A 57,671-nucleotide genomic window follows, 5' to 3' on the forward strand; every position below is an offset into this window, starting at 1 on the left:
ACGCCTCGGCAGCTCGAGATTCAACGGACTGCTCTACAATGGTGCCTATATCCCTCCGACGCTACGAGCTCGCGTCGGCGACCTCTTGCGCATCACTTTCCGCAATGACCTCGCTACACCACCGGATCTTGGCAATTCCTTTGGCCCTGTATGTGTTGGAATCGGCACTCCTTCAAACATGCATTTCCATGGCCTAAGCGTGTCGCCGCAAGGGAGCAGCGACAATGTCTTCGTGCATGTCCAACCCGGTGAACAATTTGAGTACGAGGTGCGTATACCAGCAGCCGGTCGTCAGGGGCCCGGCTCGTTCTGGTATCACCCACATGCGCACGGCTCCGTAAATGGTCAGATACTGGGGGGCATGTCTGGCGCTCTGATCATTGATGGCAGCGAGGAATTGCTCTCGATATTGGCAGACATGCCGGAACGTTTCCTTCTGTTGAAGCATGCGAAATTCGCGGACGGGAGGGAGCTCGTCTCCATCAACGGCCAACTCAATCCGTTGGTTGAAATGACCCCAGGAGAAATGCAGTTCTGGCGTCTTGCCAACATTGGTGCCTCCAATTTCTATAAAATAGGCATCGCTGGCATGCCGCTTTACGTCGTGGCGACAGATGGGCACATGCTGTCGCGTCCACGCAAGACAACGGAGCTCTTCCTCGGCCCCGGGGAGCGAATTGACGCGATAGCAATCGGCCCGTCCGCTGGTATTTACCAGCTGAAGACCATTCCTTTTCGCAACGAAGCTTGGCGATCCGAAGAACCCAGCATCCAGCTAGCTGTAGTCTCATCCACCGGACCGGCACGTGGCGTCACCTCCGTTGAAGAGGTGGTTCTTGAGCAGCGGATCCGTGATAGCCGATGGATCGACCAGGTGCGCGGTGCCCCGATCGCGCAGCGCCGAACACTGCGCTATTCACGGACCTCTGATCGGAAGGTGTTCTTGATCAACGATCAAGTTACCGACGAAGCTCGCACAGATCAAACCGTGAGGCTTGGGGACACCGAGGAATGGACCATACTAAATATGGATCAACAATATCACAGCTTCCATATTCATCAGACGCCTTTCCTCGTGACTCACGTGGGCGGCACTGCTTGGCCCGACGATAGTCTACGCGACACGTTTTCAGTACCTCCTGCAACCTCCGAAGGCCCCGGCATGATCAAAGTCGTCATTCCGTTTACTGATCCCGTAATCCGTGGCCGCTTTGTGTACCACTGCCACGCTGTTGACCACGAGGATAAGGGCATGATGGGTGTCATAGAGGTAAGGGATTGATGCAATGAGCAGCAGGCTCTTGTTCAGTCGACCGCAGGCCCGATTGTGCCGCGTGCTGTATGGGCCTGAGTTCGGTGCCGTCCTTTCCGGTCTAGGACGCGGAGAATCTTGGCGGATGAATTGATTGCGTTTGTCAGAAGGACCGTGTTCAGAAAATAGTCAACGATCATAGATGAATGCGCATCGGCCACACCAGCGGAAAGGCAGGGCTCTTGAAACTAGTTTCGGATCAACGACACGGAGTGCCTGTTTCTAGCAGCATACAGCGCTGGTTTCGCTGTCGTGGTTGCCTCGATCATTTCTGCAATCCCTCCCGCCTTAGCTCTCGCAAAGTGGGTAGGCCTGCGAGCATTGTGATTGCGGCGGCTTGGTCACTAACTTGGAAAACCAGACATCAGAGCTGAAAACGATAAGTAGACAAGGCGAGCACATTCGGTGGCAGTTCATTTGCCGTCGCCTTAGGCAAATCGCCATCCATCGACCTCGCGTGAATGCCATTCAGCGATCGTCAGCATTCAATTCACTTCCGCTAGCGGCACGGCTTCGGTATCGACAGCACCAAGCGTCAGCGCGAGGGACGGTAGCTGCAACGTACTCTCCTCACGCAGAGGCGCCGACCTTGCGGGGCGTGGTCAGACTCAAGCGCTTTGTGAGTGTTAATCCTCCACCACGAACGAAAGGACGGACAATGAGGGACCAGCCAACAGAACTCAAGGTCGAAGTGCTGCGTGTCGCCCACTGGATTGCCGGTAACCAATCGGAGAAACTTGGCATCCAAGCAATGCGCATTGCAATCGCGATCATCTTTCTTTGGATCGGCGCGCTGAAGTTCGTTCCCTACGAAGCCGATAGTATAACGCCATTCGTCGCCAATAACCCAATCATGCGCTTGTTCTACAAGCATCCAGAAGAATACAAGGCGCATCTCACCCGGGAAGGTCAATTCGTCCCCGCCGAGCGAGAATGGCAAGCCAACAATAACACTTATGCGTTTTCGCAGGGCCTTGGCATCGTCGAGGTCATCATCGGCCTTCTCACTTTGGTTGGTCTAGTGTCGCCCCGCTATGGACTGGCCGGAGCCACAATGTCGTTTTTGACGCCGGTGGTCACGTTGTCATTCTTGTTCACGACGCCCGAGGCGTGGGTGCCCGATTTGGGTGATGCAGAATTTGGGTTTCCATACCTCTCTGGAGCTGGCCGGCTCGTAATCAAGGATGTTGCGCTGTTTGCGGGCTCTTGGTTGGTCATGGTTGATTGTGTACGCGACCTGCTTCAAAAGCGCGCTGTTCAATCAGCTGTAGCTATGCTCCACACCGTTCACCGTAGTGGTCCACGTCTGTAGAGCCGGTGTATTGAAGACATCTGAGCTCACTTGGCTGTACTAGCAAGAATGATGAGGTTGGCACCGTCACGATTCTGATCTGCGATCGTTGGCAACGTCAGAGTGCTAAGCCTTTCCGAAAGTGGGAACGGGGACAAGCATTCTCAAGGTCGACGAAGAACCGTCTCGCCCAAGGTGCGAGATGCTCCTGAAACATGATGCGGTCAGCGCCTGCTGATCGGTGAATCTCCGCCCCAGCGAAGCCCGCCATGATCTCGCACAGGAATCCGATGTGATCCTCAGGCTCGGTATTCGGCCCATCAAGCAGGTCCGGCTTGTGCAGTTTGATGGCAGCCTGTGGCAGCCAATAGGTGACGTAATCGATCGCGCGTTTCTCGGTCCGGCTAACCCTTAAATCGAGAGATGAGGGCGATACCTCGTTTGCGCGTCACGATGTATCCGACGGCTCTTACTGCGTCGGCAGTCCAGTCGCGGGGACGGTGTCGTCTTGCGCGCTAAGAAAACTAGTGCATTGTGTTCATCCGATGAGTGAAATCGCTGCACTTCCCGAGAGCTCCAAAACCGTAAATACTAGCTGCAGGTGGTGATACATGGCCACCCATGTGGCATGTGCTCCGAATTGCACCTCTCATATGGATCGAGCCGCCAAGGGGCTTTCCGCTAGTAGTATGTATCGGGTCGGATTCGAGAGCCCGCACCTAAGGAGACTAAATCCATGCAGAAGCTCGGACGAGTTACGCTATTGACCAGCCTGGTCGCGCTCACGCTTCAGGCCCAAGGTGCAGTAGCCCAATTGTTCGACAAGAAAGTCCTCACCTTAGCCGCGGCGGAGAAGATCGTGGCAGCCGCCAAGGCGGAAGCTGAGCACAATCGGCTGGCCGGCGTAATCGCTGTCGTCGATGATGGCGGCTGGCCTATACTGTTGCTGCGAATGGATAACGCGGCGTATGTGGCAAGCGCAGAATTAGCCCCGCAAAAAGCGCGAACTGCGGCCCTTTTCAAGAAACCTACCGAAACGCTCGAGAATGCAATCAATCAGGGTCGTGTCGCAGCTGTGACTGCGCACGATTTTACCGAGATGAAGGGCGGTCTGCCGATTGTCGTCGATGGGCAGGTCGTCGGCGGCATTGGCGCAAGCTTCGATACCCCAGATCATGATGTTCAGATTGCGCAGGCGGGACTCGCGGCGCTTGGGCATTAGCCCTGATCCTTACGCCAAAAAGTGCTGGGCATATTCTGGCCGTTCAGGAAAGGCTCAGCATGCTCAAGATTTCAGTCATCAGGTGGGGTTCGATCTGACGGGAGGTCGCTTCGAATGCCCGAACAATGACTGTCGGCGGTTACGTCCTGATCAGCGTCCTCTTGGCACTGTCGGTTGACGTGATGGTGATTGCGCACTTGGGATGGGCGGCAGCTGCGGGAGTAGATGTTCCCCATTTGCATACGTCGCGATGGCAGCTGGTATACTGCTTTCTCTGGTATTTGGCGTCGGATTGATGGCCCTCCTCTTCTACAGCAGCCGCTCGGGATACGACGAACCCGCCAGGCTCATTCCTTCAGACGGCGATGATAAGCCGGGATCCCAAACCTAAGCTGATGGGCAGGTTCTGCGTGCAACGGCCACACTGAGCTACACGTGCCGCATCAGCTGAGCTGGAAAAACGCGATCGTCGCGTTTCGGGAAGCGGCACTACAATTCGGCATGCACTCAGGTCATCTCACGAGTGAAATAGTTTCAGTTCCGACGAGGGACAGAAGCTCATGAGATCTGTCGACATGAGGGCTCGGTGCAGCGGGAGGCTCAAGTTCGATAGAGCCACGCTTAACCAATGTAGACATCTACGAGGACCGAAGTGTGCGAGGCAGGGACTGCAGGAAACCATGCCGAGGTCCGGCTGCGCTGCTGCACACCGACGGCATCGGGCGCGAGAAACAGCCGGTGATGATCGAGTAGGGGCGCTTTCACGCCGCTTACAGCCTAATCCCTCTTAATCCAAAGGATGACAATGAACACCAGAGACACGAGTAGCGGATCTGAGATTGGCGAGGCGCCTGTTTCGGGCGCACAATATGGCTCAGCGGATGCGGGTCGATGAGCATGCGGCCGACCAGGCCGCACGCGGTGGACCAGAACGCGTCGGAGTCACACTGACTGTCAATGGCGATGCGCGGTCGCTCGCCATCGATCCGCGCACCTCGCTCCTCGATCTCCTGCGCGAGCATCTGGCGCTCACTGGCGCGAAGAAAGGCTGCACGGCGAGTGCGGCGCCTGCACCGCGCATTTTGACGGCAGGCGGGTCGTGTCGTGCCTCATGCCGGCGGTGCAGACGGACGGACGCGCGGTGGAGACGATCGAAGGCCTGGCCGGTCCTAACGGTGAACTTCATCCGATGCAGCGGGCGTTCGTCGACCACGACGCGTTGCAGTGTGGGTACTGCACACCGGGTCAGATCATGGCCGCAGTGGCGTGCGTCGAGGAAGGGCACGCCGGTTCGGCTGAACAGATCCGCGAATGCATGAGCGGCAACATCTGCCGCTGCGGTGCCTATGTCGGCATCGTCAGCGCGATCCAGGATGCTGCGGCCAAAATGCGGAGGACTTGAGGCGTGCAACCCTTCAGCTATACGCGTGCGAAGACCGTTGAAGAGGCCGTTCGCGGCGTTGCGGGCGCTGGGCCGGGGATATGCTTCATCGCGGGGGCACCACGCGCTACGATCTGATGAAGCTCAATGTAGAGACGCCAAACAAGGTAGTGACATCACCGGACTCAAGGATCTGGACCACATCGACGCCGAGGGACGCCGCGAGCTTGTATTCGGCGCGCTCGCCAGTATGAGCGACGTGGCGGCCCATCGGCGGATCGCCGCTGAGTACCCCGCTATCTCGGAATCGCTAATGCGAGCGGCCTCGCAGCAGCTCTGCAACGTGGCGACGCTCGGCGGCAATCTCCTGCAGCGCACGCGCTGCGTCTACTTCCGCGGTGTCGAGTCGTTCGCCTGCAATAAGCGCAAGCCCGGCAGCGGCTGCGCGGCGCAGCGAGGCAACGATCGTGGCCATGCGCTGCTTGGTGGAAGCAGTGCCTGTATTGCCGTATACCCTGGCGATTTCGCGGTCGCTCTCGTCGCCTTCGATGCCTGCTGAACGAACCGGAAAAATGCTAGGCCGACGCGCAGACTTCGCGGATGACCTGTTTCCTGGCGAATACACGACGACCAGTTCGCGCCTTTATGGATTTGGCAGCTTCCGGGGCGTGGAGCGCCTCGTTCCGCACCGACGTGCAGACGCCCGGTTACATGCGTGCCCCTTTCGAGCATCCGGCCTGCTTCGCCATGGAATGCTGCGTCGACGAACTGGCCTATGCGTTCGGCCGGGATCCGCTGGCACTGCGGCTCGCCAACGACACCGATACCAACGTCGCGACAGGGCTTCCCTTCTTGTCCCGCTACGTGGCTGAGTGCCTGAGTCGGGGTTCCGAGCTATTCGGCTGGACCAAGCGCTCCCTCCATGCACGGCAGTGCGATCGGGTGGGGCATCGCGGTAGGTGCATATCCGGGGCTCACCGACGCCGGCGGGCGCGCATTTGAAGGCCGGCGAGGATGGTTACGTGGTGATCAGCATCGGTGGCCATGAGATGGGGCAAGGCATCCGCACGGCTCTAGCCAACGCAGTCAGCCGCAAGCTTGGCGTTCCCGCCGAAAAGGTCAGAGCTGACAAATGTCGCGGGAAGGCCCAAACTTCGCGTCAAGCGCTGCATGTTGAATTGCTGGGGCGATGCGCGTTACTGCCCAGTCGCCGGCGCTAACTTCGTGCTGTGATCTATATGCCTGAGGCGGCGAAATGCATCTTGCTCATCAGCCGGGTGAAATCGTTTCAGTTTCGCGTGGCGGCGAACTTGCGCAACATGCTGACAGAAGCCGTAACGGTTAGTTTGAGGCGTCCAGCCAGCAGCACGCGGGACGCGGTTGGCTCGGCACACAGCAGCGCGAGGGTACGACGATGGTGAAAGCTCAGATGATCAGCAAGCGCGCGGTGGTGAATGGCTTGACACTCCACTATGTGACGGTTGGGTCCGGGCCTGCGGTGCTGTGTCTCCATGGTTGGCCGCAGAATCATCGCGAGTTCGTGCCAATCTTTGAGGCATTTTCTGGCCGATACCGGTTCATAGCACCTGACCTGCGTGGTTACGCCGACAGCGACAAGCCCCATGCCGATTATATGCCGGCAACCATCGCCAAGGACTTGCTGGAACTCGCCGACGTCGAGAAGGTCGACCGATTCCATATTCTTAGTCACGATCTTGGGGGGCCGCCCTCCGTTGCCCTTGCTTATATGGCAGGCAGGCGCGCACTGTCGCTCGCGACAATCGAGACCCCATTCTTTGGACTTGACTATGAGGCCTACGTGGATCCGCGCGTGCCATATTGGCACCTGTCCATGCACGCGAACATGGATATCGCGTTGTTCCTGATCGAAGGCAGGGAGGAGCAGTATCTCCGTCACTTTTTCCGGGACTTTGCCTACAATCCAAATGCGATCAGCGAAGAGGAGCTGCAGCGCTACGTCATGCAGATGAAGCAGCCTGGAAATCTGCGGGCCAGTCTCAACCATTACGCCTTTATTGACGAGAAGGCGGCGCAGCTGGCGGAATTTGCAAAAACGAAGCTTCCGATCCCCACTATGGGCTGGGGGGGACGCCGCTCCTTCGGCACGCACTGCTTCGACAGCGCTAGGGCGCTTTCGGAGCGCGCGGAGGGGGGCGTCATCGAGGAATGCGGACACTGGGTTTTTGAGGAAAAGGCCGACTTCATTTGTGACCAACTGGGCCAATTCTGGGACAACAGCGCTAGGATGTGACCGCCGTGACAGACGCAGCAGCTCCATTTTGCATCGAGGGCACCGATCATACCGGCATCACAGTATCCTCGCTTGACGAGGCGCTGTCGTTCTGGAGTGGAGTGATGGGCTTCGAGCACCTGTACACCTGGGACTTCGAGCAAAGCTCGTTCCTGGACGAACTGGTGGGCGTGCAGAGGGCAGCGGCGCGGATCGCAATGGTGCGTGCCCCCGGGCATCTGGTCGAGCTTCTGGAATACCGCTCTCCCGGCGATCGAAAAATTATGAAACCGCGGTCTTGTGACGTTGGCTCGGTGCACTTGGCTTTCCGGGTTGAAAACATCGACGCACTTCTGGTGCGGATCGCCGAGGCGGGGTGGAAAGCTCTAAGCAGGGTCCAACGGGTAGAGGCGGGCGAGCGCACCGGACTTCGCCTGGTCTATGTTCGGGCACCGGATGGGATGACGCTGGAGCTTCTCGAGCAGCCCAAAGCTCCGCGGTGATGATCTAACCGCAATTGTCAGGTTCTGAAAACGGAAGGTGAAGCAATGTCCCGAAATCAGATCATCTTCATGCTCGCCACTGTCATGCTCCTCGGCCCTGCGGCTGCGCAGTCGCCGGCGCCACTGCTTCCGAACTACGCGAAGACACCTACCGAATTGGAGGCTATTGCACCGACCGGCGGCGCCGGTGGATCCGGGAACACCAAGGTCCAGGTCGTTACAATTCTGGGCGATCCTTCCAAGCCGGGGCCGTATAGCCAGATCTTGAAGGTCGCGCCTCATGCTAAAATTGCGGCCCATCATCACGCAGGCGATCGGGTCGGCACTGTGCTCCAGGGCACCTGGATGTTCGGCTACGGCTCAAGTTTCGCCGAAAAAGCGCTTCGAACGCTCCCGGTTGGGTCGGTTTACACGGAGCCCTCGGGCGCCGCGCATTTCGCGATGACAGCCGACGAAGCGGTGACCGTACTTATCACCGGCGCGGGGCCGACGGATACAGTCTACGAGAACCCCGCCGACGATCCTACCAAGAAGCCTTGATATGCCGACGTGGATTCGAGGGTCTCTATCACCTCTCCACGGGGGCGTCAGGCGAGCATCTCGATAGACCGCAGAAGAAGGCGCCATCATCAGCCTGATTCCAGCCGCCGCAATCCTGCATGGAGGTCCAGTGCAATGCCCCTTGCTCTCTATGCTCTTGCAGTTGCAACGTTCGCAATCGGCACGACCGAATTCGTTATTGTGGGCCTCATTCCTGAGATCGCAACGGATCTCGGCGTCTCGATTCCGACGGCCGGCCTCCTTGTCAGCCTCTACGCACTGTCGATCACCCTTGGCACTCCAATCTTTTCGGCCCTGACCAGCGCTCTTCCGCGGAGAGAATTGGCCATCGGCCTCATGGCGCTGTTCACGATCTGCAACTTGTCTGCCGCCATCTCCCCGAACTACGCGACGCTGCTGCTATCACGCATTGTCATGGCGGTCGCCCATGGGGTGTTTTTCGGTGTTGGCGCAGCGTGTGCCAGTTCCCTGGTTCTCAAATCGAAAGCCGGAAGTGCGATTGCTGTGATGATGGGAGGGCTCACGGTCGCGATGGTGGCGGGTGTACCCTTCGGTTCGTGGATCGGCCAATTGTTTGGCTGGCGCACTCCCTTCCTTGTTGTTACGGGCATGGGCACGGTCGCGGTGCTTGGCCTGACATGGCTCTTGCCCTTTGAAATCCCGAATGAGCCGCCGGGCTCATTTGCATCCCAACTGACCCTTCTCGGGAATCGACATCTCGCGACCATGTACCTGCTGACAGTAGTCGGGTTCGGTGGCACGTTTGTGGTTTTCACCTTCCTGTCCCCCCTGCTGACCGACATCACTGGAGTGCCGAAGGAGGCGGTCAATATCGCACTCCTGATATTTGGCGCGACCACTGTCGTTGGAAATCTAGCGGGTGGAAAATTGAGTGATCTCCTAGGAACGCGCAGGGCGATGATAATCCTCTTATGTGGACTGGTCGTCTCGTTCATCGCGATTCGATTGGCCATCCACAACGAGGGAGCGACTTTCGCGGTTATAGCTGTCTGGGGAGCATTTGCCTTCGCCATCCCGCCAGTCATGCAGGCCGGAGTTGTTGCTACGGCCAAGCTGGTCGCGCCTGATGCGCTTGGAACCGCATCGGGCTTCAATATTGCCGCCTTCAATCTCGGAATTTCGAGCGGGTCGTTTATCGGAGGCCAGCTCTTTAAAGGGCCAGGGCTGCTGGCAACTCCGTACGCGTCGATCGGAATGGCGACCCTTGCTTTGCTGATCGCGGTGGTCGCGCTCCGGCCCCGTTCCGCGATCCTTGATGTGAATGGCGCGTGAGATTTGGCGCGACCCACCGCACCGGCGTGGTCAAGAGAGCGTTCCCGCTCCCGCGACGGTCTGAAGCGTAGCTCAGCCTCAGGCCAACGAAAGAAGGTGCGCGCAATCAGTCAAAGCTGATTGCTCATCGCGCCGCCCCTCTGCTCGACGCCATTCCTAAAGGGTCAACACACAAGAAGCGGGCCGCAACAGCGCGTCACGCCAGCAGGCAATGGCCCCGCTTCCTACTTCCGCGCACGCGAAAGCGTCAGCCTTCGAGCGCCCTTTCCTCGTTGCGCGTCGAAGGCCCGTCGGGCTCCTTCGACCTGGTCTTGGTATGCGACAGCCCATCGATATAAAGCGGAGAACGGCCCCGCGAGCGTACGGCCCAGCGCGCTGATGGCGTACTCGACCGCCACTGGAGAGGTATCAAGCACCGTCCGAGAAACCATCCCACTTCGCTCGAGCCGACGGAGCGTCATGCGTCAATGACTTCTGAGTGATCGGGTCTAATGCGTGCTTGAGCTGATTGAAGCGTGTCGGGCCCCGCGAGAGCGCCGCAATAATCAGGATCGTCCATTTGTCCCCGATCTCTTCGATCAGCACTCGATTGGGACAATCCGCTGGGAATGGCCAAATTTCCAGCTCTGGCGGGTAGATGAGTTCTGGGCGAGGAGCTTCATTTTGCACGGCGCAGTATCCGATCAGAAACCTAGTAGCGGGCTAGTGCCTAATTTACACGAGCGCGGTGCCGATACTATAGCCCCGTTCCGATGACGTGACGGGAAGTGGTTGAGATGAATAGACACGGCCGCGCATCGCATCAGGCGTGTGCATTACGGTTTGAAACGAAGGCGCTGGCTGCAACATGGTCACGCCCGCACGATCTCTGGTCGTCATTGACAGAGGAAAGTCGAGGATTTCCCTTCGAGGCCGCAGGAGCGTTCGCGTCGGTTACCGCTGCGTCGGTACCGCGCGCCGAACGACAGACATGCAGTTAGTTCATCGACTAGCTGACGTCCTTTCACTTCCGCTGGCGCACAATACGTTCGATTGTGAGCTGAATTATCCGCATTCACCAAACCAGGAGACCTCGAATGCCTAAGCTTGACATGCTTACACCGCAAAACAGCGCCATCGCCCTGATCGACTACCAGCCGGCAATGTATCAAGGCGTGCAGTCGCACGACCGCCTCGTCGTTTTCAATAATATCCAGATTTTGGCCAAGGCGGCAAAGCTGTTTAAGATTCCGACTGTAATCTCGACGGTTGCAAAGGACTCATTCTCCGGTCCGTTCATGCCGGAGGTGACGGATCTGTTTCCGAAGCACGAGATCATCGACCGAACGTCAATGAATTCATGGCTCGATCCGAACTTCCGCAAAGCCGTCGCGGCTACCGGGAAAAAGAAGTTTGTCATCGCCGGCCTCTGGACTGAAGCATGTGTGATGTTCCCGAGCCTGGATATGCTCAAGGAAGGATACGAAATCTATGTTCCTGCGGACGCCTGTGGTGATCTGTCGATCGAAGCGCATAACCGCTCCATGGAGCGTCTGCTACAGGCCGGCGCCATTCCGATCACCTCGTGCCAATACGTCTTCGAACTGCAGCAGGATTGGGCCCGCGCCGAGACCTACGAGGGTGTTATGGATATCCTCCGCGCTCATACGCCTTACGGCATCCAAGTCCGCTTTTCGAAATGGGCGCTCGGAGAACACGCATCCGAGGCAGGCCCGCGGTAACTCCTGAAGTTGAGAAGATGGGAGGGCTGTCATGAAGGTCTATGTGTTGTCTTTGGCTGCAGGCCTCCTCGTTGGAGTGATTTATAATCTCCTCAACGTTCGCTCGCCAGCGCCACCTCTGGTGGCGCTGGTCGGACTTCTCGGTATCCTAGTCGGCGAGCAGATCATACCAGTGACCAAGCTCCTCGTAGGGGGCTCGAGCTTCTCCGAGGCATTCCATCTTTCGAGCTGCGATTCTCATATTTTCGGCATGCTGCCCGGCCGACGTACGGTCGGTCCAATTGACGGCCTTAAGAACCAGGGGAAAGAAGCATGAGCAACCAGGGTCCCGACCTGATCTTGCATCATGGTCTGTTCGCGACACTCGATCGCTCGAATCCGGCGGCGACTGCCGTAGCGATCAAAGACGGTCTGTTTACTGCTGTGGGACAAACCGGCGACGTGATGAAGCTCGCCGGCTCCTCGACAAAGATCGTCGACCTGAAAGGGCGGCGCGTTCTGCCGGGTCTGATCGACAATCATCTCCATATCATTCGCGGAGGGCTCAACTACAATATGGAGCTGCGCTGGGATGGCATCTGGTCACTCGCCGATGCCATGGCCATGTTGAAGAAGCAGGTGGCGATCACGCCGGCTCCGCAGTGGGTGCGAGTCGTCGGCGGATTCACGGAGCATCAGTTCGCTGAGAAGCGACTGCCGACAATCGACGAGCTCAACGCGGTTGCGCCCGATACCCCGGTATTCATTCTACATCTCTATGACCGCGCCTTGCTGAACGCGGCCGCGCTGCGCGTCATTGGATACACAAAGGACACGCCCGAGCCGCCCGGCGGCGAGATCGTGCGCGATCCGAACGGCAATCCGACGGGGTTGCTGCTGGCCAAGCCGAATGCCAGCATTCTCTACGCGACGTTGGCAAAGGGACCAAGGCTTCCCTTCGAATATCAGGTCAACTCGACCCGCCATTTTATGCGGGAGTTGAACCGTCTCGGCGTTACTGGAGCGATCGACGCCGGTGGCGGCTTCCAGAATTATCCGGAAGATTATGCGGTCATTCAGAAGCTGTCGGACGATGGGCAGCTCACCGTCCGCTTGGCGTACAATCTGTTCACCCAGAAGCCGAAGGGGGAGAAGCAGGACTTCCTGAACTGGACCAAGACTTCGAAGTACAAGCAGGGAACCGACTATTTTCGGCACAACGGCGCGGGGGAGATGCTGGTGTTCTCGGCCGCTGATTTCGAGGATTTCCGCCAGCCTCGTCCGGATATGCCGCCGGAAATGGAAGGTGAGCTCGAAGACGTCGTCCGCATCCTGGCTCAGAACAAATGGCCATGGCGCCTACACGCGACCTACGACGAGACGATTTCGCGCGCACTCGACGTATTCGAGAAGGTCAATCAGGACACGCCCCTTGACGGTCTACACTGGTTCTTCGACCACGCCGAGACCATCTCCGATCAGTCAATCGACCGCATCGCCGAGCTTGGCGGCGGCATCGCCGTGCAGCACCGCATGGCCTATCAGGGGGAGTATTTCGTCGAGCGCTACGGTTTTGGCGCGGCTGAAGCGACGCCGCCGGTCAGGAAGATCATGGACAAGGGCGTCAGGATCTCCGCCGGTACGGATGCAACCAGGGTTGCCTCCTACAATCCTTGGGTCTCGCTGGCCTGGCTCGTAACCGGCATGACGGTGGGCGGTCTGCGGATATATCCGCAACGCAACTGCCTCGACCGCGAAACCGCACTCCGGATGTGGACCGAAAACGTCACCTGGTTCTCCAATGAGGAGGGGAAGAAAGGACGCATCCAGGTCGGTCAGCTCGCTGACGTGATCGTGCCCGACCGAGACTTCTTCTCCTGCGCCGACAACGAGATTGCCGACATCACAAGCGATCTCACAGTGGTCGGTGGGCGCGTCGTCTACGGGGCGGGAGAGTTCAAAGCTCTCGACGATACCGCGCCGCCGCCGGCGATGCCCGACTGGTCGCCGGTGCGCAGTTTCGGAGGGTACGGCAGCTGGGCGGAACAGGACGGCAAGGCACAGGCCGTTCGCGCGAACGCGATGCGGATGTGCGGCTGCGCCACTGCTTGCGCCGTGCACGGCCATGATCATGCACGCGCTTGGGCCGGAAGGCTACCGGTTTCTGATTTCAAGAGCTTCTGGGGTGCGCTCGGATGCGCCTGCTGGGCTGTGTGAGATGTTCGCCAAATCGGATACGCCAAGATGGGTGGCGAGAGTGCTGTCTTGGCCATGGCTCGCGGCGACGGCCAGGATTGCGCTCGTCTCTGCGTTCTTGATCGGCGGAATTCAGAAAGCGCTCGATTTTCCAGGCGCCGTTGCGGAGCAGGCGAATTTCGGTCTTCAGCCGGCATGGCTTTGGGCCACCGCAGCCATTGTTGTCGAACTCGGCGGGTCCTTGCTCCTCATTCTTGGACGTTGGGTGTGGCTGGGAGCCGGAGGGCTTGGTGTGCTCACTGCGGTCGCCATGCTTACTGCGAACGATTTCTGGGCCAAAGCCGGTCACGATCGCTTCATGGCCGTTAATGCCTTCTTCGAGCATCTAGGGCTGATCGCCGGCTTGGTGCTCGTGTCTATGTTGTCCTTGCGCTCGAAATGAGCGCTCAAAACCCGTGCTCGAGGTGTTCCATGACCGGCAAGCGTCAGCTGATTCAAGTGCTCCTGGTTTGCTCGCTGCTATTCCCATTGGGGGCAATCGCACGGGCTCAAGGAGCGCATCCAACGCCGGAGGTCGGCGTCGGCGCGCAATACGACACCACACACGTCTATGTGACTCCCGAAGACGTGGACAAATTCGTGGCGAGCTTTCTCGCAACTTTCGGGGGGCAGAGCACGAAGCAGGTTGTTGCCACGGTCACGCCGACGCCGAGCAGCACAACTAGCCAACTGCTGCAGACGCCCGTTGGCACGGTGTCGCTGTTCGGCTTCAAGACGCCGATTCCTTATCCTTTTGGCGCCGAGCGAACCGGCTACCTCGTTAGCGATCTCGATGAGGCAATCAATCTTGCCAGAGACTCCGGCGCGGATGTAATCGTTTCAGCCTTTCCGGATCCCATCGGACGCGATGCGGTAATTCAGTGGCCGGGGGGTCTGAATATGCAGCTTTATTGGCATACCGCGAAGCCCTCGTATGCGCCATTCGAGACCGTCCCGGAGAATCGCGTTTATCTCTCTCCGGAGCGGGCGGATGCCTTTGCCCGCAGCTTCCTACGTTTTTCACACGGGAAGGTTGTCTCTGACAATGCACATGCCGCGGGGATCGAGATCGGCCGAGCCAAGGACACATACCGGCGTGTCCTCATTGAATCCGTGTTCGGAAAGATGGCTGTCTTCGTCAGTGACGGTCACTTGCCATATCCGTATGGACGGGAAATGACTGGCTATGAGGTGAAGGATTTGCACGGAACTTTGGCCAAGGCCAAGGCCTCAGGCGCCGCCGTGCTAGTCGAACCCTACACCGCTGACGGACGGGTCGAAGCCATGGTACAATTCCCCGGCGGATATATCGCGGAAATTCACGCGACCGCGCCGAAGTGAGGGGACGCGATGGCATTGCTGCTGGGACGATCGTTTCTGCGGAGGGCTTGGACGGCAGGCCTACTGTGTGCGGCGGCGCCGCAGATGGCGTCGGCGGATGAACAGTCCAAAGCATCAACGCCGCAGCGACCGGCTATCATGTTCAATCGCTGGCAGGAAGACTGGTCGGTGCTCGCCGATCCTCGCGTGCCGCGTGAGCCGCTTGATGAGCTCAAATACATTCCGCTATCCGGTTTCGACCCGCGCACCTATCTCTCGTTCGGTGCAAACACACGTGAGCGCTTCGAGTCAAACAATGCCCCAAACTTCGGTACTGGTCCGAATCGCAGCCAGAATTACGTGATCAGCCGCAACGAATTCCATGCCGATCTGCGCGTCGCTGACCAACTACAGGCATTCGTGCAGTTTCAAGCCGACTACGCGCCATGGAAGACCATGTTGACCCCTGTCGATCGGAATCGGCTCGATCTGGAGCAGGCTTGGGTTGCTCTGACGGAGCAGGTCGGAGGCGGTACGCTGAAGTTAAGGGCCGGCCGTCAGCAATTTGGCTTCGATCTGCAGCGCTTTGTGGCTGTCCGCGACGGCCCCAATGTTCGTCAATCCTTTGACGCCGCCTGGGCGGATTATGAGAACGGACCCTGGCGGTTTATTACCTTTTACAGCCTGCCGGTCCAGGTTCGCGACAACACAGTATTCGATGATTACAGTAGCGTCACCGCGCAGACCTTCGGAATGGCCCGGGCAGAGTATAAGTTTTCCGAGTCCCTGTTTATCGCCGGCTACTATGCCAATTTCACACAGGCGAATGCGCGTTTTGCAAATGCGTCCGGCGACGAGCGAAGAGACATTCTAGATGTTCATCTGAACGGGAACGCCAATCATTTCGATTTTGACCTTGAGGTGATGGGACAGACCGGACGGATTGGTAACGAGCCGATCAAGGCCTGGGCTGTCGGCTCACTCGCTGGGTACACTTTTGCCGATGTGAATTTTAGCCCCAGAGTAGGCATTCAACTCGACGCCGCATCCGGTGACGGCAACAGCAAACGACGCTTTGGGACATTCAATCCGCTATTTCCCAACGGTTACTATTTTACGCTCGCCAGTTACACCGGGTACACAAACCTCTTTCATGCCAAGCCGTCCCTGACGTTGAGTTTGAGTCCGTCAGTGAAGCTCATGTTCGCAGCTGCGGCGCAGTGGCGCCAGAACACCGCGGATGCGATCTACACCCAACCCGATATACCGGTCCCGAACACTGCCGGGCGGCCCGGCGCCTATACCGGAAGCTATGGCCAGGTTCGCCTCGATTGGACTATAGACCGGGCAACTTCCTTCGCGGTCGAGGCGGTGCACTTCGCGGTCGGCGACACTTTGCGCAAGGCCGGCGCCCACGACTCGAACTATGTCGGCGTCGAGATCAAACGGGGATGGTAGTGCAACCGGCGCCGAGCGGAAATCCGATGATCGTGCCGTTTCTCTTGAGTCTAACCGCCGGCTATGTCGACACGGCAGGCTTTCTTGCATTGCAAGGCCTTTTCACAGCTCATGTGACCGGGAATTTCGTGACGTTTGGTGCCTCGCTTGTTCTTGGCACCTCCGGAGCCGTTGCGAAACTCCTCGCGCTCCCGATCTTCTGCGCCGTCGTGATGGCCGTCCGCCTGCTTAGCTCCGCGCTAACGCCGCGCTGGCGCTTCGTCTTCGAAGCCATGCTAGGCCTCAAGGTCCTCCTGTTGATCGTGGGCGCCGGGCTCGCGATCAAGTTCGGGCCTTTCCAGAATGGCGACAGCTTGCAGGCCGTGACTACCGGGATGGTGCTCGTCGCGGCCATGGCGATCCAGAACGCGGCGCACCGGGTCTATCTCGGAAGCGTACCTCCCTCGACCCTGATGACAGGCACGACGACGCAGATCATGATCGATCTCGCGGACATGATGTACGCCCGGGACAAAGCGTCGAGTGACCAAATCAAGGCGCGGGTGGCAATGATGTCCAAAAATGTCATCATTTTCGCTCTCGGGTGCGCCGCTGCGGCTCTCTCGTACGCGCACTACAATGTTTGGTGCTTCCTAGTGCCACCGGTGTTAGGCGGATTTTCGCTGCTTGTTCGACTACGGGAGTCGACGAAGAAAGAAGCGAGAATCTGACTTTCAGTTCATTCCAGATTCGAGGTGGGAATTCGAAGCGAGAGCTGGAAGATGCGGGTCGACTCCATCAGAGATGTGTGTCGCTCCGAAGTTTTCGGAGCCAGAAAATTGGGCGCTAGTGCCAGCCGCGTGGCTGCGGCTTTGGCGGCAATGATGATCTCCGCGGTGGTTGCCCTAACGATACCCGCCAGCGCACAACCAGCGGAAGTCGTTGGAAGGGAAGACGCGCATGTCACTTCGCTGAAAACGACTAACCTGCGATATGACGAGGATTATTCCTATTTGCGAAATCCGGCAAAACGGACTGGAGCGTGGTGGGAACGATACAAGTACGTTCCGCTAAGTTTCAGTGACGATGCTTATCTCTCGCTCGGCCTTGAGCTTCGGTTCAGGGAGGAGGCATATCGCCAATATAATTGGGGCGAACTTTCGGTGAATGAGTATCAGTGGTACCGGACGTTACCATATGCGGATCTGCATCTCGGATCAAACCTGCGCCTGTTCGGGCAGGTGATTGGCGCCTGGGTCACCGACAAGGAGGCAGTTGGGGTATCGACGCCACGGGCGCTGAACTGCTCCAGGGTTTTGCGGATATCAAGCTGCCATTGGTCAGTGGGACCGATCTTACCTTGCGGGGAGGGCGACAACTTCTGTCTTATGGCACGGAGCGATTGATCAGTTTGCGATACGGCCCGAATGTGCCTCGTTCGTTCGACACGACGCTGGCTTCGATTCAATCAGCTCCATGGCGGGTCGACGCGCTCTATGCGCGACCGGTCCGGAACCTAGTCGGTAGCTTCAATGATCGTTTCGATCCAGACCGATCACTCTGGTCAATTTATGCAACTGGCCAATTCTCCGAGATCAGCTCCAAGCCAGGCTTTGATGTCTACTACATCGGCTACCAAAATGCCCTTGCGGAATTCAATCAAGGGCGCGGAGAGGAATTGCGGCACACTATCGGCAGCCGCTTTTTCGGTGCCTCGACGGGTTGGGACTGGAACTTCGAAGGTATGGCTCAGTTTGGCCATTTCGGTCGCGGGGATATCCGCGCCTGGTCGATTGCCTCCGATACGGGCTACACCTTCGCCGGCGTGACCTTCAGCCCGCGTTTTGGCGTGCGAGCCAACATCATCAGTGGCGACCGTAATCCAAATGACCCCGTTCTAGAGACCTTCAATCCACTATTCCCCAAGGGAAAGTATTTCGGCGAAATCGGCCTGATCGGGCCATACAACCTGATCAATGCTCATCCAACGCTCACGCTTCAGCTGGATACGCAATGGACACTCGATCTAGCGGCCGTCTTCTATTGGCGCGAAAGTCTTGGCGACGGAATCTACGGTCCTGGTGGTGACCTCTTGCGACGTTCGGACGACAGCCGTTCCCGCTACATCGGTACGCAGACCGATGTCATACTCGGGTGGCAGCCTGTCGCTTGGTTCAGCGCTGCACTGTCCTACTCCGTGTTCGTGCCCGGGCAGTTTATACGGGATACTGGCCCATCCAAGACCGCTCACTTCGTGGGCGTCGAGGCGATGCTGAAGTTCTAAATTGCGATGGCGCACGCAAAGTGAAGGTAATTTTGCGAAGGGAGCCAAAAAAATGCGCATGATCCTTAAGGCCGTGGTGGTAGCACAGCTGCTTGTCGTACCGATGCTCTCGCTCGCTGCTCCGGAGACTGAACATATGGGCGATAGTGAAATCCGCGTCGGCAACATCATGCCGTATAGCGGTCCCTTGACGGAGTTTTCAGCGATCGGAAAGACCGAATCTGCCTTTTTCGAAATGATCAACGACCGCGGAGGCATCAATGGCCGGAAGGTGAAGTTCATTTCGCGTGATGACGGTTCGAATCCAAGGACGGCCCTGAACGAGACCCGCCGGTTAGTCGACGTCGATAATGTGCTCCTGATTTTTGGCTCATTCGGAACACCGGGCAACTTGGCCGTGCGCTCCTACCTCAACGAGAACAAGATACCGCAGCTATTCGCCGCTTCCGGTGACGAAGAGTGGAATAAGCCGGCGGCCTTTTCCTGGACAATGGGCTGGCAGCCTTCGTTTCGGACGGAAGGGCGTATTTACGCGAATTTTGTGCAGGCATTTTATCCGGACCGCAAGCTCGCGGTGCTCTGGCAGAACGATCAGTTCGGGCGCGATCTGTTGATGGGTCTGCAGGAGGGCATGGCGGATTGGGCGCGCATGATCGTAGCCGACAGTACTTTCGACATGTCGGACCGATCTATCGATGGACAGATCGATCTTCTGAGAGCATCGGGAGCAGGAGTCCTACTCTTCGCGGGGTCGCCGAACACGGCTGAACTCGCTATAAGAAGGTTGGCGGATATTGATTGGCACCCGGTTGTCATCCTCACCAATGTGGCCGCGCCTGCTTTGCGCGCTCTGACGCAGGCTGGCGTGCAGAACACGGCGGGAATTGTCTCTACATCGTTCTTGAAAGATGCGGCCGATCCGGTCTGGAAAGACGATGAGGGAATCAAGCGGTTCTCAACGTTCATGGATAAGTACTATACCGATGGCGACAAGCGAGATAGCAACGTTCTCTTTGGTTACGCTGCTTCCGAAACCCTGTCGCGAGTGCTCGAACAATGTGGCGATGACTTCTCGCGCGAGAACATCATGCGACAGGCCACTTCGTTGAAGGACTTTCAGAGCTCGGTCACGCTCCCTGGAATTAGAATAAGTACCGGACCAAACGACTTTCGGCCGATCAAGCAGGTGAGGCTTGTGCAGTTTGACGCCAGGATCTGGCAGCCAATTGGTGACGTGATCGATAGCGCATTTCTCGGACCGACGAAGCACTAGATCGAGAGGTGAGGGCGGCGATGTATCGTCTGACGTGGCCATGTTTCCGCGAAATCCGATCGGGTATCGATCTGCACGGGCAAGCGAGCGCGCTACCATCCTCATCATCTACATTAACGTAATCGGCGGCCGCGATGCAGTGCGGGTGTGCCGCCCCAGTTGACTGGCAGACTGCGGCGGCGCGGGACTGTTGCACCTGAATCTGAGTGGAGCGAACCTAGATGGCGACGGGACAGCAAGCAACGCAACCAGCGAACCCGCCGAGCACGTTGCCTTGGAACGCATTTCGCCACAGGTCGTTCACAGTGGTTTGGCTGGCCACCGTAGTCTCCAATGTCGGTACTTGGATGTACAATGCGGCATCTGGTTGGCTGATGACGAGCCTGGATACCGATCCGCTGAGCGTATCTCTTGTCCAAGTGGCAAGCAGCCTTCCCATGTTTCTCTTGGCGCTTCCCGCGGGCGCCCTAGCGGACATCGTCGACAAGCGTCGCTTTCTGATCCTTACGGAAATCGTGGTCACGTTGGTTGCAGCGGCGAGTGCTGTGCTCGTCTGGCTGGGCCTCATGAAGCCGCCAGTCCTGCTCTTGTTTACTTTCCTCCTTGGCGCGGGCGCAGCTTTTACCGCACCGGCGTGGCAGTCGGTGGTGCCTAGCCTTGTGCCGAGGCAGGATTTGGCAGCGGCGGTGGCAAGCAACGGCGTTGGCGTCAACATCAGCCGGGCGATCGGACCTGCACTGGGCGGTGTAATCATCGGAGGCATGGGAATCGCCGCGCCGTTCTGGTTGAACGCGCTGAGCAATTTCGGTGTTATCGGAGCTCTGTGGTGGTGGCGACCGCCAATTTCCAGCGGTCATGCGCTTCCTGCGGAACGTCTGACAAGCGCCTTGGTCGTCGGACTTCGCCATGCCTGGTACAATCCGCATCTGCGGGCAACTCTGATAAGAGCTGCCAGCTTCTTCTTCTTTGCGAGCACCTATTGGGCGCTGCTTCCGCTTGTCGCGCGTAATCAGATTGCAGGGGGGCCCGCACTTTACGGCATTCTGCTGGGCGCTATCGGAGCGGGGGCAGTCGGCGGAGCATTCGGCCTGCCCTGGATGAAAGCGACCTTGGGACCCGATCGGCTCGTGGCACTCGGCACTGTTGGCACTGCCATCAGCCTCGTCCTTTTCGGCTTCGCCCGCGAATCCGTGATTGCGCTGGTCGCCTGCCTTATCGCCGGTGTTTCTTGGATTTTGGTTTTGGCGACCCTCAACGTCTCGGCGCAAGTTTCGCTGCCTGACTGGGTACGCGGCCGCGGACTTGCCATGTTCGTAACTGCCTTTTTTGGTGCCATGGCGGCGGGCAGCGTGATCTGGGGACAGGTTGCCTCGGTGGCGGGCCTGCCGCCTGCTCACTTCATCGCGGCCGCCGGTGCCTTGATTGGAATTGTGTTGAGCTGGTCGTGGAAGCTGCAAGGTGGCGCAGAAATTGACCTCACGCCGTCCATGCATTGGCCAATTCCGGTTCTCACGATTGACGCCGAGCCAGATCGCGGACCAGTACTGGTAACGGTCGAATACCACATCAATCCTGAACGGCGCCGGGCTTTTCTGACAGCCCTGCGGGTGCTTGGCCAGCAGCGGCGACGGGATGGCGCGTACGCCTGGGACATCTTTGAAGACGCCGCCCAGAGGGGGCGCTTCCTGGAAACGTTCCTTGTAGCATCATGGCTTGAGCATTTGAGACAACACGAGCGCGTTACGAATGCGGATCGCGTGGTCCAAGACGTCGTTCGCCAATACGATGCTGAGGCCGAGCCGAAGGTGACCCATTTCGTTGCTGCAGGTCTTGGTTCTGAAGCCTCAGATGGATGATCCTGACCTGGCCAGCCACAACAAAAGCGCACTTCGCCATTCCCGGGTGGATGGCGCCAAGATCCCTTATCCATATTGGCCGCTCCCCAACAGCCGATAGCCAATTATACATGAAGTCTGGTTTGGCGCTTCTTGCTATCGCCGATCTTGGCCGGACCGTCACCGGCTTGCGCATCGGTAGTCCGCTAACGGATGATCTCGTTGCCGGGCGGGCGCTTCCGGACGCAGATTGAGCGATCCAGACGCGGTCGAATCCACGTCAGTCGAGGTGGCCGAACATTTGACCCGCATGGACTTCATCGTTCTCGACGAGCTGGGCTATCTGCCGTTCGCCGAAATCCGGCAGAAGCTCATCAGCCGGCTTTCCGAGCGACCCTCAATCATCGTCGCCAACAAACGGCATCCGGCGACTGCCTTGGCGTCTTCGAGATGCCAGGATAACGACCGGACTGCTGCTTCGACCGTCTGAATTATCACTGCGAGGTTGTTGAGACCGGCAACGACAGCTGGCGTTAAAAAGCGGCAACGATCATGCCACCGGCACTCCTCCCGTCTCCGCTATCCCGGCCTAGACCCCTGTTTTGTATGGGGACGGCGCGTTTACCGATAGCACACGGCCCGACGCTGGGTCCGGCGATTAGCCGTGGTGTTCCCTATGTGGAACCGACAAACTTGGTGTGGTGCTGGTGCTTCCTAAAAAGGGGAGTGCTAGTATCTGCCGTAGAGGCAACTCCTGCTCGCGTAAATATTATGAAACGACGCGAATTCATCAGCCTTCTCGGCGGAGCGGCGGCAGGATGGCCGCTGGTGGGGGCGCGAGCCGCCAAGCAATACGGCCCGGGTGTGTCGGACACCGAAATTAAGCTTGGACAAACGATGCCGTACAGCGGGCCGGCCTCCGCGTTTGGTGCCGTAGGTCTGACCATGGCCGCTTACTTCAGCATGATCAACGAACATGGAGGCATACGAGGAAGACGCCTTAGCCTGCTGTCACTCGATGATGCCTATAGCCCGCCCAAAGCTGTGGAACAGATTCGTCGCTTAGTTGAGCAGGACCAAGTATTCTTTATCGCCTCGCCCTTGGGAACGCCGTCTAACTTGGCTATTCGGAAATACCTGAACGCCAATAAAGTGCCGACGGTATTCGCTGCCAGCGGACTAGCCACATTTGGTGATCGAGCCAACTATCCATGGACAATTGGTTGGCTACCCACGTTCGAAGCCGAAGCCCGAATTTACACTCAATACATTCTCCAACACGTGCCAAATGCGAGAATCGCGATCTTCTATCAGAATGACGACTTGGGAAGAGATTACGTTCGCGGAGTTCAGAAGGAGCTTGGCGAAAAGGCCAAGTCAATGCTCGTTGCGGTGCAAAGCTATGAGCTATCGGAACCAACTGTCGACTCCCAGATTGGAATACTAAAGGCGAGCGGCGCAGATATCCTGATCAATGCTTCGACGTCGAAATTCGCGGCGCAATCTATTCGGGTGGCGCACGATATCGGCTGGAAACCCCAGCAGTTTCTTTCGTATGCGTCGGCTTCGGTTGCTGGAGTGATGGTACCAGCGGGGCCGGAAAAAGCAGAGGGTCTTATCTCTTCGACTTACTTCAAGGATCCAAGTGATCCGCAGTGGGCGGGCGACACCGAGTATCGAGACTATCTGGCCTTTATGACCAGATTCCGGTCGGGCGCCAGCACGTCGGATACCTTCAATCTAGCAGGATATCTCCTGGGCGCGTCGTTGGTGAAGCTGATTGAGCAGTGTGGTGACGACCTGACGCGGGAAAATGTAATGGAGCAGACGCTGAAGCTTGATGTTCATATTCCGATGCTGTTGCCCGGCGTAAAGCTCCATACGAGCGCCACCGATTTCTATCCCATTGAGTCACTTCAGTTGCAACGGTTCGACGGCAAATCGTCTTTTACGCTGTTTGGTGAGGTCATGAACGCCTCGCCCCAGAACTGACATCGCTGGCAAACGTGTAAGAGTTCGGCAAGGGGCGTCTCGAATGTTTTTGATCAGAGGCGACGAGGAATTAGGCTCGCCGCCTCTGATTTAGCCTGTCCCGGTCGCACCGGGATTCCGGCCGATTTTCGCTCCTTCCCTCGGTGCATGCTGCCAGCTGTCATACTCAGGGCCCATGCGGAGCGTCGTCAATCTCCGTGTCCCCCGATCACGTCGGCTCAAGGCCAGAGGCCGCGAACAGGTGCCTGTCGATAAATCACCTTTTACTTCGAGAAGACCTCAACGCTTGGCCGCCGTCTCGAAGGCGCCGGAGGCACCTGCTGCTCGATTGCCTTCTGCATGTGTTTGGGGCAACGGTGACTCGAAAGTACCTTCGACGTGAGCAAGCGGAAGGCCAAATGATCCTGCTTTGCTCCCAGTCAGGAAAGAAAGGCCTGACTTCGGCGCGAATACTTCGGCAGCGGACCGAGCTGTCACTAGGTTTGTCAAACGCAATTCTGCAGGAGATACTTCATGAAGTTCTGCCCAGGGCGGTACGCTCATCGAAAGAGAAAGCAGTTCGCCGTCGCCACCCATGTCAAACGTGTATTTTGCGAGCCGGCCGATATCTCGTTCAATGATTGTGATTTCCTGAGCGCTGTAGCTTCCCGCAGCAGCGTCGTGCGCTCGATCACCTATCCATATCTGATGTAGCTTGACATGGGCGGCATCCGGCACGTAGCGCAGTTTACCGGCGAGCAGCAGGAATGCACACATGGATTCGCAATATGCCTGAGGTGCAATGTAGGCCTGACCTCCGGTCGCTTCTAGGCTGACCCCCACCGTCGTCCGCATGGCGAGGTCGCGCCAGCGTCGTCCCAGCGCAATCGTGTCGTTCACAGAACCGCCGCTGGAATTCAGCACGACGGTTGCACCGACTACATCGTGCTCACGTGCAAACGCCTCGAATTCATGGGGCGTGTCAGCGGTGACGATGCCATCGGCAGTGATCCATCCTCGGCAATCTGCTCGGCACTCGACCCAAGTAAATCGCATCGGCAACTTGCGTTGCTCGAAGACAGAAGCGGGAACGTCAGGAATGGCGGACGCGATCGACTGGCGAATCGAAGTCGATGCTTGTTCTGCGCTGGAGTAGTGTGTTGCCGCCGTAAGGCCAAGGAGTAGGCCAATCACCGTCGCCGAACGCACTAGCGGCTTACTTGCCAAAAAATCCCGGAGAATGTCCATGGAACGTTCGTCCCGAGCTGGGAGGTCGGTTAGACTTAGAAGAAGGATCTACTGTGACTCACAAGCCCACCGAGCTTTCGCCGAGAGCGACTGCTTTCGAGGTAACCAGCCGCGGGGCAGAATTTGGTGTGGACTGGAAAGCCTTCGCTCGGGCACCAGCAACACCATTGGACTGAATCGAATTGGTGCGCAGCGGCTCACTGGCTCGCTTTAGTATGTTGCGCAACCACTCTTGCGATGGCTCTCTGATAGTGCGCTCGTGCCACAACACACTGACCTCCACGGTGGGAGTTTTGTATGGCAGTTCGCGTACTGATAAGGCGTGCGTCGAAGCCAGTGACTTAGCAAGTGGTCTGGGTACAATGGCCGTCACATCCGTCTGTTCAAGTAGCTTGGGCAAGGCAAGGAAGTGCGGCAGCAAGATTGTTTTGCGCGGACCGTGCGGCACTGCTGAAAAGGCGTCTTCGAACGCGCCTCGGTCGTACATCTCGGATCGTCGTGTCAGTCCCCGCTCGCATACGAATCCATCAACAAGCCCTTCGTGTTGTCCGTGTAATGAAACAACTGCAACAGAGAGGCCGGAGAGCACATCAGGAGTCAGCTTGCCGAGCTTGCGCGAAGAACTCACCATCAGAACATCGTCGTAGTCAAAAAGCGAGCTCGATCGGAAGCGAGTAGGTAACTCAGAAAAGGTGCCAATGGCGCAGTCTATCTGACCTAGGTCGATCTGCTCGGCGAGATCTATCCTGCTATCCGATCGGATGACCAGATCGATTTGCGGCGCCTCATGCCTGATGAGGTCGAGCAAGTTCGGCACCATAACAGTGGCGACGAAGTCGCTTACGGCAATTGTGAAGCGCCTGTTTGAATTGGCTGGGTCGAATTTTGCGGGACCGATCGCCTTTTCCAGCGACTGCCATGCCTCACGAACCAGCGGCGCCATTTCGAGGGCGCGCGCAGTCGGTTGCATTCCGGTCGGTGTGCGAATGAACAACTCGTCCTCGAGCATTTGCCTTAGTCGAGCGAGAGCATGGCTAACAGCGGACTGGCTAAGGCAAACCCTCTGGCTGGCCCGCAGAACACTCCGTTCTTCCATGACTGCATCGAAGACGCGCAGCAAGTTAAGGTCGAGTTTGTTGATCGTTATAGTCATATGCATACCCCGAAGTTGAACATATTTCTACGTTTCACTTGACTCCGAAGGACAGACCACAATGCAGTCGCATGACAGCCTCGAGAACCCGGAGCCTAACGGCGCGCCTGGGCGGCTCCAGCGTTGTAGGAGAACAAGCTAAGCCGGAGCGACATTGTAGTCGCGGCGCGCAGGTACCTTCCGTGCACAAGAGGCAGACACTGGCGTGTGCGCCCGGACGCTTCTTGGCTGGCCACGAACCTTCATTGTTCTACATCGTTTTTCGCTTAAACTGTCGTGTGCGTGCAGACTGCTCGAAGTGGCCGTTTTTCTGCAAAGGTGCAAAAATGGAGAAGCGAGATCCCCGCGAAGGACTCGACGCGACCTCTATTCGGTGCCCGAGTACAGCGAGGGCGTGCCGTACGATAAAGAGCCCGATGCCAAGCCCATCAATTCCTGGCGTATCAAGGCGAGTGAATGCACCGAAAATCTTCGGCATCTGATCCCTGCGAATCCCGATTCCTGTGTCATAGATGTCGATCCGAAGATTGGAACCGGAGCGCCTACAGCCGACGAGTATGCGCCCCCCGGGTTGGGTATATTTGACTGCATTGCTCACCAGGTTGCCTAGGGCAGCCCCTAGCAGCAGTCCGTCGCTCATGATGCTCTGGTCGGTTGGAACCATGCGGAGGCAAATGCCCTTACGAAGAGCCGCCTCCTCGTTGTCGCGGCAAGCTTGCTTCAAAATTGGGTTGAGGCAGAGAAGGCTTAAGTCTACCCCTTTTGTGTGCTCTCGGATCCGCAAGGCTGTCTGCAGCTGCGCCAATTGTCCTTTCAGACGGTCAATTGCATCTTGGCCCGTTCGAAGGTGCCTTAGTTCCGAACTCGTTCGAATTCCCATCCCGAGAAGCTCGTGAGCGCTTTGAACAACTTGCAACGGCTGGCGCAGATCGTGCCCAGCAATGGCAAGCAGGACTGATTCAAAGTTTGAGCAACGGTGTGGCTGCGGCTGGACCGTCCAAATTTCCTGTTGCGGAGTGGCATCAGGGACTTTCAAGCCGGAGGTGCGTTCCTCTCGTACGATCACGTCTGTCACATCGCGCATGGCTGTTCCCTCTGCTGATAGGAATGGAAAACCTTTGTGCTTTGGACATAATCGCGCCAGTCGACCGCGATGGCGAGTTAAGCGTTCTAAGACGCTGTAAATTTTCGTCCCTCGGTAAGCCCAGCAAGCAAAGGGGCAGCAGGCTGCCGACGCGTCAGATGTCACCTAGCTTGCGCAGTATAATCAATTGAACGATGAGATCATTGCAGGTGGAGAAGTAGAAGCTAACCACCAAAGGATCGGGCAAGCCGCGCTTGTCAAAATTTCCATCGACGTTCGCGGTAACGGACAGGTTGTAATGTCGCTCTACGACATTAGTGACCGCCATGGTGAGTCGCTCGCCTATGACGTCTCTTGCAGCCCACTGCCGTATAGCTGTCGCTCCCGAGTATTCGCGTAACTGATCGTTTACGAGGGCGTCGTCTGCAAATGTCGCCAACAGCCATTCGAGGTCAAAGGTGTTTACTGCCTCAACGAAGGTCGCAACTGGCGGATGCAATGCAACGGTTCCGCTTCTGTAAGACCGAGGGCTCATAATTTTAAGGTTCGTTGCTCTTCGACGCACTGCAAAATCATGCCCGATTCAGTCGGATAGGGCCCGTTGTATGGTGTAAAAAAGTGAAAATTGGCAATGATTAGCTCTGTGGGCGCAGGCAAGGAGGGGCGAGGTACCAGTCTTCGATTCTTACTCCAAGCCTTTCAAAACCACATTCGCGGACACAAGATCGGGCGTGTCGAACCCCTCCGTAAAGCGGCCATAAATGGGAGAAAGCACCTGTTTGGCTCGGAGGCGCTGCCCTTCCTTCGAGAGTAGACGCGCAAGGGTCGTCGCCGAGCGCAACTCGTACGCCAGCGCGCTCTGTTCACGAGCGACGCGGAGCGATTGATCGAGTACCTCTAGGGCAGCAGCCCTGTTTGCTGGGGTGCCGGTGGCCAAAACATTAGCCTTTAGTCGAAGTAGCTCGGCTAGTTCTAGTGCCGCTCCGGATGTGATCGCCTCATCGATCGCTGTATTGGCAACGATTAGCGCCTCGTCATATTCCCCTATGTTTTGTAGACCCTCGGAAAGAGCACCGCAAAATATTGTATAGAGAACATTGTGCTGTTCTGATTGGAGGAGTCGAATTGCTTCTCGAAGCCTTCCAACTCCGGCATGTACATCCCCGCTCGCGATCTCGAACTCCGCCTTTAGACCGATGCCAACCGCGCGAAACGGGTCCAGTGCAAACCGTGCGGCGTATTCGATCAGTCTCTCGGCCAACTCGCGTGCGCGCTCCAATGCCCCGGCTCTGAAGAAAGCCTGGGCGGTGTAGAGAGACATGCAGACGGACACAGGTCGATTTCGGACAGCTGCTTCGTCGATGGCTTCCTGTGCCGTCCTGAGGGCTCTTCTCGGATATCCCCGCAGCCACAATGCGCCTGCCAATCCGACGAGGGCCCGAATGCGATGGTCGTACCGGAAAAATCTCGGATTGAAAACGGAGAGTTCGACGGCCCTGATCATGCCAGCCTGACAATGTCGTTCTGCTTCCGCCTGGTCCCCGACGCAATGGTGAGCGATGCCCAGCATCCACTCTGCCGTGACCATCCCGGCGCTCTCGTTAGCAAGTTCTGCGACGGCCTTTGCGCGCCCTGCCACCGCTAAGGCACTGCGAAAATCGCCGGTTCTGTAGAGAAATGCGTTCAATCCGGACAAGAAGTGAAGTTGACGGTTGGCATCCTTGAATTTCTCGGCGAGCGCGAGCCCACGATCGAGAGCGGCGCGAACCTCGTCGCTGTTGCCCTTCGTGAACATCGAAGAGTACGACAGCGCCTCTTGGAGGACCATCTCGGCCCTGCTGCCTCGATCCTCTTCGGGTAGGAGGGCGAGGGCCCTCGCACAACACTCGCCGCATTCGCTGAGCAAGGATAAGCCGATCAGCAAAGGTACTGCGGAGACCGCCAGTTTCACTCCGACGGCGGGCTCTCCTCGGTCTGACAGAGCCCAGCCAAGGGCCGCTCGAATGTTGCCGACGAGCGGCTTATAGGCAGAAAGATCATGCTCTCCTTCCGACTGCAATATTGCGTCATGCTCGAGAAGTCGGCAGAAGCTCATGGCGTGCTTCCTGCAAACAATATCCGTCTCGCCGCGCTCCTCAAGCTTTGTTGAAGCGTAAGAGCGTGTAATATCCAGTAATCGGTAGTATGTCGCGCCCCCAGTGGACATCGCCGACAGCAATGACTTCGCGAGTAGCCCCGCGAGGTCATTGACTATGCTTTCATCTTTCCTGTCGCCATCAGCAGCCACTTCACAGGCCGCCTCGGCAGTGAATGCCCCGACAAAAACGGACAGCCTGCAGAGGATCAGCTTTTCGCGTGCCGAGAGCAATCTGTAGCTCCAATCGAGCATCGACGTAAGGGTTTGGTGCCTCGGCAGAGCGGTCCGACGTCCTTTCCAAGCTAACCCAAAACGATTGTCCAGAAGTCCTCCTGTTCCCCGAATTCCATGTGTTCCGACGCGACTGGCGGCGAGCTCGATCGCAAGCGCGATGCCATCCAGCCTGCGACATATGCTCGCCACGACTGCCGCGTCGGCGTCAGCCAGTTTCGCTCTATGCCCGGCTGCTGCCGCTCGGTCCATAAACAGCTGCGTGGCCGGATAACGAAGCGCTTCTTCCGCGGTTAAATCGGGCTTCTCCGGCGGACAGTCGAGCGAGCTCAAAATGTGCACATGCTCGCCTTCGGCTCTTAAAGCCTCACGGCTGGTTACAAGGATATGGACTTGTGGTGCCGCGCCTATGACTCGCTGCGCCAGCTCTGCTGCGGCCCTTACTACCGACTCGCAATTGTCGAGGACGAGAAGAGCCCGCTTGTCTTTCAGCCACCCCAGGAGCGATGGAAATGGATCGTGAGAATGCAATGTACAGCCGAGCGAAGATGCGACCGCCCCCGGGACTAACCTCGGATCTGTAACTGAGCTGAAATCGACGAAGAAGACCGCCCCACTAAACCCTTGCACCGACGCTTGTGCGACAGTAAGTGCGACCGTCGTTTTGCCCACGCCACCGGGCCCCACGATGCTTATGAAGCGCCACATTGTCAGTTGCGCCAGCAAAGTGCGAACCGTTTCATCACGCCCCACCGGCTGCACCACGCGTGCTGGCAGCGCATTGCTGTGCACTGCCGCGGGGACCACGTCGGCCTGAGAAGGCGCCCTCTCCGTGTAGAAGCGCTCGACCGGTGCGACAAAGGTGTATCCCCTGCCGGTCACGTTGGAGATGTAGCGGCTGTTAGTGCCAGTGTCTCCGAGCGCTCTGCGAAGCGCGGCAATATGTACGCGCAGATTGGCTTCTTCCACAGTGACGCCAGGCCAAACCTGCGCCATCAAATCTCGATGGCTGACTACCTGACCAGCCCTCGCAACCAATGCGATTAGGAGATCAATCGCTCGGCTGCCGATAGCAATTGGCGTGTCGCCGTGCTTCAGCTCTCTTTTGGCCATAAATAATCTGAAGGGGCCAAAGACGAGGATATCATCGTCAGATCGGTTACCCGCATGGGGCATGGGCAGGTATCCTGGCCGGTCAAAGAATCTGGCGGCGGATTATTATGTCGGCCCGTCAATGTTCCCTGCTGCAGTGCGGCCAAATGAGGTCCGTGCAGGCGTGCCTTCAACCGGCGGCGGGGAGGCTCGCCAGTCGGACAGTTTACGTCGTACCTCTCCAAGCGTCAGCAGGGATTACGCGCTGTGCATGATCGACAAGATGCGAGTGCACAACCGTCACTCGCATCGTGAGCTGGCCTAGTATAGCAATGCCGCCTCTAAAGTCATTCTTAGGAGGCCGCTGTGACGAAGTATAGACTTTAATCTTCCCCAGCACCATCGGCTACGCGTGCCCACTGATGACGGTCAGATCGCCTGGCCGACGCAGTGCAACCCGGTATTCTGGAAATCAGCAGATGACCCGGCGTGGTTGAGTAAGGTCCAGATCAGCGGCCCGATTAAAAGCAAATGGCCGGAGTTGCTCTACTCGGATCCAAGGTCTGCGCATCGAGGCACGGAGTAGCGACCCTTAGTTCAAGCCTTTTAGTCTCTGCAATCATCCAGGGCGGCGTCATGCTGCGACAATTTGCAGTCTTTTACACCAGCTGACAGGCGAAGCCGGATCCGATCGAGGTATGCTTAGCATCACTGCGTCTGAGCTCGTGTCGTTTGATATGTTCGCGGGCTGGCTAGTCGGGGCTAACGGGAAATCGAGCCTACTCAACGGGCGAACTTGCATCATGGAGACGCACCATAGGCCAAGAGGAGAGGGTGAATGTCCTGTGCAGATCAACGGGCCGCCATCGTTACCGGTGCCGGCCGCGGCATCGGCGCCGCGATCGCTGAAAGACTTGCTAGTGATGGTTTCGGTGTTGTGATCAACTATTTGGGCAGCGCCAACGAGGCCGACGCGCTTGCTGAAAAAATCGAGAGCGCCGGAGGTCGTGCAATCACGGCTAAGGCCGACGTCACTCAGCCGGGCGCAGTAGAAAGAATGTTCGAGATGGCCGATGTTGCCTTCGGCGGTGTCGACGTACTGGTCAACAATGCTGGTATCATGCGTCTGTCGACACTAGCAGAGACGGATGATAATATCTTTGAAAGTCTTGTCGCAGCGAATTTCAAGGGAACCTTCAATACTCTTCGCGAGGCGGCCCGGAGGATGAGGCATGGCGGCCGGATCATCAGTGTTTCCTCCAGCCAAGTTGGTCTTTATCATCCAACGTATGCCGTTTACGCCGCTACCAAAGCTGCCGTGGAGACGATGACGCGTGTGCTTGCCAAAGAGCTTCGCGGCCGTGACATCAGAGTCAATGCCGTTGCTCCGGGGCCAACCGCGACCAAGCTATTTCTCAACGGAAAACCTCCGAGCCTAATCGATCAATTGGCCAAACTCGCGCCCTTGGAGCGACTCGGGCAACCGGCAGAGATAGCAGCCGTCGTCGCCTTTCTCGTCGGGCCTGATGGAAGTTGGATCAACGGGCAGGTCATACGTGCGAACGGCGGGATCCTTTGAGTGAAACCCGAGGGAAACGCCAATGGCGATGACGTCGCCAGATGGCGTTCGCTAAAGCGTTTGCCGAGCCGTCAATGCCAGGCGCGGCTCGTCCTTCAGCTTTCGATTGATCTGCAATGAAGAACAGGAGGAAAAACAAAAGCTCCCAAAATATCATCGTTGAAGGTTGAATGTTACCGCCTATTGGCTTCTGCTAAAGTCGGGCTACGCCAAGTCAGCAGATTGGTTAGGCTGCTGGCATTCATCAGGCGGGGACCGTTTAACCCGAGCGGATGCATCAGGACGCCCGGCCGGCTATACTCGCTGATCACACGTGGGCGCAGTGATGAGCCGTGAGATCGCCTCTCTAGAACTAGCGGACGAATGTGAAGCAATTCGCTTCGGACCGTATTGTCTCATTCCCTCAAAGCGGATTCTCCTTGCGGGACAAGCGCCCGTTGAGCTTGGAAGTCGTGCTTTCGACATTCTTACTTTGCTGTTGCGCCACCGAGGTGAGGTGGTCAGCCGGCGGCAGATACTTGAGCACGTGTGGCCTGGCCTTATCATCGATGAGGCAAATCTTCGTGTCCAAATGAGCGATCTTCGTCGCGCATTAGGTTCGGGAGAAGGCGCGCCCTACGTAATGAATGTGCAAGGGCGAGGATATGTGTTCGTCGCGCCCGTGGAATTCGTAAGTCAATCGGAGGCGTCAGGAGCAACTAAGATCGCCCCACCGAAGGGGAGTCTGCCGAGCCGGCCCCATCACGTTGTAGGTCGCAATGACGCGCTCGTCGCTCTCTTTTCCCAGACGTTGGCCTGCCGGTTTGTAACCATTGTCGGGCCAGGCGGCATTGGGAAAACAACTCTGGCTGTTGAGCTAGGCTATCTGCTGGCAAACGAGTTCAAGAACGAGATCTGCTATGTAGATCTAGGTTCTCTAACGGCAGCCGATCTCGTCTTGCCAACTATTGCTGTTTCCTTGGGCTACACAGTACATTCCGGTGACCTACTATCTGGGCTCGCCGCTTTCTTGGCAGAGCGGCGCATGCTGGTCATCATTGATTGCTGCGAACACGTCATTGACGTTGTGGCTGACGTTGCCGCGACGCTCTTTCAACATGTGAGGCAGCTGCATCTGATTGCGACAAGTCGGGAATCTTTGCGTGCAGACGGAGAAACGGTCTATTTCATCGAGCCGCTCAGCCTCCCCACCGAAAGCGAGCACCTGACCGCTGTGGAGGCGCTCTCTGCTGGTGCCGTCGAGCTCTTTATGAAGCGCGCGGCGACCAGCGGCTACGTGGGCGAATTGGACGATCATCACGCCAGCGCCGTGGCCGAAATCTGTCGGCGTCTCGACGGCAATCCTCTTGCCCTTGAACTCGCAGGGAGCCGATTAGTCACGTATGGCTTTAAGGGCCTCTTGGAAGGACTTCGTGGACGGGGTGTTTTGAGCTGGCCCGGCCGCCGGCATGAAACCAGGCACCGCACTCTCGAAGCAACCCTTGACTGGAGCTTTCGACTGCTCTCGGACGTGGAACGCCGCGTTCTGACCCGACTATCCGTCTTGATCGGACCGTTTACGATTCAAGCCGCCCAAGCACTGGCCAGCGACAGCGTGGACGACCATTGGGTGGTCGCACGCGCAGTTGAGGAACTCACCGACAAGTCTTTGATCAGGGTGCTGCAGTTCGACGATACAAACATGTATCGGATCCCGGATGTCACGCGATTCTATGCCGAAATGAAATTGGCACAAAGTGGTGAACGTCAGGAAGTGATCAGGCGGCACGCTCGTTTCTGCGTTGATTGCCTGGCCGGACCGAATGCCGGAACGCGCCACGTCGGAGGAAAGAAAGGCCTGAAGTTCGGGCTGCATGTCGGCAACGTCCGGTCTGCGCTAGAATGGTGTTTCTCCAATATCGGGAATATTGAACTTGGCATCGATCTGGCCGCCTACGCTTCTCGCATGCTGTTGGACCTATCGATGTTAAAGGAGTGTCTCAGATGGTGCGAAATAGCGGTAGGGCATCTCAGTGACAACGAGGGAGCCTCGATGAGAGCATTGAGGCTGCAGGAATCCCTGGCGCTCTGCTGTATGTATTCTATGGCAAACGACGAGCGTGTAGGTGACGCGATCAGTCGGGCATTGAAAATGGCCGTGGAGCTGCATGATCGGGAATCCGAGCTACACTTGCTCGCTGGCTACAATCTTTTTCTGACCCGGCGCACGGACTACCGCGGAGCGCTACGGGCGGCGGAGCGATTTGCCCAGTTAGCCGACACATCCCAAGATCCTGTCGAGCTCTCCGCGTCGGACTGGATGCTAGGTTCGACTCATAACCTCATAGGTCATCAGCAGCTCGGAAAACAGCTACTTGAGCGAGGACTTGCTCGGGCAGAGCGACTTGAGATCGGCAAGGTCTACTATTTCGGTTTCGATAATAAAGCGAGGGGGGCGATCGGGCGCGTCTGGACGTCCTGGCTCTGTGGTATGCCAGATAAGGCGCGCGAGTTTGCGATGCAAACGCTCGATGCATCTGTCGCACAAGGGCATCCTGTTTCGCTCTGTATCACTTATCTCTACACGACCGTCGCTGTGCTGTGGTTGCGGGAGTTGGAATGGGCCGAGGGGCTGATCGAAACGGTGATCGAAGTCGCAAACAAACATCAGTTGAAGCCTTATAGAACGGGCGGCGTGGCGCTTAAAGGCGAGCTTTTGTTGGCGAGAGGCCGGACCGAAGCGGGCGTTTCCGTGATCAGGTCTGTGCTCGAGTCGCTTCGAGCTGAGCAACTGAATATTATGCTTGTGCCGACGCTACGAGCGTATGCCGAAGGTCTTGCTCGCATGGGTCACCTAGATGAGGCGGAGAAGGCCATTTGCGATCTTGTCTATAGAGCGGAAGCTGTCTCTCCCACGTACTTGCTGCCTGAACTACTGCGTACACAAGGCGACATCTTGGCCAACCGACCCGGCGCTAACGAGGAGGTTGAGGCGGTTTATCGCAAGGCGATCGCTCAAGCCCAAACGGACGGCGCGCTTGGCTGGCAATTGCGCGCCGCAAATTCACTTGCGCGCCACTGGCGGAAAACCGATCGCCTGGAGGAGGCGACCGAACTGCTAGTGCACACGTTATCCTTGTTCACGGAAGGCTTCGAAACGAGGGATCTCGTGGAGGCAAGGGAACTAATTCAATCATTCAACACGATTCGGAGTGGGATTCGTTCACTCTAGCTCCACATCATCGGCGATAGGATCGCAGTGCGGGTAAGTATCCCCGCATCGAACATTGCTACATAACAGACTTGGCCTTGCTCGCCGGGAGACACTAAATTCGACCGCGCTGTGGCGATAGGTGTTCCGCTGTTTTCATTCGGGTGTTGGCGCCTTGATGCTGCGCTGGCCGCTGAAGTTGCGAGGCGGTGAGCTTCTAATGAGTGCTCGACATGCCGTAGCCTAAGCAGACGCGGATGATAGCAGCCGGATGCTTTGCCGGCGAGCTCCATTCTATCGAAGTGATCGCCGTTGCCTCTCTCTTGTCTTAGCACCAGCCGGGTGGTGCAGAGCGAGCACGAGCCGCCCTGCGGCAAGCTCCCGCAAGATTGCCCAGCACCTAACTGCAAGGTGGATTGAGCCTCGAGAGTCGGTGCGAGCCCGGAGAGTGGCTATTCGGCAAGTGTCTCGAGCCACACTTGACGAACACCGACACAACGCCTGTTTGCCGGTTTCCTCAAACAATCGAAGTCAACCCAGCAGCAGAGTCCAACAGGGTATGTGACATATACCTGAAGCACCTTCATCTGTAAGCTGACGTAGTTTCACTTCCCGACGGCGCCAAATTGCACTATCCGCCGCAAAACCGACGGTCACGCCGCAATGGGAAAGTGTTCAGGCGAACCCTGGTAGTCAGACAAAGCGTCTCCAAGTGAAGCGATGCACCATGATTGACTACCGCCAAGGCTCACGGCCGCACAAGAGTTGCATTTGGCGTCGCTTTCAAAGGACCTGTGCACGATGCGAATTCGTCGCGATTTACAGCGCTGGATTCTTGATGTTGATCGCTTCGATCGTGATCGCATTGCCGTCTGCGATTGAGCTTGCCAGGTTGATTGGCCGGACTCTGGGGGAATGAAGCTGTGGACGTGCTCTGGGCCGGAGTCGTCCCTGCGGACCTCTACTATGGACTTCTGTTCAGCAACTGCGCTCGGTTCGATGCCGCGACGCTGATGCAGATTGGTCAGAGATGCGCAGCCCCTTTTGCGACGTCCAGAGAGACCATGGTGTCACTCGCGCACAAAGACCATTCTCTAAAACGTCGCGCCGGACTGCATCGCGCCTAGAGATGGACGTAACACGCCGCATGCCGCGAGATACGCGTCTTCGTCGCTGGCTACGTCCATGAATGTCGTTCATGTGCGACTGCTGACGATTTCACTTCCGCACGCGATTTTGTTGTGAGCTAATCGCGAACCGATGGAGACTGAACCCGGCAGAACTGAGGTATCTGAGGTCTGAACGTGCGCATCGGCGCGGCAAAGTTAAGTTCGTTCCCTATGAAGCGGGGAGCATCATCGTTCGCCGACCACTCCCATCGTGCGCCTGCTCTGCGAGCATCAAACGGATAAGGCCTACCTTACTCGTGAAGGAGGGTTCGTCGCGGCCGAGCGGGAATTGGAAGCAAATGTGCAGGCATGCCAACAGCAGATCAGGAGCGACAATGGCCACATTCACCACTAGAGATGGGACGCAGATCTACTACAACGATTGGGGCGCCGGCCAACCCATTGTGTTCAGCCATGGTTGGCCGCTGAGCGCCGATGCCTTCGAAGATCAGATGTTCTTCCTCGCGTCGCGCGGCTATCGCTGTATCGCCCATGACCGCCGCGGACACGGGAGGTCCAGCCAGCCCTGGCAGGGCAATGATCTCGATACCTATGCCGACGATCTTGCCGAGCTTGTTAGGCATTTGAAGCTCACTAGTGTGGTGCACGTCGGTCATTCGACAGGTGGCGGCGAAGTTGCGCGTTATATTGGTCGCCATGGCAATGAGCGCGTCGCTAAGGCGGTGCTGATAAGCGCCGTTCCGCCAGTTATGGTGAAAAGTGAGAAGAATCCGGGAGGAACACCGATTGATGTGTTCGATAAGCTGCGCATCGGGGTGCTGGCAGATCGATCACAGCTCTGGAGAGATCTCAGCCTCCCGTTCTATGGCTACAACAACCCAGGCACCAAGGTCTCGGAGGGTGTGAGAGAGTCGTTCTGGTTACAGGGAATGATGGCTAGTCTGCCGGCTTCATATTTTTGCATAAAAGCCTTCTCCGAGACCGACCTCACCGAGGATTTGAAGAAGATCGAGGTCCCAACACTCCTACTGCACGGAGACGCCGATCAGATCGTACCGATTGCGGATTCGGCTCTTCTTTCAGCGAAGATCGTCAAGAATGTTAGCTTGAAAGTCCACGAAGGCGCGCCACACGGCATGTGCACTACTCACAAGGAACAGGTCAACGCCGACTTGCTGGCATTTATCGAATCGTAAGCCCAGCGGTGAAGTTGGCGCCGTCGGTATTTCTCAGGAGATATTCTAATGCGGACCCTGCATCAACATGCCATGTCACGACGTAGCTTCTGTCTCTGCTGCATGAGCGCGGCCACGTTTGCGACCACAGGCGGATGGTTGACTCCCTCGCAAGCCTTTGCTGAAGCACGTAACATTGTGGATATGATCCGTGACGACGCAGCCAAATCATCGATCAAGGTACACAGGCTGCGCCACAATGTCAGCATCTTGGAAGGGTCGGGCGGCAACATCGCTGTCTTCACGGGACCAGATGGAAAGGTTTTCGTCGATGGCGGCATCACTGCATCACGCCTGGGTATCCTGGCGGCCGCGAACGGCCTCAGCAGCGATCCAATTAGGTATCTGATCAATACTCACTGGCATTTCGACCACTCGGACGGCAATGCTTGGCTGAACGCGGAAGGAGCAGCCATTATTGCTCATGAGAACACTCAAAAGCATCTCTTGGTCGCGGAGCGGGTCGCCGATTGGAATTTCAACTTTACTCCGTCCCCGCTCGCTGCCATCCCGACAGAAGTATTTACGTCTGAAAAGTCTCTGACCCTGAACGGCTCCATACTTAAGCTGAAACATTATGGTCCCGCGCATACGGACAGCGACATATCCGTAACGATCACCGAAGCCGACATTCTCCATTGTGGAGATACGTACTGGAACGGTATCTATCCGTTCATCGACTACTCGACCGGCGGGAATATTGACGGGCTGATCAAGGCTGCCGAAGAAAACCTCGCATCGGCAAGCGGCAAAACCATTGTAATTCCCGGCCATGGTCAGCCGGTCAGCAACAGAACTGAGCTACAGGCGTTTCGCGATATGCTCATCGCTATCCGCGAGAACGTTGCAAAGCTCAAGCAGCAGGGACGCTCTCTCGAGGAGACCACGGCAGCCAGGCCAACTGCTGCATTCGATGCCGATTGGGGTCGGTTCGTCATTACCCCCGCCTTCTTCACCCGACTGGTTTACGAGGGCGTCTGACGCTCCGCTTAACATGACGCGATGTGAGACATAGCTTCGAAAGGAACTGAAATGTCGACTTCGGGCAATTCACTGCATATCGATATCCCCGTGAAGCTGGCGCAGGTGAAAGCGGTGTTCAATATTGGGGCGCTGGTGTTCGAAGGGGACCTGCCGGCGTCGATTTTCCACATGCAACTTATCGAAAACGACGCGTCAGATTGGAAGGCGAAAGCAGACATCGTCGCGATCTTTCACACCAACGCCGGCCATGCGACATTGCACGATGCCGCTTACAACGCTGACAGGAACATAGCCACTGGAAATCCATACAAGCAGCTCATCGCTGATTTGCAGAAACGCGGCGTGGGCATAGAACTGTGCGGCGCGACCGCGAAGGTCCACCACTGGGGAAATGCTGATCTTCTTGCTGGTATCCGAGTTAATACGGATGCAATGGCGAGGACAATCCAGCTCGTCCAAGAGGGCTTTGTCAAGATCAGCGAGTGAGGAGGCGGTGCGCTCGCAACGTCGACGGGCGGGATGGATTGACCAAGCGGCCGACACCTATGTGACACAAGGTGTCGGACCTATCGGTGGCACTTCATTTGAAGGAGGTGTGGATCCCGTGCAACAGCCGTCGGGCTTGCCTGGTCGTCGTTGCCGGCTGGAAGCGAACGACCCGCCGCCCGCTCAGTATCTCCTTGCGCTTCGGCTGATCAGCACGCAAAGCCACCGCGAGCCTCGAACACCATCAATGCCCTAATCCCCAAGATGACTCGAGCCACCTCAGAAAGGCGATGGTTGTTCTAAAGTTGTGCGCTTGGCTCGGCGAAGGCTGTAGTGGCGGACTCCTGAACAAAGCTTAAGAGTATCGCAGCAGAGCCAAATGCAATGGTGGTTAGCACCAGGCATGCAATGACAAACGTTCGCATTTCAGCGGCTCCTGGGTTCCTTGGTACAACCTGCTACAATGGAGATCTCGCTATTCTCTTCTATCGGACGAAAGCCTCTGTTTCGATCTCGATGAAGGTTCGGCCAAGCGTGCCGACGGATTTATAGAAGGGCGCGGATGTTACATTCTCAAGGTCAACAAAGAAGCGGTTCAGCCATGAGCCAAGATGCTTGTTGAAAAACGTTCGATCCGCGCCAGCAGGCGCGGAAATGTCACCATCTATCAAAGCCGCCATGATCTCGCAAAGAATTCCGACATGATCCTCAGGTTCGATCCGCTCCGGTCCCTTCTCGATGCCAAGAATCCCAAGCGTTTCGCGAAGCCGTGCCAACGGGCGCCCATACAAGGTGTTGGCTAGGTAATGCGATGCATAAGGCAGCAGAGCGCCATCGGTAACTCCGGCAAATAGAGACGAGTATTCGTCGGCAGTGCTTATCTCGGTTGATCTCACAGCAGATTCCGCCAACGCCGTATGTGCTTGACCAAGCGGGGTGGTACCGCCGGGTAGACAAACAAGATCAGCTAAAAGCTGCGCGCACGGACTTTGGGTCAGCAAAGTTGCCAACAAGGCATACTCTCGGGCGCGAGCTATGTCGACCTCATCGACAGTGCGCTTCGGTGAGACGTCATGTACCATGCTCTTCAACTCCCCGACAGTGTGCGCCGCTTGGCCCAAACAATGTGTCTCAGGTAGGCAGCGCGCCGCCATGACGTGGCCGCTTCGCGGCACTATCCCCTGTCTGTTCCTGAGGTGCTTCTTTGACGCCGACGACCGATGAGGTATCTGGGGTGCTCTCCAGAGAGAGTCTTAGAGCGTTTGTGCTTGCGCAGGAAGGATCGTCAACAGCTCCCGAGCCTTCAGAGGGAGCTTGCGACGGAGCTCCCCCAGACGCTATGTATGCAAGGACATCAACGCTGCTCTCCAGCGGCGCCATGGCTCCAAAGCCGGGAATTCCGTTCGGCTCGTTAAAATCCCATTGATTTTCGGCGATCCCGATGAAATCCCGAATTGCGGGATCGCTCGTCCACGCCCGGCGCAGAGCTACTTGCGTCAGTTCCGGCGGTACTCCCGCTCGCAAAAATGCGGTGATGTCGGTGTCCGCAACTATCGAGTCAATGGGCGGTAGGCTCGTCGTGTCGAAAGGCATTTCCGCGCGGTTCGGCACAACAGCCCGATCCGTTTCAGGCAACTCATCAGCGCCCTCTTCTGACGATCTGGCAGTCTGTTTCAACCGTGCCCAGCGCAGCAACGAACTTTCCCGCTCACTCACCGGCATCTCCGTGGGTCCAATTGCGACTGATTGTGCTCTGTTGACGCGCGCCCGTTTGACGAAAGGACGCTCGACATAATGCTCAGCGACGAACCGGCGGAGAATCTCAGCGACTTCCAATGGCATCGAAACGGGCTCGACAAGATTGCTGCCAGCATCCGTAAACGCCTCGCCTTCAGCCGGATCGACTGTAGCTGCCCGTAGTTCGTACGGCGGTTCGGAGGCGCTCGGGCGCATATTCACCCACACGCTCGGCCTGCCTGAAAGTAGATTGTCGCGATAATTGTTCGCTTCGGTGCGGTGCAATTCGATGATCGCCTCGCCTGCATAGAACAACGACTGGTCCTCGCAACCGCCGAGCCAGGTCCAGGCATTAGCCGCGGGCCTTCCTCCGAACACTAACACGGGGCGCCACAAGGTATCGGCCCAAGCGCTCCTTGCTTTGCGTCGCTCGACCACAACGCCAATCGGGATGTGTGCCAACGCGGTTGATATCATTTCTCACCCCCGCTCCGGTCCCCATCAATCAGGGACTGCTGAGTTGGATTGCGGAAGTAATCATCCGTCGTACGAACGGTAGGCGGGCCCGCACCGAACGGCTCGATGATCTCTTCAGCCAGGAATGCTACACGACAATCTCCGCACATTCTGATCACGTCAAGCCTACGGGACGAGCCTGCGTACATCCAATGCTTGCCATCCAGCTTGGCGATTATACGGTCGATACTGCTTTTGACTCCGAACGCTTTGCTGCAGCGAATGCAGCAATACGGCTCTTCTTCTTTAAGGATCTGGGAAGGCGTCCTGGCGGTCTCGAAATTGATGCGCGGTACCAGTTTGATGACGTGCTCCGGGCAAGTGGCTTGGCACAAGCCGCATTGTACGCAGGCATCCTCGACAAACCGCAATACAGGCCTTTCAGGATCGTCGCGCAAAGCACTCGTGGGGCAGGCGGAGACACAGGAGAGGCACAGGGTGCAACCTGCCGTATCGATTTCGACAGCGCCCACCGGGGACCCGGGAGGGAGCGGGACGATCCCGACCGGAGTGGGAGCCGAACGGTGTAACTCGCCAAGCGAAAAGCGGAGCACGTCCCGCTTCTTCCCGACTGCCCGAAAGCTCGCCGGCTGCGCCGACGGCGCGAGAGGCGGAATTGCGCGAAGAGTTTGTAGCAGGAGATCGGGATCATCCGCTTCAATGGTCGCGATCCGTTCCGGGCCGAAGCCAAGTCCAGCGAGGATTGAATCTGCAAGTATCATTGTTTGCGCCAATCCGGAGACGTCATGACGCGGTTTTGCCCGGAGCAGAAGCCGCAACGTCGATGCACCGTAGGCAAAGGCCGCCGCGATCGTCTCGAGACCGATTTGCGTTGTCTCGTTCACTGCGAACGGCAGCACGTTGGCCGGCAACCCATCACCGTAGCGCGATAGTGCCTCGATGAGCGGTGCTCCATGGGCCGCATCGTGCACGAGCAAGATGGCGCGCTCACCACCGGCTGCTCGGTAGGCCATCATCATCGCGCGCATTCGAGACATTAGCGCTTCCTCTGACGGAAGCGCATAGGATACCGCGCCGGTGGGACAGGCAGCGGCGCATTGGCCACAGCCAGCACAAATGTTTGCGTCGATCTCTACGTGATCTCCGGAAGGCGTGATTGCCCCCGCCGGACAGAGGTCGAGACATCGGGTGCAGCCAGTGCGCTGCGAACGGGAATGAGCGCATAGCTTGGGTTCGAAATTGACGTAGCGAGGCTTCTGGAAGGTTCCGGTAAGGTCGCGCGCCTTCATCACGGCTTGCAGAATCGATGCTGGGCTACCGGGATCATGGTGCAAGTAGCCATCGCGGAGACCAGACTCCCCAAACAACGGTCGCCCGCCTGTCAGATCAAGAATAATGTCGCAGGCTGAACGGGCGCCATTCCGAGATGGTCCGAATGTCAGAGTCCCGCGCGACCAGGGCGCCGCCTCCGCGAAATCGTCGACCGTTAGTTCGAACGCGCCGAAATGTCCGGTAGCACTCGTCACCTGGCCCTTTGCTATCGGAAAGACCGCACTGTACGGCGTAGTGATGGCGGCTGGTGACGAGATCAGTACCGTGACATCTAGGTGATTTTTCAGCAGATTGCCGGCCTCGATCGCCTTCTCGTCGCAACCATAGATGAGAATGACGCCGCGACTTTCCAGTTCAACCCAAGTCGCTGCCGGCGCTGGCTCTGCCGCCGCAGCCAGCAATGCGGCCATCTTAGGGCCGGCCCGATTGGCTTCGCTGGACCACCCGGCAGTTTCCCGGATGTCCGCGAATTGTATGGGAGTCTTCCGACCGACGTCCGCAGCGACGTCGGAGAATAGCGCTGCTTTCAGTGTGCAGCCGACCGTCAGCGGGCCGTCTTCGGAAGCGATTTGTCTGAAACGATCGATATCGGCGCCGCACAGCTGATTGGCCGCTGTCATGGGCTGAGGGCAGCCGCGGCGGATAACATCAACATCAAGCGGCATCGTGTGTTCACACGAACAAATCAGAACTTGCCTGGTGGGATCAAGTCGATTGCCTCCAGCGAGAGCCGCATCGCGAGTCGGTAATGGTAGTTTGACGGGCGTGTGATCCATCGCATCACTCGGCTGGTGTCGCGGCAGAATGCTGCTCTTCCTTGAGGCGTTCGGCTAACCAGCGATCATGATGCTCGCGCGCCCAGTTGAGATCGACCTTCCCGGTACCCATGGCTTCAAATGCGCCCTCCATCCCTACCGTGCCGATATAGATGTGGGCCAGAATGAGAGCCACAAACAACATTGCGATGGCTGCGTGGACCACGTGGGCGATTTGCATATCGGCAATGGTGGTGCCGTAAAAAGGAAACAAGAGTACAACTCCGGACGCCGAAATAAGGAGGCCAGCGGCAACCGACAACCAGTAGACCATCTTTTCACCGGGATTGAATCGTCCGGCCGGTGCATGCTTGGACCTAATGAATCCACCACCCTGCCTGATCCATTCGACGTCGACCCGCTGCGGCAGATTGTGCCGAAAAAAGATCACCGCGATTAGGACCACGCCCGTCATGAAAGCGAAACTGACAAAGTTATGGAGGTATTTCGCAATTTGGGAGATCAGGGAAAACGTCTCAGGACCGACTATTGGCAGCAGTACGGTCTTGCCGAAGGTGATGTTCAAGCCGGTCAGAGCAAGGACCACGAAGGAGGCCGCCGTCAACCAGTGCGAGAAACGCTCGAATGCGATGAAACGTATGATTTTCTGGCCTGAGCGCCCTGCTGAAATCCGAAGTGGTCCGATTACCAGGTAAGCTACGATCAACAGTGCCAGCGTTCCGAGGAGCATGATGGCGCCGCCCCAATGCAAAAGGACTTCATGGAAATAGTCCCAGGTTCGTCCTGCTGGCTGAATGAGGACGCTCGCCTTGACGTCCGGAATGTCGATGCGGCCCTCGACACGGGGCGCCTGCTCGAGCAGCGTGCGCTGGTTCACGACGCTGGCGTCGGGGTTTGGAGCACCGTCTGGACCGAACCTTTGTGCGAAGCTGGGCGCTCCACCGACGCCAAGCACCAATAGCGCCAAGATCAATAAGCTATTGCGGACGTGAACAAACATGATGCAAACCTGTGCCGATCGTCCTATTGAGACTTACGTAACGGCGGCCAATTGCGCTGGCTGCTCAGGGTTTGGCGTCCTCGTGATAGGCGGTCTCCCAGCCCCATGCTCCTGACCCGTATCCGCGGGTGCGGACCCGTTCTCCATACAATTGTGCGATGATGTCTCCATCTCCAGCCAGTAGAGATTTTGTCGAGCACATCTCGGCGCACAGTGGCAATTTGCCTTCGGCAAAACGGTTCGACCCGTACTTTGCGTATTCCGCGGCGCTGCCGGGCTCCTCAGCTCCCCCGCCACCGGCACAATAAGTGCATTTGTCCATCTTTCCGCGCGTTCCAAAATTTCCGACTTGCGGGTACTGCGGCGCGCCAAACGGACAGGCATAAAAGCAATAGCCACAGCCGATGCACAGATCCTTGTTGTGGAGAACGATGCCATCTTCAGTCGGGTAGATGCATTGGACTGGGCAAACCGCCGCGCAGGGCGGGTCGGTGCAATGCATGCACGCCATCGAGACGGACCGCTCGCCGGGCTTGCCATCATTGATGGTGACAACGCGGCGACGATTGATGCCCCAGGGCACTTCATTCTCGTTCTTGCAAGCTGTAACGCAGGCATTGCAGTCGATGCATCGTTCCGCGTCACACAGAAATTTCATTCGTGACATCGCGCGTTCCTTTCAAGCAGCCTTGATCTGACAGAGCGTAGCCTTCGGCTCCTGCATACCGGTAGCGGGGTCATAGCCATAGGTCGTCAGCGTGTTCACGCTCTCCCCCAGCACGATTGGGTCGCTACCGCTCGGATACTTTGCTCTTAGATCGGCGCCTTCGAACCAGCCTGCGAAATGATACGGCATCCAAGCAACGCCCTTGCCGACCCGTTCGGTCACGAGCGCTTTCATTTTGGCCCGCGAGCCGCTTTCCGGGCCGGTTACCCACACCCAGCCGCCGTCTTTGATGCCGCGTTCGGCCGCATCTGCGGTGTTTATTTCAACGAACATGTGCTGCTTCAATTCGGCAAGCCATTTGTTGGAGCGGGTTTCCTCGCCGCCTCCTTCGTATTCGACCAGCCGGCCCGAACTAAGAATTAGCGGAAACTGCAGTGGGATGCCGCGATCGACGACTGCTCTCTGTACGGAGAAGCCAATATTTGGCACGCGAAACTGCTTGGCGTCGGGCAATGTCGGATAGTCGGCGACGAGGTCCGGCCGAGGAGTGTAGATCGGTTCGCGGTGCACAGGAATTGGATCGGGAAGGTTCCAGGCAATCATGCGAGCCTTGGCGTTGCCGTAGGGCGAGCACCCGTGTTCGATAGCCACCCGCTGAATGCCACCAGAGAGGTCCGTCGACCATGACACCGCATCCGGTCTGGTGGGATTGACGCGCAGTATCGTTTGCAGTTCCTGCGGCGTTAGATCCTTGTCCCAGCCAAGCTTCTTCAACACGCCCAGCGTGAACTCCGGATAGCCATCCTTGATCTCCGAACCAGTGGAGTAGGAGCCCTCGGCAAGAAGGTTGTCGTGGTCCTCGCGCTCGACCTCTTGCCCATTCTCCAGCACCTTGCGCTTGACGATCCGCTCCACTCCGAATCTGGCTCGAAAGGTGCCACCACCCTCTTTGACGGGAAGATTGGTGTTGTAGAGGATGGGCGTTCCCGGATGTTTGAAGTCCGGAGTTCCCCAACACGGCCACGGGAGACCGTAATAGTCGCCTCCGACCTCAGGATCATCCTTCGGTGCTCGCATCGTGACCAAATCGAACTTGGCCTGATTCTTCATATGAGCTTTGAGCCGCTCCGGAGATTGACCGCAATAGCCGGTCGACCAACCGCCCCGGTTGATCTCGCGAAGGATATCCTCAGCCGACACAGATCCGTTATCGACCTTGATGTTCTTGAACATCAAGTCAGCAAAGCCAAACTTGACGGCTAACATATACATGATGTCGTAATCGTTCTTTGACTCAAAAACCGGATCAACGATCTTCTCACCCCATTGCAATGAGCGATTTGAGGCGGTCCGTGAGCCCTCCATCTCGAAGCTGGTGCACGTCGGCAGGAGATAGATGCCGTTCTTGCGCTTGGATAGCACTGACCAGGCGGTCGGATACGGATCGCATACCACCAAAAGGTCCAGCTTCTCGATCCCGCGTATCGCCTCCGGCATCCGGGTGATCGTGTTGACGCCATGGCCCATGATGAACATGGCCTGGACCGGGTTCGGTTGATCGACCTGATCTTTGGGCAACAAGGTGGCGTCGAACCAGCGCGTGCTTGGAATTCCAGGCGTTTCCATCAACGTCTTGCTCGGAAAACGAGATGACATCCATTCATAGTCGACATCCCACACACGGCACCAATGCTGCCAAGCCTCATCAGAGAGCCCGTAATAGAGCGGGAGCGATGTGACATCGAGGCCGAGATCGGTCGCGCCCTGCACGTTGGTATGGCCACGGAAGATGTTCGCACCGGCGCCCGGCTGACCGACATTCCCGGTGGCGAGCAGCAGAAGACAGCTTGCGCGCACGTTAGCAGTGCCGGTTGTGAACTGTGTCTGCCCCATTGCCCAGATCAAGGTTGCAGGCTTCTGCTTGGCAAACAGCTCGGCGATATGCTTGACTTGCGCCTCGGGAAGGCCGGTGACACGTTCAACCTCTTTCGGCGGCCACTTCTTCGCTTCCTGACGGATTTCGTCGACGCCGTGTACACGCTGAGCAAGAAATTCTGAGTCCTCCCAACCGTTCTGGAAGATGTGCCACAGCATGCCGTAGATTGTGGGGATGTGGGTGCCGGGCCGGACCCTTACATATTCGGTCGCATGAGCGGCTGTCCGCGTCATGCGGGGGTCTACTACGATCATGTTGGCGCGGTTGAGCTCCTTGCCCTCCAATATATGTTGCAGAGAGACGGGATGAGCCTCGGCGGGATTGCCGCCCATGACCAAAATCGTCTTTGAGTTGCGGATGTCGTTGTAACTGTTTGTCATCGCGCCATAGCCCCAGGTATTGGCTACGCCCGTGACGGTGGTAGAGTGACAGATGCGCGCCTGATGGTCCGAATTGTTCGTTCCCCAGAACGCCGCCAGCTTGCGGTTGAGATAAGCGGCTTCGTTGGTGAATTTGGCCGACCCAAGCCAGTAGACCGAATCGGGTCCCGACCGCTCTCGGATGTCGAGTAACTTGTCCCCAATTTCGCTGATTGCCGTTTGCCAGGAGATGCGGGTCCACTGACCATCCACGAGCTTGACAGGATAGCGCAAGCGGCGCTGGCTCAAGACATCATCGCGGACTGCGGCTCCCTTGCAGCAATGAGAGCCGCGGTTGATCGGGCTATCGTAATCAGGCTCTTGTCCGATCCAGACCCCGTTCGAGACCTTTGCGATCACCGAGCATCCAACGGAGCAGTGCGTGCAGATATTCTTGCGGGTCGTAACAGGCGCGCCCGGTGCCGGAGGCGTGCCTGCCTGTGCCTTGCGGATATTCGTTAGCGGTAGCGTGCCAAGCGTGGCCAATGCTCCGACGGCTACACCTGCGCCTCTTAGAAAAGCCCGACGCTCCAACTCTGAGCGGGACAGTGACGTCTCACCGTGTTCAAGCTGTTTGCCAGAACGTCCTTCTGCTGCTTTCATCAACACAAGAGCGGCCCCTCATCGAGCAGGATAGCTGTTAACACGATAGAAGTTGCGAACCTCTGGGGAATTCGCTCGATAGCGAGCCCTGCGTTTGTCTTTGAGATCCAGGGACCTTGCTGATGCGGGTGCCGGCACCTGCGATCCGATCATTACTGAGCTAACTCCGACGATGCCTAAGCGAAGCAGATCGCGTCTGAGTAAGGTCTTCCCAGTTTTCTCATTCATTACTGTCGCTCCGTGCTCGCTGGGAGATGATAGCTGACGTGCCAGTCGACCTCACCCGGGATAAGCTGCTTTCGGCGGTGTTCTTTCGTAAATGCACGGAAACCTCGACTCTGAACGGTTTGCTAGAAGCCATTGTGCTCGTCGCAACCCGGCACTCTGCTCGAGCGACAGCGCAGTGATCGACCTTAAACCGGCGACATGCGATCCGGGGTACGTCCAGAAGACACTATTCAGGTACTACTAGAGCCTTCGTCTTCCGCAGCCCATCCATCACCTCTTTCGGCAGGTTAAGATGCGCATCAACGAGCTCTGGAGGGGTCGATGCCATCCAAGTGTCCAAAGAAACATCAACGAAGTAGCGGCTCTTGAATGTTTCAAGAAAGCGAAATGGACCGGATCCTGTATTCTCGAGATAGTGACCCATTGCGGCCGGAACGTAACCGACGTCGCCCGCCATAAGATCGAAGGTGCGGGCCTGCCCCTGGCCGGCGAATACGCCCATGCGCGCCTGACCTTCGATGACGTAGAGCCATTCGTCGCCATTAGGATGCCAGTGGAGCTCCCGCATTGCACCTGGATTCACTTCTATGAGTGCCGCGGCGGTCGTAGTGTTGATCGGAAAAAGGCGAGAATCGTTGACGCGTACCGTGCCACCCTTCGTTCGGGTGGGCTCCTGCGCCATCAGTCGCCATGTATAGCTTGTCTCTACCGGGTTTGCGCCGCGGATGCTCTCGGAGCTTAGTGGGCCCGGCAAAGGTGCCGGAAAAATATAGCGGTCACTTTCCTCAGGGGTGTGACCGAACACCGAAGCTGACACTCCGAAATTCTTACCAAGTACTTCGTTCGGTATATGCTTGAACCAGTCATTGATCATGAACGTGTTGTCTTCATCGAAATCGCCGTCATCGAATACCAAAAGAAACTCGCAGCCGTCCGGTCCGAGTCCTTGGATCGAGTGCGGCGTCCCGGAAGGGAAAAACCAAAGATCACCAACACCGACGTCATCGACAAAATAGCGGCCGTCGGGATCGACTGCGGTGATCCGGGCAGTTCCATTGAGCATGTAGGCCCACTCGGAAGCTTTATGCCAATGCAGCTCGCGCACCCCGCCGGCATTCAAGCGCATGTTAACACCTGCAAGTGCGGTTGCGATGCCCAGCTCACGCCGCGTCACTTGGCGTGTCCAGCCACCGGTCTCCAGGCGCATATGAGCATCGGAGAATGAGAAGCGCAGGTTGGGCAGGGAGCCGTGATCCGTCGAAGGTGGCACAAGGATGTCAGGGTTCTGCTGATCCCGCGCCAGATTGCGCGGCCCAGGATCCGATCCGCCTCGACCCGGTCGTTGTGGCTGCGGGATCGCCCCGCCAGACTGCGCCTGTGCGAGCGCAGTTGTTGTTAGCAGGCTGCCGGCAGCGGTCGCGGCAAGCATTTGACGACGCGAGAGTGGGTCCATGAGCGGTGTTTCCAGTGGTGCGACATGAGCAACATCATCGTCGTGGACTTGGGTCCAGCATCGATGATCACGCTATCCGTGCAACCGTTCGCAAAGCGCGGAAATAGCGATCGTCAAGATGGTGTGTGGTTTCGAACTCGAGCGGAAGTGAAACCATTTCAGTCGCGAGATGCGCTTGCTGCATCCGCGCGCAGCCTCATACCAAAGGGTAATCGGCGGCCGATACGTCACACAGTGGAGTAGGCCCGACGGTACCCTAGCCGGCGGCCCGCTCGGTTACGAACTGCTCGAACCGCGCGGGCCAACGATCATGCATCCCGCGCTGCTTGCAATGAGGTCGGCAGCGTCGATTGCTGCTGCGCCAAAATCGCTGCCGCGTCTGGTCCGTCAGCCACTTCCCTGGAAAACCGGCTGATATCGCGTACGATCTCGTCTGGGGCGTTGGTCATGCGGAACTCTTCAGACATCAGCAAGGCGCCTCGGCGATACCTATCGGTATCAAGAACAGCGCGCACGGCTGCGCGCAGGGCCTCAGGTGCCGGCGTGTTTGTCTTGAGATCAATCCCGACCTCGGACCACCCCACGCGCATATTCACATCGGCCTTGTCTTCAGTCAGCCCGGCGCACACCAATGGAATGCCAAAGCTCATGGCCTGGTTGACGCTGCCATAGCCGCCGTTCGTGACGAAAACGTCCGTCCTGGGCAGGATCCACTCGAATGGTAGATAGCTGGCCAGGCGCGCATTGGCTGGGATCGGACCGGGGATAGCCTCCACTGGCCGTCCACCAGCCGTGACAACAACGAGGAGGTCTGGCTCGTCGGCCAGCGCAGCTAGGGTCGGCACGATCAGGAGGTTGAAATCGTGATTTGCGACCGTTCCTTGAGTGACGAGCACCACCTTGCGCTTACCGTCCAAGTCTGCCGCCCATGGCGGAAGCGGTGCCTGGTTTGGTATGATGGGCAGAGTGCCAATGTACTTGACGGAACTCGGTAGCGTCCGAGGTAATTCAAAACTTGGCACCGTTAGCTGCCAGTAGACGTCGGCGAGCCTCACCATCGCTTCAAATGGCGGACTTGCAAGCGAACCCAGGCCCAGACGTTCCAGACATCCATTCAAGCGGTGCGCAAGCGGTTGATGGACGATCCTGTCGTGTTCCTGAATGATTGCGGCATGTTGGGTCGGGCTGGCTGCGGGTGGCAAGCCGAGAAAGTCGGGCGCTCCGTCCTCGCGCGGCAAATGCAGTATGGAGGTGCCAAAGCACAGGACGGGCGGTCGAGTTGATCGAGGCTTAAGGAGCGTCGGCAACAGCCCGAGGAAGCAGTCGTCCCCAACGACAACGTCGGCCGGAACATCCCTTAGCACCTGCTCTAATGCTCGGTGCTGCGCAGGAATGTGGTCGACGAACAATCGTTCGAGAATGACGCGAAGCAGCTCCAACCCAGGAGGCAGCGTCTTGAATTCAGGATATTTCGAAAACGGATCGACAACGTCTTGATCTGCGCTGGCAGGAATCGGGCGGAACGTCGCTCCGATCGCCTCGACACGCTCTTGAAACGCGCGTCCAGTGAATGCAAGCACTTCGTGGCCCTCGGCCAAGAGAATTCGCGCGAGCCCAAGCATCGGATTGACATGCCCCGGCGCTGGCGTTGTGGCGATGACGATTTTCATTGATCCTGCTTCTCCCGCCGCCCAAGAGGAGCGGCTACTCGGGTATGACTGCAGCCGACCGACTGCAATGAGAGATTTCATCCGCCCCATTGCAGTTCGGTGTCGGATCGCGGCGATCGCGCTACGTTCGTCATCATCATGCATGTTCACGTAGCGATCCGGAAATTTGTCCTACACACGATGGAGCATCGTTACAGGCTGTGCTCGTCATGCCTGGATCGTTGCAGGAATCTGCGCGAGCCGCGACTGATGGCCATGCTGCCCGCGAGCATTTGGCTTGGATCAAAAATGTACAAGCTCCCGATATTCGTGATCTGGAGACTCCGCTGAACTGCAGTTCTTGAATAAGGAAGCTGCAGGAAGGTCACTCGGTCTCAAAAGGAGGTGGATCTACATTGAGAGCAATTATTTCGATCGGTCTGCGAGAAGCAGAGTTCTGGAGCATGGGAAACTGAAATGGCGCTTTTGATAGAAGTTAGAAGTGTGGCACGTCTCGCAAACCGTAATGCGGATGTAATCGTTCGTGCTGGCCTCGACATCTCACCGGCGGAGGTCGAAAGCGCTTTGCTCACGCATCCAATGGTGAAGGATGCGGCGGCGTTTGGTGCGCCGGATCCGGTGTTAGGGCAACGTGTGGCGGCGGTTGTCGAGCTAGAACACGAAGGTGACGATGCCATAATCGATGAGATCCTGGCGGCGGCCAGGGGGCGTCTCCCTGAACACAAACTTCCCGACTTACTGACCGCCGTTGACGCTGTGCCCCGCGACCCTTTCGGGAACATCGATCGTAAAGCCCTGGCAAGGGCTATTCTCGGAATACCGAGTCAGAGGAAGTGCGATTGACGAACGGGGCTGGAGCGGCACAAGACAATGTTCAAGTGACCGGGGCTCCATCAGGTCCGAGTATCGATTTCTGCTGCACACAGATCAACACGAACTTTTGGCAAGTGCCTCCGTTCTGGTTCGAGAGTTGGAATACCGGCGAAGAGTGCCAGCCCCACCCTGCTCGGAGCGAATGATCGGCTTCTTCACTCGAGTCGGAAGGGCTCTAACGCTATTATTCAGCACAGCGGGTTGCAAGGATCGATCCATCGATCGTCGATACGTATCGATGGTTCATCCGAAGCCGTCGGGTTGGATTCCATCGCCTCGTTCAAGCGCCTTGCCGATTTCGAAGATCGCGAGTGCAAGGGCGCCGAACTCGCTAAATGCCGCTAGTCACTCCCATGTTCGCTTTGGTGGCAGCTCGATCAAGGTTGGGCTACTCTCCACGGCAGAATGCATGAAATTTGTCAGACTGACCGGAGCTGCCACGGTTCAGTGCTTCGTACCTTCTGAGAAATGCGGTGCTGGCGTCAGGATGCTACTCGCTGTCTCTGAGAGATTTGACGGACGACCAGCACTGTCAAGAGGGCGGCCACACTGAAGAGCGCTGCGACCCGGCCGAGGTACACAACGGCTCCGTCAGCGACAACCATCGCCCCAACTGCTGCTCCTGTAGCGCTGCCCAAATAGATGGCCGATGAGTTTAGTGACAGACTGACGGATGCCAACGTCGGCGCGAGAGCCACTAGCCTAGCTTGTTGTGCGGTCATCGTCCCCCAGCTGGCCGCCCCCCAAACAAGCACGGCGGGCAGAAGTACGAAGATGGCTTTACTCGACGGGAGCCCGGGAGCGAGCGAGAGTACGGCGTAGGCGAACAGTGTCAGGCTGCATCCAATCAAAACTGTAAAGCCTGCCCCCCACCTGTCAGTGCTGGCGCCGCCAAGCCATGCACCGATCGCACTGGCAACTCCGAATGCCAAGAATACCACGATAAGGCCGGCAGAGCTAATACCCGCTGTCTCTACCAGAAAGACGCTAAGATAGGTGTACATCGTAAAGGTGCTCGCCACCGTCAAGACGCTCGTCGCCAACACCGCCAACATATCGGGTCGCTTGGCGAGCGCGAAGCGTTCGGCAAGCGTCGAGATGATGCCGGGCTGCTGGCGCGGCATTCGGGTTAAGATCCCGACCAGGGAAACGACTGCCAGCCCGGCCACGCTTGCGAAGGTGGCGCGCCACCCAAATCTTGCGCCGATCAGCACGCCCAGCGGGACGCCAGCGATGATTGCCAGGGTGAGCCCGTTTGTGACGACAGAGAGGGCGCGGCCCCGTCGCTCGCTGCCTCCAACGGCAGCGGCATATCCGCTGGCTGCAGGCATGAAGCCAGCTGCTGAGAATGCCAGTAATAGGCGTGCCAACAGCAGACCGGTGTAGTCCGGGGTCATTGCGGCGAACACATTTGCGAGGCCAAAACATAGCATCGCAGCGGCGAGAAGACTTCGTCGCTCGAGCGAGGCGGTCAGCACTGCAATGACCGGGGCGCCCAGTGCGTAAGCGCACGAGAACACCGTGACGAGATGTCCTGCAGCCGGGAGACCGACGTTCAAGTCCCGTGCGAGATCGGGCAGCAATCCCGCGATCATGAAGCCCTCAGTGCCGATGGAAAAGGCGCCGAGCGTTAGCCAAAGAAGTCTACTGTGAGACACTTAGATGTCCCTTGAAGGAATTATGTTGAGAGGCTGCCGAAAGCCGAGGAGATTGAGATGACGCGTCCTGGAGCCGCAGGTCGTGGCCAAGCATATTGTTCGCGGGCCACGGCTCCGCAATCTTTTCAACTCATTCGTTTGAGGCGAAGCGGTCCGCCCCCGCCCAGTACGAACCTGAAGCGCCTAGCTCGGCCAAGGCGCACCATGAATCCGCGTACACGCGTTTGGCTTGCGAAATGAAGGGTCGTGATACTCGATGTAATCGAAATTTACCGTTCCAAACGTCGTCTGAGGCTTCTTCAGTGCCGAGCACGTCTGAACCTTCACAAATTCGTTCTTGAAATCGCCGCGCGGCAAAGCGGTTATGACTTTGTCGCGTTGCTCTGGGGTGTACTCGTCGTATCCAATCCCAACGACGTCCACCAAGACCCCGGCATTGGTGAGAGCGATTTCTGGTCGCATGAATTGCGGGATACCTGGAGTGGTGTGCAAAGCGATAGCTTCCCAGACCAGATTGACTTGTGGGTCAGGTATGCCATGGCTTCTAAGGAAATCGCGAGCCGCGTCTGCACCATCGACTTCAAATCGATTCGTCTGAGTATGATACGGGTCGACTAGTCCAAGGTCGTGAAAGAGCGCCGCTACGTAGAGCAGTTCGGAGTCAAACTTCACGTTCTGGCGCACTCCTCTCATTGCCCCAAACACAAATACTCGCACCGAGTGATTGAACAACATTTCACTCTCGTGCTGCTTCACCAGCTCGGCGGCCTCGCGTGCGATCTTGCTATCGGGGATCTTGATCCCGGAAATCTCGTCGGCCATGCCGAACACCTCTTAGCTTTTCGTTGGTATATGGATCACTTGCCCGAAGGCGTCCGTCTGATCAGGCCGGAGCTCTCCCGTCGGTGTAGATAGACTGCCCTCCGACTGCTTTGAAGATCCGACTCGTGTGAAGATCTTGCAGGTGGATATTCGAATTGATGCATTTGGAATGAGGTGGCTGAAGCTAACGTGCTTGCTATCCGCCGCCGGTTGCCCGAACCAGTCTAGACGCGCCGCCATTTGCGGCGGTTCTTATCCCGTACGAATCCCTTACGATGTACTATCCAGCATCACAAACGCGCGCCGTTGATCGCCGAAGAATTTCGTGCAACCATTGATGAGAAGGGTCGTCCTCAAGACGTTCATGCCAGAGCAGCCGAACCTCGAGCGAATTTGTCGCGTAGGGTAACTCGTGGATTGCAACTGCATACGTCCGCTCGAACGCGTTGGCCAGCGGACGGGGCACGATCGCTGCAAGATCGCTGCCTTCGATCAGGGCCGGCAACGCGAGAAAATGTGGCAGAGTAATCGCCATTCGCGGCAGCTGGTCGCTCTCGCCGAGCATCTTCTCAAGCGCTGCACGATCGTACATTTCGGATCGCCGAGCCAGGCCGCGCTCGGAAATGAACCCTTCAACTGCGCCTTCTTGCTCTCCGCCAAAGGAGACCACAACGAGTGACAGCTGTTCGAGTGTGGCTTTATCGATGTGTTCGAGCTTGTTGCTTCCGCCAACAATCAGAACGTCGTCGTATTTGAACAGCGGCGCGGTCCGAAAACGGCTCGGGGGAGAAGAGAACACGCCTATTGCGACATCTATGCGACCGAGATCGAGTTGCTCGGCGAGATCAATTCGCGTCACCGGCTTGATGACAAGATCAATCGAGGGCGCTTCACGATGAAGCAGCTTCAAGAGAGGAGGGCCCAGCACGTGAGTGGTGAAGTCGTTTGCGGCGAGAGTGAACAGCTTGGTCGATACGGCTGGATTGAACGTGGGTAACTCGATAGCCGCCTCAAGGGTGCGTAGTGCCTCGCGTACCTGAGATGCCATAGCCAGTGCGCGGGAAGTCGGCTGCATTCCGGCAGCCGTTCTCACAAATAGGTCATCGTCCAGCATCTCTCGCAGTCTTGCCAATGAATGGCTAACGGCGGATTGGCTCAGCGCGAGCTTCTGACTTGCACGCAGAACGCTTCGTTCCTGCATGACAGCATCGAACACCTTCAGAAGGTTCAGGTCCAAAGTATTAAACGATAGCGCCACGGCTGCATTTCCTGTCATGGGCGAGGCTTCCACCTTGCCCTGAGCGGATTTAATTAATCCCAACCGAACCCAAGCACAATCGAAGCCTTAGTCGCCGCTCACCTTCGCGAGCTACGTTCAGCTTAGAATAGGACGCGGCCGTCGTGTACGAGTGAGCTGCGAGACCACCGGCCCAGACCACGCTTTTCGGACGTGTTTGGCATCGGCGAGCCAATCATAAAATCAAAAACTAGGATGACCCCTCGGAGCTGTGGCCGATGCTTTGGTCTCGATTTCGCCCGGCCCCGGCAAAAGCGTCCTCATGGTACTGCTACCTCGCACTGCAGCTCCGTTGCGTTGTTGCGTGGCCGCGAAGGAAGCTGCTCTATTCGCGCGAATCCACCCGAAGCACAACTTTACCTCTTGGGTGCGAAATGTGGCCATCGAGCATCATGTGCGCCTTTCGCGCATCTGACAGCGGAAGCACCGTGCCCACTTCCGGCTTTAACTCGCCGCGGTCGATGAGCTCGGCAATTCGGTTCAACCTCTCAGTCGTTACTCCCACGAGAAAGAATTCCGCAACCACATTGCGATCCGCAGCCAATTGTTGATTTGGCTGAGATACTGTCGAAATCAGTTTTCCGCCTTTGCGGATGACCTCGAAGGAACGTAGTTGCGTTTCCCCGCCGACGAGGTCAACGACTGCATCGATTTCCCGGAATTCGTCTTCGAAGCGCTGCCTTCGATAGTCAATGACCTGAGCCGTACCAAGACTGCGCAGGTATTCGGTATCGCCGCTTGCCGCTGTTGCGACGACACGGATTTCCGCTCGGTGAGCTAACTGCACCGCGTAGCTGCCGACGCTTCCCGCGGCTCCATGAATGAGCACCGTCTGGCCAGATTTCAATCGCGCATAATCGAAAAGAGCCTGCCAAGCAGTCACCGCAACGACGGGGACCGATGCTGCTTGAATAGGCGAAAGCGACGTCGGCCGTTTAGCTAACGTCGAAACGGATGCAACCGCGTACTCGGCATAAGCACCGAGAAACTGCGTGTTGGTTACGCCGAACACCTCGTCACCGACGGCCAGGTTGACGGGCCCTGAGCCCAGCTCAAGCACTTCTCCAGCCAGGTCAGACCCCAATGTCAGCGGGAGAGGTTGGGGCAAAGCACTCCGACCGGATCGTATCCATGAGTCCCAAGGCCCTACACCTGCTGCATGCACCTTCAAGAGTACATCGCCGGAGCCCGGGCTCGGTCGGGGAACGGTTTCGAAAGTCATATTTTCCGGCGAGCCGAAGGCGTGCACGCGCCACGCTTTCATCTCCATCGGCGGCGTACGACGCGCGGCGTTGTCTACCATGT

General features: G+C 57.6%; 46 protein-coding genes and 2 pseudogenes. 28 read left to right on the forward strand and 20 right to left on the reverse strand.

The window, feature by feature from the left end; all coding sequences use genetic code 11:
- Window positions 1–85 precede the first annotated feature (85 nt).
- Both IVB50_RS41495 and rclC read left to right on the forward strand, forming a co-directional pair.
- Window positions 86–1,282, forward strand: a complete 1,197-nt coding sequence (locus tag IVB50_RS41495; RefSeq protein ID WP_247300441.1) for a multicopper oxidase family protein — start codon at window positions 86–88, stop codon at window positions 1,280–1,282.
- A 688-nt stretch (window positions 1,283–1,970) separates the two neighbouring features.
- Window positions 1,971–2,624, forward strand: coding sequence for a reactive chlorine resistance membrane protein RclC (gene rclC, locus IVB50_RS41500; RefSeq protein ID WP_256465363.1), 654 nt, complete (start codon window positions 1,971–1,973; stop codon window positions 2,622–2,624).
- A gap of 97 nt (window positions 2,625–2,721) precedes the next feature.
- On the opposite strand, the gene IVB50_RS41505 is transcribed toward rclC, so the two are convergent.
- A complete protein-coding gene (locus tag IVB50_RS41505) occupies window positions 2,722–2,988 on the reverse strand; it encodes a molecular chaperone TorD family protein (protein ID WP_346771325.1) in 267 nt (88 codons plus the stop codon).
- Between the two features lie 351 nt (window positions 2,989–3,339).
- Here IVB50_RS41505 and IVB50_RS41510 point away from each other — a divergent pair, with 351 nt between their 5' ends.
- From IVB50_RS41510 to IVB50_RS41540, 7 genes and pseudogenes are all read left to right on the forward strand, one after another.
- Entirely contained in the window at window positions 3,340–3,825 is a 486-nt protein-coding gene (locus IVB50_RS41510) for a heme-binding protein (protein WP_247300444.1), read from the forward strand.
- An 881-nt stretch (window positions 3,826–4,706) separates the two neighbouring features.
- Window positions 4,707–5,227 (forward strand): annotated as a pseudogene (locus IVB50_RS41515) ((2Fe-2S)-binding protein).
- Window positions 5,228–5,264: 37 nt separating this feature from the next.
- The gene (locus IVB50_RS41520; RefSeq protein ID WP_247300456.1) at window positions 5,265–5,765 is read left to right on the forward strand and encodes an FAD binding domain-containing protein; all 501 of its coding nucleotides are present in this window, start codon (window positions 5,265–5,267) and stop codon (window positions 5,763–5,765) included.
- 855 nt (window positions 5,766–6,620) lie between these two features.
- The gene (locus IVB50_RS41525) at window positions 6,621–7,478 is read left to right on the forward strand and encodes an alpha/beta hydrolase (protein WP_247300458.1); all 858 of its coding nucleotides are present in this window, start codon (window positions 6,621–6,623) and stop codon (window positions 7,476–7,478) included.
- Window positions 7,479–7,483: 5 nt separating this feature from the next.
- On the forward strand, window positions 7,484–7,960 hold the full coding sequence (locus IVB50_RS41530; protein ID WP_247300461.1) for a VOC family protein: 477 nt from the start codon (window positions 7,484–7,486) through the stop codon (window positions 7,958–7,960).
- Window positions 7,961–8,029: 69 nt separating this feature from the next.
- A complete protein-coding gene (locus IVB50_RS41535) occupies window positions 8,030–8,500 on the forward strand; it encodes a cupin domain-containing protein (protein ID WP_247300462.1) in 471 nt (156 codons plus the stop codon).
- 135 nt (window positions 8,501–8,635) lie between these two features.
- On the forward strand, window positions 8,636–9,814 hold the full coding sequence (locus tag IVB50_RS41540) for an MFS transporter (RefSeq protein ID WP_247300464.1): 1,179 nt from the start codon (window positions 8,636–8,638) through the stop codon (window positions 9,812–9,814).
- A 224-nt stretch (window positions 9,815–10,038) separates the two neighbouring features.
- Here the strand turns inward: IVB50_RS41540 and IVB50_RS42870 are convergent, their stop codons facing one another.
- Window positions 10,039–10,275, reverse strand: coding sequence for a winged helix-turn-helix transcriptional regulator (locus IVB50_RS42870; protein ID WP_346771320.1), 237 nt, complete (start codon window positions 10,273–10,275; stop codon window positions 10,039–10,041).
- Window positions 10,223–10,483, reverse strand: coding sequence for a helix-turn-helix domain-containing protein (locus IVB50_RS42875; RefSeq protein ID WP_346771326.1), 261 nt, complete (start codon window positions 10,481–10,483; stop codon window positions 10,223–10,225). The genes IVB50_RS42870 and IVB50_RS42875 overlap by 53 nt, the downstream gene beginning before the upstream one ends.
- A gap of 407 nt (window positions 10,484–10,890) precedes the next feature.
- Here IVB50_RS42875 and IVB50_RS41550 point away from each other — a divergent pair, with 407 nt between their 5' ends.
- The 13 genes and pseudogenes from IVB50_RS41550 (at window position 10,891) to IVB50_RS41610 (ending at window position 23,890) form a co-directional block, all read left to right on the forward strand.
- The gene (locus IVB50_RS41550; protein WP_247300465.1) at window positions 10,891–11,535 is read left to right on the forward strand and encodes a hydrolase; all 645 of its coding nucleotides are present in this window, start codon (window positions 10,891–10,893) and stop codon (window positions 11,533–11,535) included.
- A gap of 31 nt (window positions 11,536–11,566) precedes the next feature.
- On the forward strand, window positions 11,567–11,851 hold the full coding sequence (locus IVB50_RS41555) for a XapX domain-containing protein (protein WP_247300466.1): 285 nt from the start codon (window positions 11,567–11,569) through the stop codon (window positions 11,849–11,851).
- Complete coding sequence (locus tag IVB50_RS41560) at window positions 11,848–13,731, forward strand: amidohydrolase (protein WP_247300467.1); 1,884 nt, start codon at window positions 11,848–11,850, stop codon at window positions 13,729–13,731. The genes IVB50_RS41555 and IVB50_RS41560 overlap by 4 nt, the downstream gene beginning before the upstream one ends.
- A gap of 1 nt (window position 13,732) precedes the next feature.
- Entirely contained in the window at window positions 13,733–14,152 is a 420-nt protein-coding gene (locus tag IVB50_RS41565) for a DoxX family protein (protein WP_247300468.1), read from the forward strand.
- Window positions 14,153–14,181: 29 nt separating this feature from the next.
- On the forward strand, window positions 14,182–15,090 hold the full coding sequence (locus IVB50_RS41570) for a glyoxalase (RefSeq protein ID WP_247300469.1): 909 nt from the start codon (window positions 14,182–14,184) through the stop codon (window positions 15,088–15,090).
- A gap of 9 nt (window positions 15,091–15,099) precedes the next feature.
- Window positions 15,100–16,527 (forward strand): alginate export family protein, encoded by a 1,428-nt coding sequence (locus tag IVB50_RS41575; protein ID WP_247300470.1) that lies wholly within the window; start codon window positions 15,100–15,102, stop codon window positions 16,525–16,527.
- A gap of 26 nt (window positions 16,528–16,553) precedes the next feature.
- Window positions 16,554–17,237, forward strand: a complete 684-nt coding sequence (locus IVB50_RS41580) for a YoaK family protein (RefSeq protein ID WP_247300471.1) — start codon at window positions 16,554–16,556, stop codon at window positions 17,235–17,237.
- 51 nt (window positions 17,238–17,288) lie between these two features.
- Window positions 17,289–17,912: a hypothetical protein gene (locus IVB50_RS41585; RefSeq protein WP_247300615.1), complete on the forward strand. Its 624-nt coding sequence runs from the start codon at window positions 17,289–17,291 to the stop codon at window positions 17,910–17,912.
- Entirely contained in the window at window positions 17,843–18,790 is a 948-nt protein-coding gene (locus IVB50_RS41590; protein ID WP_247300472.1) for an alginate export family protein, read from the forward strand. The genes IVB50_RS41585 and IVB50_RS41590 overlap by 70 nt, the downstream gene beginning before the upstream one ends.
- A gap of 52 nt (window positions 18,791–18,842) precedes the next feature.
- A complete protein-coding gene (locus tag IVB50_RS41595; RefSeq protein ID WP_247300474.1) occupies window positions 18,843–20,063 on the forward strand; it encodes an ABC transporter substrate-binding protein in 1,221 nt (406 codons plus the stop codon).
- Between the two features lie 221 nt (window positions 20,064–20,284).
- Window positions 20,285–21,919 carry an MFS transporter gene (locus tag IVB50_RS41600; RefSeq protein ID WP_247300477.1) on the forward strand — a complete coding sequence of 545 codons (1,635 nt, stop codon included), beginning with the start codon at window positions 20,285–20,287 and terminating at the stop codon, window positions 21,917–21,919.
- 268 nt (window positions 21,920–22,187) lie between these two features.
- Window positions 22,188–22,435 (forward strand): annotated as a pseudogene (locus tag IVB50_RS41605) (ATP-binding protein); the annotation flags it as partial.
- A gap of 234 nt (window positions 22,436–22,669) precedes the next feature.
- A complete protein-coding gene (locus IVB50_RS41610) occupies window positions 22,670–23,890 on the forward strand; it encodes an ABC transporter substrate-binding protein (RefSeq protein WP_247300479.1) in 1,221 nt (406 codons plus the stop codon).
- A gap of 279 nt (window positions 23,891–24,169) precedes the next feature.
- On the opposite strand, the gene IVB50_RS41615 is transcribed toward IVB50_RS41610, so the two are convergent.
- The 5 genes from IVB50_RS41615 to IVB50_RS41635 form a co-directional block, all read right to left on the reverse strand.
- Window positions 24,170–24,925, reverse strand: a complete 756-nt coding sequence (locus IVB50_RS41615) for a hypothetical protein (protein WP_247300607.1) — start codon at window positions 24,923–24,925, stop codon at window positions 24,170–24,172.
- A 250-nt stretch (window positions 24,926–25,175) separates the two neighbouring features.
- A complete protein-coding gene (locus IVB50_RS41620) occupies window positions 25,176–26,270 on the reverse strand; it encodes a LysR family transcriptional regulator (RefSeq protein ID WP_247300481.1) in 1,095 nt (364 codons plus the stop codon).
- Window positions 26,271–26,520: 250 nt separating this feature from the next.
- Complete coding sequence (locus IVB50_RS41625; RefSeq protein ID WP_247300483.1) at window positions 26,521–27,354, reverse strand: HAMP domain-containing sensor histidine kinase; 834 nt, start codon at window positions 27,352–27,354, stop codon at window positions 26,521–26,523.
- Window positions 27,355–27,508: 154 nt separating this feature from the next.
- Window positions 27,509–27,853 carry a nuclear transport factor 2 family protein gene (locus IVB50_RS41630; protein ID WP_247300486.1) on the reverse strand — a complete coding sequence of 115 codons (345 nt, stop codon included), beginning with the start codon at window positions 27,851–27,853 and terminating at the stop codon, window positions 27,509–27,511.
- 186 nt (window positions 27,854–28,039) lie between these two features.
- A complete protein-coding gene (locus IVB50_RS41635) occupies window positions 28,040–30,898 on the reverse strand; it encodes a winged helix-turn-helix domain-containing protein (protein WP_247300487.1) in 2,859 nt (952 codons plus the stop codon).
- Between the two features lie 754 nt (window positions 30,899–31,652).
- Here IVB50_RS41635 and IVB50_RS41640 point away from each other — a divergent pair.
- The 5 genes from IVB50_RS41640 to IVB50_RS41660 all read left to right on the forward strand — a co-directional run bounded on the left by IVB50_RS41640 (window position 31,653) and on the right by IVB50_RS41660 (window position 39,418).
- Window positions 31,653–32,393, forward strand: a complete 741-nt coding sequence (locus IVB50_RS41640; RefSeq protein WP_247300494.1) for an SDR family oxidoreductase — start codon at window positions 31,653–31,655, stop codon at window positions 32,391–32,393.
- Window positions 32,394–32,718: 325 nt separating this feature from the next.
- Window positions 32,719–35,604, forward strand: a complete 2,886-nt coding sequence (locus tag IVB50_RS41645; protein ID WP_247300496.1) for a winged helix-turn-helix domain-containing protein — start codon at window positions 32,719–32,721, stop codon at window positions 35,602–35,604.
- Between the two features lie 1,483 nt (window positions 35,605–37,087).
- Window positions 37,088–37,909 (forward strand): alpha/beta hydrolase, encoded by an 822-nt coding sequence (locus tag IVB50_RS41650; protein ID WP_247300498.1) that lies wholly within the window; start codon window positions 37,088–37,090, stop codon window positions 37,907–37,909.
- A 48-nt stretch (window positions 37,910–37,957) separates the two neighbouring features.
- Window positions 37,958–38,929, forward strand: a complete 972-nt coding sequence (locus IVB50_RS41655) for an MBL fold metallo-hydrolase (RefSeq protein ID WP_247300500.1) — start codon at window positions 37,958–37,960, stop codon at window positions 38,927–38,929.
- A gap of 51 nt (window positions 38,930–38,980) precedes the next feature.
- Entirely contained in the window at window positions 38,981–39,418 is a 438-nt protein-coding gene (locus IVB50_RS41660; protein WP_247300501.1) for a DsrE family protein, read from the forward strand.
- A gap of 485 nt (window positions 39,419–39,903) precedes the next feature.
- Here IVB50_RS41660 and IVB50_RS41665 read toward each other — a convergent pair whose 3' ends face one another.
- The 8 genes from IVB50_RS41665 to IVB50_RS41705 all read right to left on the reverse strand — a co-directional run bounded on the left by IVB50_RS41665 (window position 39,904) and on the right by IVB50_RS41705 (window position 51,716).
- The gene (locus IVB50_RS41665; RefSeq protein ID WP_247300504.1) at window positions 39,904–40,500 is read right to left on the reverse strand and encodes a molecular chaperone TorD family protein; all 597 of its coding nucleotides are present in this window, start codon (window positions 40,498–40,500) and stop codon (window positions 39,904–39,906) included.
- A gap of 49 nt (window positions 40,501–40,549) precedes the next feature.
- Entirely contained in the window at window positions 40,550–41,632 is a 1,083-nt protein-coding gene (locus tag IVB50_RS42880; RefSeq protein WP_346771321.1) for a DUF3305 domain-containing protein, read from the reverse strand.
- Window positions 41,629–43,629: a 4Fe-4S binding protein gene (locus IVB50_RS41680; RefSeq protein WP_247300506.1), complete on the reverse strand. Its 2,001-nt coding sequence runs from the start codon at window positions 43,627–43,629 to the stop codon at window positions 41,629–41,631. Before IVB50_RS41680 ends, IVB50_RS42880 begins: the two co-directional genes overlap by 4 nt.
- 115 nt (window positions 43,630–43,744) lie before the next feature.
- Window positions 43,745–44,740: a formate dehydrogenase subunit gamma gene (locus IVB50_RS41685; protein ID WP_247300509.1), complete on the reverse strand. Its 996-nt coding sequence runs from the start codon at window positions 44,738–44,740 to the stop codon at window positions 43,745–43,747.
- A gap of 64 nt (window positions 44,741–44,804) precedes the next feature.
- Window positions 44,805–45,407, reverse strand: coding sequence for a formate dehydrogenase FDH3 subunit beta (gene fdh3B, locus IVB50_RS41690; RefSeq protein ID WP_247300511.1), 603 nt, complete (start codon window positions 45,405–45,407; stop codon window positions 44,805–44,807).
- A gap of 12 nt (window positions 45,408–45,419) precedes the next feature.
- A complete protein-coding gene (locus IVB50_RS41695) occupies window positions 45,420–48,365 on the reverse strand; it encodes a formate dehydrogenase subunit alpha (protein WP_247300609.1) in 2,946 nt (981 codons plus the stop codon).
- A 454-nt stretch (window positions 48,366–48,819) separates the two neighbouring features.
- The gene (locus IVB50_RS41700; RefSeq protein ID WP_247300513.1) at window positions 48,820–50,046 is read right to left on the reverse strand and encodes a cupin domain-containing protein; all 1,227 of its coding nucleotides are present in this window, start codon (window positions 50,044–50,046) and stop codon (window positions 48,820–48,822) included.
- Between the two features lie 308 nt (window positions 50,047–50,354).
- Window positions 50,355–51,716 carry a nucleotide disphospho-sugar-binding domain-containing protein gene (locus tag IVB50_RS41705; RefSeq protein ID WP_247300515.1) on the reverse strand — a complete coding sequence of 454 codons (1,362 nt, stop codon included), beginning with the start codon at window positions 51,714–51,716 and terminating at the stop codon, window positions 50,355–50,357.
- Between the two features lie 456 nt (window positions 51,717–52,172).
- Between IVB50_RS41705 and IVB50_RS41710 the strand changes: the two genes are divergently transcribed.
- The gene (locus IVB50_RS41710; RefSeq protein WP_247300518.1) at window positions 52,173–52,559 is read left to right on the forward strand and encodes a hypothetical protein; all 387 of its coding nucleotides are present in this window, start codon (window positions 52,173–52,175) and stop codon (window positions 52,557–52,559) included.
- Window positions 52,560–53,071: 512 nt separating this feature from the next.
- Here IVB50_RS41710 and IVB50_RS41715 read toward each other — a convergent pair.
- The 4 genes from IVB50_RS41715 to IVB50_RS41730 all read right to left on the reverse strand — a co-directional run bounded on the left by IVB50_RS41715 (window position 53,072) and on the right by IVB50_RS41730 (window position 57,669).
- On the reverse strand, window positions 53,072–54,247 hold the full coding sequence (locus IVB50_RS41715) for an MFS transporter (protein ID WP_247300520.1): 1,176 nt from the start codon (window positions 54,245–54,247) through the stop codon (window positions 53,072–53,074).
- A gap of 183 nt (window positions 54,248–54,430) precedes the next feature.
- Entirely contained in the window at window positions 54,431–55,069 is a 639-nt protein-coding gene (locus tag IVB50_RS41720; RefSeq protein ID WP_247300522.1) for an HD domain-containing protein, read from the reverse strand.
- A gap of 280 nt (window positions 55,070–55,349) precedes the next feature.
- Entirely contained in the window at window positions 55,350–56,345 is a 996-nt protein-coding gene (locus tag IVB50_RS41725) for a LysR family transcriptional regulator (protein ID WP_247300524.1), read from the reverse strand.
- 346 nt (window positions 56,346–56,691) lie between these two features.
- On the reverse strand, window positions 56,692–57,669 hold the full coding sequence (locus IVB50_RS41730; protein ID WP_247300526.1) for an NADP-dependent oxidoreductase: 978 nt from the start codon (window positions 57,667–57,669) through the stop codon (window positions 56,692–56,694).
- Between the last annotated feature and the right edge of the window lie 2 nt (window positions 57,670–57,671).

The sequence above is a fragment of the Bradyrhizobium sp. 87 genome (genome assembly GCF_023073015.1).
Taxonomy (GTDB): domain Bacteria; phylum Pseudomonadota; class Alphaproteobacteria; order Rhizobiales; family Xanthobacteraceae; genus Bradyrhizobium; species Bradyrhizobium canariense_D.

What these genes read in the sequence shown, in the direction of transcription:
- rclC (WP_256465363.1), top strand. Translation starts at nt 1,971, where the DNA reads ATGAGGGACCAGCCAACAGAACTCAAGGTCGAAGTGCTGCGTGTCGCC.
- IVB50_RS41510 (WP_247300444.1), top strand. Translation starts at nt 3,340, where the DNA reads ATGCAGAAGCTCGGACGAGTTACGCTATTGACCAGCCTGGTCGCGCTC.
- IVB50_RS41525 (WP_247300458.1), top strand. Translation starts at nt 6,621, where the DNA reads ATGGTGAAAGCTCAGATGATCAGCAAGCGCGCGGTGGTGAATGGCTTG.
- IVB50_RS41535 (WP_247300462.1), top strand. Translation starts at nt 8,030, where the DNA reads ATGCTCGCCACTGTCATGCTCCTCGGCCCTGCGGCTGCGCAGTCGCCG.
- IVB50_RS41540 (WP_247300464.1), top strand. Translation starts at nt 8,636, where the DNA reads ATGCCCCTTGCTCTCTATGCTCTTGCAGTTGCAACGTTCGCAATCGGC.
- IVB50_RS42870 (WP_346771320.1), bottom strand. Translation starts at nt 10,275, where the DNA reads ATGACGCTCCGTCGGCTCGAGCGAAGTGGGATGGTTTCTCGGACGGTG.
- IVB50_RS41550 (WP_247300465.1), top strand. Translation starts at nt 10,891, where the DNA reads ATGCCTAAGCTTGACATGCTTACACCGCAAAACAGCGCCATCGCCCTG.
- IVB50_RS41555 (WP_247300466.1), top strand. Translation starts at nt 11,567, where the DNA reads ATGAAGGTCTATGTGTTGTCTTTGGCTGCAGGCCTCCTCGTTGGAGTG.
- IVB50_RS41560 (WP_247300467.1), top strand. Translation starts at nt 11,848, where the DNA reads ATGAGCAACCAGGGTCCCGACCTGATCTTGCATCATGGTCTGTTCGCG.
- IVB50_RS41565 (WP_247300468.1), top strand. Translation starts at nt 13,733, where the DNA reads ATGTTCGCCAAATCGGATACGCCAAGATGGGTGGCGAGAGTGCTGTCT.
- IVB50_RS41570 (WP_247300469.1), top strand. Translation starts at nt 14,182, where the DNA reads ATGACCGGCAAGCGTCAGCTGATTCAAGTGCTCCTGGTTTGCTCGCTG.
- IVB50_RS41575 (WP_247300470.1), top strand. Translation starts at nt 15,100, where the DNA reads ATGGCATTGCTGCTGGGACGATCGTTTCTGCGGAGGGCTTGGACGGCA.
- IVB50_RS41580 (WP_247300471.1), top strand. Translation starts at nt 16,554, where the DNA reads ATGATCGTGCCGTTTCTCTTGAGTCTAACCGCCGGCTATGTCGACACG.
- IVB50_RS41585 (WP_247300615.1), top strand. Translation starts at nt 17,289, where the DNA reads ATGCGGGTCGACTCCATCAGAGATGTGTGTCGCTCCGAAGTTTTCGGA.
- IVB50_RS41595 (WP_247300474.1), top strand. Translation starts at nt 18,843, where the DNA reads ATGCGCATGATCCTTAAGGCCGTGGTGGTAGCACAGCTGCTTGTCGTA.
- IVB50_RS41600 (WP_247300477.1), top strand. Translation starts at nt 20,285, where the DNA reads ATGGCGACGGGACAGCAAGCAACGCAACCAGCGAACCCGCCGAGCACG.
- IVB50_RS41610 (WP_247300479.1), top strand. Translation starts at nt 22,670, where the DNA reads ATGAAACGACGCGAATTCATCAGCCTTCTCGGCGGAGCGGCGGCAGGA.
- IVB50_RS41615 (WP_247300607.1), bottom strand. Translation starts at nt 24,925, where the DNA reads ATGCGATTTACTTGGGTCGAGTGCCGAGCAGATTGCCGAGGATGGATC.
- IVB50_RS41620 (WP_247300481.1), bottom strand. Translation starts at nt 26,270, where the DNA reads ATGACTATAACGATCAACAAACTCGACCTTAACTTGCTGCGCGTCTTC.
- IVB50_RS41625 (WP_247300483.1), bottom strand. Translation starts at nt 27,354, where the DNA reads ATGCGCGATGTGACAGACGTGATCGTACGAGAGGAACGCACCTCCGGC.
- IVB50_RS41635 (WP_247300487.1), bottom strand. Translation starts at nt 30,898, where the DNA reads ATGCCCCATGCGGGTAACCGATCTGACGATGATATCCTCGTCTTTGGC.
- IVB50_RS41640 (WP_247300494.1), top strand. Translation starts at nt 31,653, where the DNA reads ATGTCCTGTGCAGATCAACGGGCCGCCATCGTTACCGGTGCCGGCCGC.
- IVB50_RS41645 (WP_247300496.1), top strand. Translation starts at nt 32,719, where the DNA reads ATGAGCCGTGAGATCGCCTCTCTAGAACTAGCGGACGAATGTGAAGCA.
- IVB50_RS41650 (WP_247300498.1), top strand. Translation starts at nt 37,088, where the DNA reads ATGGCCACATTCACCACTAGAGATGGGACGCAGATCTACTACAACGAT.
- IVB50_RS41655 (WP_247300500.1), top strand. Translation starts at nt 37,958, where the DNA reads ATGCGGACCCTGCATCAACATGCCATGTCACGACGTAGCTTCTGTCTC.
- IVB50_RS41660 (WP_247300501.1), top strand. Translation starts at nt 38,981, where the DNA reads ATGTCGACTTCGGGCAATTCACTGCATATCGATATCCCCGTGAAGCTG.
- IVB50_RS41665 (WP_247300504.1), bottom strand. Translation starts at nt 40,500, where the DNA reads ATGGTACATGACGTCTCACCGAAGCGCACTGTCGATGAGGTCGACATA.
- IVB50_RS42880 (WP_346771321.1), bottom strand. Translation starts at nt 41,632, where the DNA reads ATGATATCAACCGCGTTGGCACACATCCCGATTGGCGTTGTGGTCGAG.
- IVB50_RS41680 (WP_247300506.1), bottom strand. Translation starts at nt 43,629, where the DNA reads ATGCCGCTTGATGTTGATGTTATCCGCCGCGGCTGCCCTCAGCCCATG.
- IVB50_RS41685 (WP_247300509.1), bottom strand. Translation starts at nt 44,740, where the DNA reads ATGTTTGTTCACGTCCGCAATAGCTTATTGATCTTGGCGCTATTGGTG.
- fdh3B (WP_247300511.1), bottom strand. Translation starts at nt 45,407, where the DNA reads ATGTCACGAATGAAATTTCTGTGTGACGCGGAACGATGCATCGACTGC.
- IVB50_RS41695 (WP_247300609.1), bottom strand. Translation starts at nt 48,365, where the DNA reads ATGAAAGCAGCAGAAGGACGTTCTGGCAAACAGCTTGAACACGGTGAG.
- IVB50_RS41700 (WP_247300513.1), bottom strand. Translation starts at nt 50,046, where the DNA reads ATGGACCCACTCTCGCGTCGTCAAATGCTTGCCGCGACCGCTGCCGGC.
- IVB50_RS41705 (WP_247300515.1), bottom strand. Translation starts at nt 51,716, where the DNA reads ATGAAAATCGTCATCGCCACAACGCCAGCGCCGGGGCATGTCAATCCG.
- IVB50_RS41710 (WP_247300518.1), top strand. Translation starts at nt 52,173, where the DNA reads ATGGCGCTTTTGATAGAAGTTAGAAGTGTGGCACGTCTCGCAAACCGT.
- IVB50_RS41720 (WP_247300522.1), bottom strand. Translation starts at nt 55,069, where the DNA reads ATGGCCGACGAGATTTCCGGGATCAAGATCCCCGATAGCAAGATCGCA.
- IVB50_RS41725 (WP_247300524.1), bottom strand. Translation starts at nt 56,345, where the DNA reads ATGACAGGAAATGCAGCCGTGGCGCTATCGTTTAATACTTTGGACCTG.
- IVB50_RS41730 (WP_247300526.1), bottom strand. Translation starts at nt 57,669, where the DNA reads ATGGTAGACAACGCCGCGCGTCGTACGCCGCCGATGGAGATGAAAGCG.